The organism is Peribacillus simplex NBRC 15720 = DSM 1321 (genome assembly GCF_002243645.1).
Taxonomy (GTDB): Bacteria; Bacillota; Bacilli; order Bacillales; family DSM-1321; genus Peribacillus; species Peribacillus simplex.
Genome location: NZ_CP017704.1, coordinates 288,358 through 346,028, shown reverse-complemented (window position 1 = coordinate 346,028; position 57,671 = coordinate 288,358). Strand labels below are relative to the sequence as shown.

Annotated in this window: 50 protein-coding genes, 2 pseudogenes and 1 riboswitch (2 of these 53 only partly in view); of the genes and pseudogenes, 42 read left to right on the top strand and 10 right to left on the bottom strand. The window is 38.5% G+C overall.

Annotation, left to right across the window (positions count from 1 at the left end):
• The 4 genes and pseudogenes from BS1321_RS01600 to BS1321_RS28665 form a co-directional block, all read left to right on the top strand.
• Positions 1-319 carry the end of a TauD/TfdA family dioxygenase gene (locus BS1321_RS01600; RefSeq protein ID WP_063233396.1) on the top strand. Its footprint begins 737 nt before the window's first position, so only the last 319 of its 1,056 coding nucleotides appear in the window; the start codon falls outside the window, past its left edge; its stop codon occupies positions 317-319.
• A gap of 114 nt (positions 320-433) precedes the next feature.
• Entirely contained in the window at positions 434-1,723 is a 1,290-nt protein-coding gene (locus BS1321_RS01595) for an MFS transporter (protein WP_063233397.1), read from the top strand.
• A 341-nt stretch (positions 1,724-2,064) separates the two neighbouring features.
• The gene (locus BS1321_RS27255; protein WP_155726469.1) at positions 2,065-2,214 is read left to right on the top strand and encodes a hypothetical protein; all 150 of its coding nucleotides are present in this window, start codon (positions 2,065-2,067) and stop codon (positions 2,212-2,214) included.
• A 275-nt stretch (positions 2,215-2,489) separates the two neighbouring features.
• Positions 2,490-2,992: pseudogene (locus tag BS1321_RS28665) on the top strand (CoA transferase subunit A).
• Between the two features lie 225 nt (positions 2,993-3,217).
• Here BS1321_RS28665 and BS1321_RS01585 read toward each other — a convergent pair.
• The gene (locus BS1321_RS01585; RefSeq protein WP_063233398.1) at positions 3,218-4,123 is read right to left on the bottom strand and encodes a LysR family transcriptional regulator; all 906 of its coding nucleotides are present in this window, start codon (positions 4,121-4,123) and stop codon (positions 3,218-3,220) included.
• Positions 4,124-4,269: 146 nt separating this feature from the next.
• Between BS1321_RS01585 and BS1321_RS01580 the strand changes: the two genes are divergently transcribed.
• The 6 genes from BS1321_RS01580 (at position 4,270) to BS1321_RS01555 (ending at position 9,900) form a co-directional block, all read left to right on the top strand.
• A complete protein-coding gene (locus BS1321_RS01580) occupies positions 4,270-5,058 on the top strand; it encodes an SDR family NAD(P)-dependent oxidoreductase (RefSeq protein WP_063233399.1) in 789 nt (262 codons plus the stop codon).
• A gap of 188 nt (positions 5,059-5,246) precedes the next feature.
• The gene (locus BS1321_RS01575; protein ID WP_063233400.1) at positions 5,247-5,723 is read left to right on the top strand and encodes a 2,4'-dihydroxyacetophenone dioxygenase family protein; all 477 of its coding nucleotides are present in this window, start codon (positions 5,247-5,249) and stop codon (positions 5,721-5,723) included.
• A gap of 220 nt (positions 5,724-5,943) precedes the next feature.
• The gene (locus BS1321_RS01570; RefSeq protein WP_063233401.1) at positions 5,944-6,726 is read left to right on the top strand and encodes an SDR family NAD(P)-dependent oxidoreductase; all 783 of its coding nucleotides are present in this window, start codon (positions 5,944-5,946) and stop codon (positions 6,724-6,726) included.
• Between the two features lie 138 nt (positions 6,727-6,864).
• On the top strand, positions 6,865-8,007 hold the full coding sequence (locus BS1321_RS01565) for an acyl-CoA dehydrogenase (RefSeq protein WP_063233402.1): 1,143 nt from the start codon (positions 6,865-6,867) through the stop codon (positions 8,005-8,007).
• A 68-nt stretch (positions 8,008-8,075) separates the two neighbouring features.
• Positions 8,076-8,324, top strand: coding sequence for a hotdog family protein (locus BS1321_RS01560; RefSeq protein ID WP_232522793.1), 249 nt, complete (start codon positions 8,076-8,078; stop codon positions 8,322-8,324).
• A 391-nt stretch (positions 8,325-8,715) separates the two neighbouring features.
• Positions 8,716-9,900, top strand: a complete 1,185-nt coding sequence (locus tag BS1321_RS01555) for an acetyl-CoA C-acetyltransferase (RefSeq protein WP_063233404.1) — start codon at positions 8,716-8,718, stop codon at positions 9,898-9,900.
• A 601-nt stretch (positions 9,901-10,501) separates the two neighbouring features.
• On the opposite strand, the gene BS1321_RS27250 is transcribed toward BS1321_RS01555, so the two are convergent.
• A complete protein-coding gene (locus BS1321_RS27250; RefSeq protein ID WP_155726470.1) occupies positions 10,502-10,678 on the bottom strand; it encodes a hypothetical protein in 177 nt (58 codons plus the stop codon).
• A gap of 519 nt (positions 10,679-11,197) precedes the next feature.
• Complete coding sequence (locus tag BS1321_RS01550; protein WP_063233405.1) at positions 11,198-12,238, bottom strand: YeiH family protein; 1,041 nt, start codon at positions 12,236-12,238, stop codon at positions 11,198-11,200.
• A gap of 119 nt (positions 12,239-12,357) precedes the next feature.
• Here BS1321_RS01550 and BS1321_RS01545 point away from each other — a divergent pair, with 119 nt between their 5' ends.
• The 4 genes from BS1321_RS01545 (at position 12,358) to BS1321_RS01530 (ending at position 16,749) form a co-directional block, all read left to right on the top strand.
• Positions 12,358-13,242, top strand: a complete 885-nt coding sequence (locus tag BS1321_RS01545) for a LysR family transcriptional regulator (protein ID WP_063233406.1) — start codon at positions 12,358-12,360, stop codon at positions 13,240-13,242.
• 454 nt (positions 13,243-13,696) lie between these two features.
• Positions 13,697-14,035, top strand: a complete 339-nt coding sequence (locus BS1321_RS01540) for a metal-sensitive transcriptional regulator (protein WP_370017022.1) — start codon at positions 13,697-13,699, stop codon at positions 14,033-14,035.
• Positions 14,036-14,051: 16 nt separating this feature from the next.
• Positions 14,052-14,258 (top strand): copper chaperone CopZ, encoded by a 207-nt coding sequence (gene copZ / locus BS1321_RS01535; RefSeq protein WP_063233408.1) that lies wholly within the window; start codon positions 14,052-14,054, stop codon positions 14,256-14,258.
• Between the two features lie 76 nt (positions 14,259-14,334).
• A complete protein-coding gene (locus tag BS1321_RS01530; RefSeq protein WP_063233409.1) occupies positions 14,335-16,749 on the top strand; it encodes a heavy metal translocating P-type ATPase in 2,415 nt (804 codons plus the stop codon).
• Positions 16,750-16,943: 194 nt separating this feature from the next.
• Here the strand turns inward: BS1321_RS01530 and BS1321_RS01525 are convergent, their stop codons facing one another.
• A complete protein-coding gene (locus BS1321_RS01525; protein WP_063233410.1) occupies positions 16,944-17,447 on the bottom strand; it encodes a DinB family protein in 504 nt (167 codons plus the stop codon).
• A gap of 652 nt (positions 17,448-18,099) precedes the next feature.
• Between BS1321_RS01525 and BS1321_RS01520 the strand changes: the two genes are divergently transcribed.
• The 3 genes from BS1321_RS01520 to BS1321_RS01510 all read left to right on the top strand — a co-directional run bounded on the left by BS1321_RS01520 (position 18,100) and on the right by BS1321_RS01510 (position 22,423).
• On the top strand, positions 18,100-19,020 hold the full coding sequence (locus BS1321_RS01520) for a patatin-like phospholipase family protein (protein ID WP_063233411.1): 921 nt from the start codon (positions 18,100-18,102) through the stop codon (positions 19,018-19,020).
• Between the two features lie 1,096 nt (positions 19,021-20,116).
• Positions 20,117-21,415: an MFS transporter gene (locus tag BS1321_RS01515; RefSeq protein ID WP_063233412.1), complete on the top strand. Its 1,299-nt coding sequence runs from the start codon at positions 20,117-20,119 to the stop codon at positions 21,413-21,415.
• Positions 21,416-21,436: 21 nt separating this feature from the next.
• Complete coding sequence (locus BS1321_RS01510; RefSeq protein ID WP_063233413.1) at positions 21,437-22,423, top strand: 2-hydroxyacid dehydrogenase; 987 nt, start codon at positions 21,437-21,439, stop codon at positions 22,421-22,423.
• A gap of 483 nt (positions 22,424-22,906) precedes the next feature.
• Here the strand turns inward: BS1321_RS01510 and BS1321_RS01505 are convergent, their stop codons facing one another.
• Entirely contained in the window at positions 22,907-23,074 is a 168-nt protein-coding gene (locus tag BS1321_RS01505; RefSeq protein ID WP_081112922.1) for an aspartyl-phosphate phosphatase Spo0E family protein, read from the bottom strand.
• A gap of 572 nt (positions 23,075-23,646) precedes the next feature.
• Positions 23,647-23,835: riboswitch (cobalamin riboswitch) on the top strand.
• A 155-nt stretch (positions 23,836-23,990) separates the two neighbouring features.
• Here BS1321_RS01505 and nikA point away from each other — a divergent pair.
• The 5 genes from nikA to nikE are packed head-to-tail and all read left to right on the top strand — an operon-like array spanning position 23,991 to position 29,236.
• On the top strand, positions 23,991-25,622 hold the full coding sequence (gene nikA / locus BS1321_RS01500; RefSeq protein ID WP_063233414.1) for a nickel ABC transporter substrate-binding protein: 1,632 nt from the start codon (positions 23,991-23,993) through the stop codon (positions 25,620-25,622).
• A gap of 37 nt (positions 25,623-25,659) precedes the next feature.
• Entirely contained in the window at positions 25,660-26,598 is a 939-nt protein-coding gene (gene nikB, locus BS1321_RS01495; RefSeq protein WP_063233415.1) for a nickel ABC transporter permease, read from the top strand.
• A gap of 2 nt (positions 26,599-26,600) precedes the next feature.
• Positions 26,601-27,431, top strand: a complete 831-nt coding sequence (gene nikC / locus BS1321_RS01490) for a nickel transporter permease (protein ID WP_063233416.1) — start codon at positions 26,601-26,603, stop codon at positions 27,429-27,431.
• Positions 27,432-27,450: 19 nt separating this feature from the next.
• Positions 27,451-28,422: an ABC transporter ATP-binding protein gene (locus BS1321_RS01485; protein WP_063233417.1), complete on the top strand. Its 972-nt coding sequence runs from the start codon at positions 27,451-27,453 to the stop codon at positions 28,420-28,422.
• A gap of 19 nt (positions 28,423-28,441) precedes the next feature.
• Positions 28,442-29,236 (top strand): nickel import ATP-binding protein NikE, encoded by a 795-nt coding sequence (gene nikE, locus BS1321_RS01480; RefSeq protein ID WP_063233418.1) that lies wholly within the window; start codon positions 28,442-28,444, stop codon positions 29,234-29,236.
• A 458-nt stretch (positions 29,237-29,694) separates the two neighbouring features.
• On the opposite strand, the gene BS1321_RS01475 is transcribed toward nikE, so the two are convergent.
• Positions 29,695-30,957 (bottom strand): beta-propeller fold lactonase family protein, encoded by a 1,263-nt coding sequence (locus tag BS1321_RS01475; RefSeq protein WP_232522754.1) that lies wholly within the window; start codon positions 30,955-30,957, stop codon positions 29,695-29,697.
• 886 nt (positions 30,958-31,843) lie between these two features.
• Here BS1321_RS01475 and BS1321_RS01470 point away from each other — a divergent pair.
• The 17 genes from BS1321_RS01470 (at position 31,844) to BS1321_RS01390 (ending at position 51,376) form a co-directional block, all read left to right on the top strand.
• Complete coding sequence (locus tag BS1321_RS01470; RefSeq protein WP_063233419.1) at positions 31,844-33,586, top strand: alkaline phosphatase D family protein; 1,743 nt, start codon at positions 31,844-31,846, stop codon at positions 33,584-33,586.
• 74 nt (positions 33,587-33,660) lie between these two features.
• Entirely contained in the window at positions 33,661-33,873 is a 213-nt protein-coding gene (locus BS1321_RS01465; RefSeq protein ID WP_063233420.1) for a twin-arginine translocase TatA/TatE family subunit, read from the top strand.
• Positions 33,874-34,020: 147 nt separating this feature from the next.
• Positions 34,021-34,722 carry a twin-arginine translocase subunit TatC gene (tatC, locus tag BS1321_RS01460; protein ID WP_375781449.1) on the top strand — a complete coding sequence of 234 codons (702 nt, stop codon included), beginning with the start codon at positions 34,021-34,023 and terminating at the stop codon, positions 34,720-34,722.
• Between the two features lie 632 nt (positions 34,723-35,354).
• Entirely contained in the window at positions 35,355-35,987 is a 633-nt protein-coding gene (locus tag BS1321_RS01455) for a YitT family protein (protein WP_069981709.1), read from the top strand.
• Positions 35,988-36,359: 372 nt separating this feature from the next.
• Positions 36,360-37,772 (top strand): amino acid permease, encoded by a 1,413-nt coding sequence (locus tag BS1321_RS01450; protein WP_063233422.1) that lies wholly within the window; start codon positions 36,360-36,362, stop codon positions 37,770-37,772.
• 175 nt (positions 37,773-37,947) lie between these two features.
• Entirely contained in the window at positions 37,948-38,406 is a 459-nt protein-coding gene (locus BS1321_RS01445; RefSeq protein WP_063233423.1) for a hypothetical protein, read from the top strand.
• Positions 38,407-38,511: 105 nt separating this feature from the next.
• Positions 38,512-39,342: a phosphonoacetaldehyde hydrolase gene (gene phnX, locus BS1321_RS01440; RefSeq protein WP_063233424.1), complete on the top strand. Its 831-nt coding sequence runs from the start codon at positions 38,512-38,514 to the stop codon at positions 39,340-39,342.
• Between the two features lie 173 nt (positions 39,343-39,515).
• On the top strand, positions 39,516-41,279 hold the full coding sequence (gene xsc, locus BS1321_RS01435) for a sulfoacetaldehyde acetyltransferase (RefSeq protein WP_063233425.1): 1,764 nt from the start codon (positions 39,516-39,518) through the stop codon (positions 41,277-41,279).
• A gap of 151 nt (positions 41,280-41,430) precedes the next feature.
• Positions 41,431-42,783 (top strand): aminotransferase, encoded by a 1,353-nt coding sequence (locus tag BS1321_RS01430; protein WP_063233631.1) that lies wholly within the window; start codon positions 41,431-41,433, stop codon positions 42,781-42,783.
• A gap of 150 nt (positions 42,784-42,933) precedes the next feature.
• On the top strand, positions 42,934-43,683 hold the full coding sequence (locus BS1321_RS01425; protein ID WP_063233426.1) for a PIG-L deacetylase family protein: 750 nt from the start codon (positions 42,934-42,936) through the stop codon (positions 43,681-43,683).
• A 45-nt stretch (positions 43,684-43,728) separates the two neighbouring features.
• Positions 43,729-44,781, top strand: coding sequence for a YeiH family protein (locus BS1321_RS01420; protein WP_063233427.1), 1,053 nt, complete (start codon positions 43,729-43,731; stop codon positions 44,779-44,781).
• A gap of 270 nt (positions 44,782-45,051) precedes the next feature.
• On the top strand, positions 45,052-45,759 hold the full coding sequence (locus BS1321_RS01415; protein WP_063233428.1) for a GntR family transcriptional regulator: 708 nt from the start codon (positions 45,052-45,054) through the stop codon (positions 45,757-45,759).
• A gap of 431 nt (positions 45,760-46,190) precedes the next feature.
• Positions 46,191-47,606 (top strand): sigma-54 interaction domain-containing protein, encoded by a 1,416-nt coding sequence (locus BS1321_RS01410; RefSeq protein ID WP_069981710.1) that lies wholly within the window; start codon positions 46,191-46,193, stop codon positions 47,604-47,606.
• Positions 47,607-48,045: 439 nt separating this feature from the next.
• Positions 48,046-49,350 (top strand): CitMHS family transporter, encoded by a 1,305-nt coding sequence (locus BS1321_RS01405; RefSeq protein ID WP_063233429.1) that lies wholly within the window; start codon positions 48,046-48,048, stop codon positions 49,348-49,350.
• A gap of 7 nt (positions 49,351-49,357) precedes the next feature.
• On the top strand, positions 49,358-50,698 hold the full coding sequence (locus BS1321_RS01400; protein WP_326151675.1) for an acyclic terpene utilization AtuA family protein: 1,341 nt from the start codon (positions 49,358-49,360) through the stop codon (positions 50,696-50,698).
• Entirely contained in the window at positions 50,679-51,002 is a 324-nt protein-coding gene (locus BS1321_RS01395; RefSeq protein ID WP_063233430.1) for an AtuA-related protein, read from the top strand. Before BS1321_RS01400 ends, BS1321_RS01395 begins: the two co-directional genes overlap by 20 nt.
• A 74-nt stretch (positions 51,003-51,076) precedes the next feature.
• Positions 51,077-51,376, top strand: a complete 300-nt coding sequence (locus BS1321_RS01390; protein ID WP_063233431.1) for a carboxylesterase family protein — start codon at positions 51,077-51,079, stop codon at positions 51,374-51,376.
• Positions 51,377-52,019: 643 nt separating this feature from the next.
• On the opposite strand, the gene BS1321_RS01385 is transcribed toward BS1321_RS01390, so the two are convergent.
• Positions 52,020-52,535: a divergent PAP2 family protein gene (locus BS1321_RS01385; RefSeq protein WP_063233432.1), complete on the bottom strand. Its 516-nt coding sequence runs from the start codon at positions 52,533-52,535 to the stop codon at positions 52,020-52,022.
• A gap of 265 nt (positions 52,536-52,800) precedes the next feature.
• Between BS1321_RS01385 and BS1321_RS01380 the strand changes: the two genes are divergently transcribed.
• Positions 52,801-53,172 (top strand): hypothetical protein, encoded by a 372-nt coding sequence (locus BS1321_RS01380; RefSeq protein WP_063233433.1) that lies wholly within the window; start codon positions 52,801-52,803, stop codon positions 53,170-53,172.
• A 29-nt stretch (positions 53,173-53,201) separates the two neighbouring features.
• Positions 53,202-54,470, top strand: coding sequence for an erythromycin esterase family protein (locus tag BS1321_RS01375; RefSeq protein ID WP_232522753.1), 1,269 nt, complete (start codon positions 53,202-53,204; stop codon positions 54,468-54,470).
• A 155-nt stretch (positions 54,471-54,625) separates the two neighbouring features.
• On the opposite strand, the pseudogene BS1321_RS27995 reads toward BS1321_RS01375, so the two are convergent.
• Both BS1321_RS27995 and BS1321_RS01365 read right to left on the bottom strand, forming a co-directional pair.
• A pseudogene (locus BS1321_RS27995) lies at positions 54,626-55,282 on the bottom strand (YczE/YyaS/YitT family protein).
• A gap of 41 nt (positions 55,283-55,323) precedes the next feature.
• Positions 55,324-55,764, bottom strand: coding sequence for a GNAT family N-acetyltransferase (locus BS1321_RS01365; RefSeq protein WP_063233435.1), 441 nt, complete (start codon positions 55,762-55,764; stop codon positions 55,324-55,326).
• A gap of 122 nt (positions 55,765-55,886) precedes the next feature.
• Between BS1321_RS01365 and BS1321_RS01360 the strand changes: the two genes are divergently transcribed.
• On the top strand, positions 55,887-56,339 hold the full coding sequence (locus BS1321_RS01360) for a MarR family winged helix-turn-helix transcriptional regulator (RefSeq protein WP_063233436.1): 453 nt from the start codon (positions 55,887-55,889) through the stop codon (positions 56,337-56,339).
• A gap of 52 nt (positions 56,340-56,391) precedes the next feature.
• On the opposite strand, the gene BS1321_RS01355 is transcribed toward BS1321_RS01360, so the two are convergent.
• A protein-coding gene (locus BS1321_RS01355; protein WP_063233437.1) for an ABC transporter ATP-binding protein crosses the window boundary here: on the bottom strand, positions 56,392-57,671 show its 3' portion. It continues 580 nt past the right edge of the window; the window shows 1,280 of its 1,860 coding nt (coding positions 581-1,860); its start codon lies beyond the right edge, outside the window; it ends in the stop codon at positions 56,392-56,394.

Below are 57,671 nucleotides of genomic sequence, written 5' to 3'. Positions count from 1 at the left end.
AAAAGTTGAAACTGAAGCATATGACTTAATAGATTCCCTCCTATATGATGAAAACATGCATATTGATATGATGATGGAACCGGGTGATATGCAATTTGTTAATAATTATACTGTTCTTCATTCACGTACTGTATACGAAGACTATGAAGAACCTGAACGAAAACGTCATTTATTAAGATTGTGGCTCACGATGCCAAATGGGCGAGAAATTGCGCCAGACTTCGCGATGTTCATTGATGAGAAAACAGGTAAAGCGGGTCGCGGCGGTATTCCGGTACGTGAAAAAACAGCTGGAGGTATTACAGATAAAATGAGGTAATGGGATTAATAAATATAAGAGTTTAGACGAGGTTAAACACGGAAGGTTTACCTTTAAAAACTTTTAAAACACTAATTGATTCATGTTAACGGAATAGAAGGGGAGATTATTAATTTGAAAACACCTAAATATTCTTGGATCATATTATTAATTCTTGTAGCTTCAGGTATGATCAACCAGGTTGATAAAATTATCATTGGTTTGGTTTCTGTTCCTTTAATGAAAGAGTTACATTTAAGTCCTTCACAATGGGGAATTGTCGGCAGTTCGTTTTTTTGGTTCTTTACCTTTTCCTCTTTCATTCTAGGGGGAATGGCCGATACAAGAAATACGAAAAAAATGTTTACTTGGATATCGTTTGTCTGGTTGGTTGTTCAATTCACCACACCTTTTGTTTCCAGTCTGTCTCTGCTAGTAATTACAAGAATGGTCTTGGGAGCAGGAGAAGGTCCTGCAGTTGCTATATCAACTTCAATAATAGGAAAATGGTTCCCTAAACATAGACATGGTATAGGCTTTGGCGCTGTTCTCTTTGGAGCAACAATCGGGCCAGCGGTTGCTTCGCCATTATTAATCTCCTTGATCAATGGATATGGATGGAGATCTGCTTTTATAGCAATGGGGATTGTTGGACTAATGGTGCTAGTTTTATGGTTGATTCTTGGAAAAGAAAGCCCAAAAGAAATCGGTTCGTATACTTTTGATCAAGAAGATAAGCACTCAATAATTTCTTCTAATGTTTCTTGGCGTCAGTTTCTTCCGTATCTTTTATCTAAAAATTTTATTTTTATCGTTTTGTGTGCAGGATGTGCCTATTGGTTATTGTCCGTTCAAGCGGTATGGTTTCCTGCATATTTCACCGAAATTCAACATTTTGATGGGAAAATGTTGAAACTTGCAGTGTCTTTACCTTTTCTTTTTGCTGCCATTTGCCAAATTATATTTGCCTTGTTATCGGATCGGCTTTATCGCAAAACAGGAGATATTCGTAAAGCACGAATAAATGTTGCAGGGATTACGATGGTGCTATCCGCTATTTGTTTATTTCTTGCAAATGCCTTTAATTCTAGTGCTATTTCCATTCTATTCTTTATCCTTGCTCCGGGTTTTGCGATTGTTATTCTTTCACTCGCACCCGCCATATTAATGGAATTCTTTTCTCCCAAAAACATTGGAAAGGCTCAAGGGACCTATGTGGCTCTATCAAGTTCAGCAAGCATTATTGCTCCACTCATATTCGGGTATCTTATCCAGTATGCAGGAACAGAGGCAATTGGATATGGTTATGGCTTCCAAGTAACTTCTTTGGTTATGTTCGTAATCGGATTATTGTTTTGGACCATTGTCCGTCCCGCGAACCAAAGTCAAACAACGAAAAAAACTGAGGAACAAGTTATTGTATAAAAATCATTAATAGGTGAATCAAGGAGGGAAATAAACTATGTGTAAAAATGAAAAGGCTGTTTCCGAGATGGGCTGTTGTGTATTGTGTCATGAAGATTTAGCTATTATGGAGCGAAATCGCAGTAAGTGCTGGAGTTGTCAGGATAAGATATCCGAGACTTACGCTGATGATAATATTGAAGTGGAGGATTAAGTAATTTAGTAGTTTCGTAACATGATTTGAACTGTAGAGGGCCTTCTTTATTTGAACTATCCCCCGGATAACGGACACACATAAAAAGTGTCCCTTATCCGGTTTTTTTTGTTTCAATAGGTGTAATGAGTATGGACGGAGGGTTTCTATGAGTAAGAATATATATGCTGAATTTCAGATTAAAGAACTTGAAAAGAATCCAACTATCATAAGTCCTTCAGAGCGTTCTATCTCCTATAATCCTGAATTTAAAACAAAAGCTGATAAGAAATATAAAAAGGGGAAATCCCCCTCTTGAATTTTCATAGAACATGGATTTAATCTCGAAATAATTGGTAAGGAACAGCCTAAGCGTTGTCTACAGCGCTGGCGTGATACCTTTGAAAGGTTTGGTGAGGAAGGCCTCCTTAATACGGAATGCCGTGGAAAAGGAAGTACAGGATGCCCTTCTTCCAAGCCACAGTAAGAGGATCAACTTAGGAAGGCCGAAGCGAGAATCAAATTCCTTGAAGCAGAAAATGAGTTTCTAAAAAAGCTGGAAGAGCTCGAAAGGCGGGCAGTAACAATTGTGGGGTGGAAGATTGGGAATGGGTTTACTGCTTACAAATAAAAAGATTAAGAAAATGGTTGCAAGCTATGGTAGGTGAGAACAAGATCTTTGAAAAGCAATTTTTAAGTGGAGAATTGGAAGTAGAGCTTGTTCCCCAGGGTACGCTGGCGGAAAGAATTCGGACAGGAGCTGGCATCCAGGGATTCCATACGCCGACTGGCGTGGGTACATGGATTGAAGAGGGCAAAGAGCACCGATTATTTAATGGCAGAACGCATATTCTTGAAGAAGGAATTGTTGGGGACTTTGCCTTCGTAAGGCATGGCAAGGTGAACCGTTAGGAAATCTTGTTTACCGGAAGACAGCGCGGAATTTTAATCCACTCGCAGCAACGGCAGGCAGGATTACGATTGCCGAAGTGGAGCAAATGGTTGAAGTGGTTGCTCTTGATCCGGATGAGATTCATACACCAGGGATCTATATCCAAAGGATATTGGAAGGAAAAAATTATGTGAAAAAAAATTGAACACCGTACCGACATACCTACTTAACTCACCTTTAAAGGGTAACTTACCGCAAAATTTACAATGCAAATTTTAGGAGGGTTAACAGTATGGGTACCAGGACAAAAATCATTAAGCGTGCGGTTCAAGAGATTCAAAATGTTATGATCGTGAAGGTAGAGAAGATTTGTAATAAGAGAAGCTTTTTCGCCCACATTGAGACGAAGAGCCTTCTCTTTTTTTCTGTTTTAATTCTTAATAATTTCTGATTTTAAATAATGAATATATTTGTTGGCAAAAGTGGACAAATGTTTATTCTCTGATCGAACTAATCCTAAAGAAATATTTACAGTCGGATGATACCCCAAATCAATTGGAACAATATCGCCATTAATGATAAGGGGATAGTTTTTCATTACGAAATCAGGAGCAAATGTAATTGCCAAATTTTCATTGACGGCTTGGAGAACTCCATCCATATTATTTGAAGTAAATAAGATTTTCAAGGGCTTATATTTATGAAAGAATTCTTGTACAAAATACTGCATAAATTCACCCTTGTATGTCACGAGAGTTTGATCAAGTATATCATGCGGAGTTATAGTACCAAGGATGGCTAAGGGAGAATGCTTAGAAACATATACTTTCTGCTTCCCTTCGATTAATGCTTCAAAAGCTATTCCTTCCATGTTTATGTTCAAATCACTTGAATACGTAATCAGTCCAATGTCAGTCTTATGCTGTCGAACATCTTCAATTACAGCAGATCCACTTTTATCGGCAACCTCCAAATTTACGTGCGGATAATCATGTCTAAACGATGCTATCGCTTTTACCAGGAACGTCATCAATCCGGGTAATGACGATATTTTCAGTTCCCCCACTTCCGTGGAATTCAATAAGTTAGCAGTCTCTTTTATTTCCTCAAGTTTTTTTTGTACTTCATAGGCGAGTTTCAGAATGATTCTTCCTTCATCGGTTGGGACAGCGCCGTGTCCCCGTGACCGCTTAAGAACTTTAATCCCCAACTCCTTTTCCAAGTTGGTTATGGACTGGCTGATGTTGGATTGAGTCACATGTAGATTCTGTGCTGCGATAGACAAAGAACTGTATTTTGCGACTTCCACGATATATAGTAATTGTTCAATATTCATGACTGTTCTCCTTTTTTAAATATTAGTAATACTTACTTACCACATTAAAATCTTTAATTTTATTTAATTATAATTTATTAGTATAATCAATATCAATAATATTTAAAAATCTTTGAATATTCCGAAAAAACAGGAGGAGAACTAGAATGTCATTAAACCAATTGTTTGATTTAAATGGTAAGACAGCAATCGTTACCGGAGGCGGCAGCGGGTTAGGGCGTGTAATGGCACTGGCGTTGGCAGAAGCCGGAGCAAACGTTGTAGTATGTTCACGGCGTTTAGAGGTTTGCGAAGCAGTTGTAAAAGAAATCGAGGCGTTAGGAAGACAGGCACTTGCTCTATCATTGGATGTCACAGATCGGGAATCTGTCGTTCAAGGTGTGGAGAAAGCGGTTTCTCATTTTGGGGAAATCGAAATTTTAGTCAACAGCAGCGGAACAGTTTTTGAGTCTCCTGCTACGGATATGCCTTTAGAACAATGGCAAGCTATGTTGGATACAAATGTGACAGGAACATTCTTGATGTGTCAGGCAGTTGGAAAACATATGATTAATAACGAATACGGTAAAATCATTAATATTTCTTCTAGTATCGGCTTTAAAGGTGTTGACCCGGAAGCAGTAGATTCTGTCGGATATACAACTAGTAAGGGTGCAGTGATGACTTTAACGAAGGATTTAGCAGTTAAGTGGGGCCGACATGGAGTGTATGTAAATTCAATTGCTCCTGGAGTTTTCACTACAGGAATGAATAACCCAGAAATACCGGGAACACTTGTACACAAAGCAGGCCCTTTCATTGCCTCACAAGTTCCAGTTAGAAGATTAGGCAGTGACAATGATTTGGTAGGTGCACTCCTTTACTTAGCTTCAGCAGCATCTGATTATTGTACTGGACATATTTTGACTATTGATGGTGGACTTGGGGCTAAGTAAATTTCATCCAAATAACGTGGTTGCATAAATTAATCATACTTAATTGCAATTAAAAAATATCAATTTTACTTAATTAATAATTACGAATATACTGAAATTAATAAATTCGAACTATTTAATTTGCTTGTTGATGAAAGCGAAAACAATAAGCGGATTTAATAAATATTTATTGAAAGAGGGGATTTTAAGTGAGTAATTTAAAAGACGTAAAAGAAGTAGAAGTATTTCATGCAGGTAATGTTAGTGTAGATGAATTGCCTTGGATTCCATATTTTGGAGATGCGAAATTTAAATTGCTTAAAGCCAACCCTGTGACAGGACAGACGGTTACGTTATTATGTGTTCCTGCGAAAATGCAGCTTCCGGCCCATTTCCATCCTGGAACAGTCATTGTGTATACCGTCCAAGGGACTTGGAGATACCTCGAGGAGCCTTGGATCTCCAAACCTGGTGACATGGTTTATGAGCCTGCAGGCTCCAAACATACGCCGATAGCTGTAGGGGATGAAGATGTTATCACCTTCAATATTGTAGAAGGAACATTAGACTATTTGGGTGAAGAAGGAGAAATTGTTGCCAGAGACAATTGGGAAACATTCCTGAAAAGATACTATGAACATTGCGCGGCTGAAGGAATTGAACCTATTGATGTGACTAAATTTTAGTTAGATTTATAAAAAAAGGAGAAGCACGGCGTCCAAATGACGAAGAGGCTTCTCTTTTTTCTGGGCTTTTTCTTTCATTGTTAGTAATAATGATTTATATATTAATATTTTTAATTTTATTTAATTAAAACTTATAAGTATAATCATTAACATGATAATATTTTTAATATTTTTAATATTCTAATTTAATAGATAATGGTGTTAGGAGGAATAATGATAAATGACAGCAGAGACGGTTTTGATTACTGGGGCTACAAAAGGGATTGGATATGAATTCACAAAAGTTTTTGCAGAGCATTGTTATAACTTGGTAATAGTCGCCAGAGATTCGGTGTTGTTGGAACAACAAGCCGAGAGTTTAAAAAAGGAATATGGCGTGCAAGTGAATACTTTTGCCGGCGATTTGAGCAGTCATACAACGGTAGAGAGCTTGCATCGATACTTGAAAAGCGAAGGAATTGACATCGATATTTTGATTAATAATGCTGGAGCTGGCGGATTAGGGTTGATGACGGAATTGGATATTCAAAAAGAAATGGAATACCTGCAGCTTAACATGATCTCGCTCACGTATTTAACTAGACTTATTGCGGATGACATGGTGAAACGTAAGCAAGGTAAAATTTTAAATGTGGCTTCAACAGCAGCCTTTCAGCCAACTCCACGGATGTCGATGTATGGGGCCAGCAAATCTTACGTCTTATTCTTTACGGAAGCAATTGCGGAAGAACTTAAAGGAACCGGAGTTCAAGCTTCTGTATTATGTCCCCCTTCTACCAAAACGCCGCTCACGCAAGGGTTGGCTTCAACAAGAACAAAAATTTTCATTAAGAACTTAATAGAACCGCAAGCTGTTGCCAAGTGCGGATTTGAAGGGTTAATGAAGAATAAAACTGTGATCATTCCAGGCTTTAAAAATAAACTCATGGCTAAATCTGTGGGATTGCTGCCAAGGAAATGGGTAACCATCTATACCCGAAAGCTTATCGAACAAAAAGTGTAAGTAGCATTAAAGTCCTATCCTTGAAAGGGGTGGAGTTTTTAAAAGTATTATCTTTATAGAATTACTATGGCAAATAGCTTAATAGTTTTTCAGAAGATATCATGTTTGGAATAACAAAATCAAAAAAGGAGACTAATGATGAATTTTTTATTATCTAAGGAACATCAAATGATGCAAAAAATGGTGCGAGAGTTTGCTCTAAACGAATGTGAACCTACTGCTGCTCAACGTGATGAAGAGGAATACTTTGATATCAAGATTTGGCACAAGATGGCGGAACTTGGTTTATGCGGCATTCCTTGGCCAGAAGAGTACGGAGGTGCAGGTGCCGATTACTTGAGTTATGTGATCGCGGTGGAGGAATTGTCTCGGGTGGACGCTTCAATTGGGACCGCACTTTCCGCACATACATCGTTAGCCGGATGGCCGGTTTACAAGTTTGGAACGGAACATCAAAAGCAAAAATATTTGCGGGCCATGGCGGAAGGAAAAAACATGGGTGCGTATTGCTTGACGGAATCTGGATCCGGATCTGATGCCAGTGGAATGAGAACAACAGCCGTTCTAGACGGAGATGAATGGGTCTTGAACGGATCGAAGATTTTTATCACCAACGGAGGCTATGCCGACACTTATATCGTTTTCGCACAGACCAACTCGGCACTAAAGCATAAAGGCATTTCTGCGTTTATTGTGGAAAAGGGCTTCCCAGGTTTTTCGGTAGGAAAGAAGGAAAAAAAGCTAGGCATTCGCTCTTCCGCCACGACAGAGGTCATTTTTGAGGACTGCCGCGTTCCAAAGGACAATCTTTTGGGCCAAGTGGGTGAAGGGTTCCAGATTGCCATGATGACTCTCGACGGCGGTCGGAACGGAATCGCTTCCCAAGCTGTTGGAATCGCTCAAGGAGCATTTGATAATGCTGTCGCATTTGCAAAGGATCGCGTCCAATTTGGAAAACCGATTAGCTCACTTCAAGCTATTCAATTCAAATTAGCCGATATGGCCACAAAAATCGAAGCTGCCCGTTTATTGACGTATCAGGCAGCATGGCGTGAGGATCAAGGAATTCCTTACGGACTTCAATCTGCAATGTCCAAACTTTTTGCTGGAGACACCGCCATGGAAGTAGCGGTGGAGGCTGTTCAAGTATTCGGCGGATATGGATACACAAGGGAATACCCGGTAGAACGATATATGAGAGATGCTAAAATCACCCAAATCTATGAAGGGACGCAAGAGATTCAGCGTCTTGTTATTGCCGGAAATCTGCTTAAAGCATAGAAAAAACTCAAAATTAACGAAAACAGGAATGGTAATCAATTAAAAAGAGGCGAATGGGCTTGTCAAACGTGAAAGATTTACTTGGGCACGAGTTAGAGCCTTACAGCATGGCAGTGGAAAAAGAGAAAATAAAAGAATTGGCGATTGCAATAGGGGATGATAACCCAATCACCGAGGGTTGGGAAACAAAAGCATTTACTGTGTCTGCCTTAACCGGTGAAGGCGTATCTCACATTTGGAAGGTCATTCAGAAATATAAACAAGTTACCAGTAGGAATGGATTCTTTGGAAAAAGGAGAAAAAGAACAAATGATTGACTGGGTTCACTCTATGATAGAGGACCAATTAAAGGCGAGATTTTATGGTAACCATCGATGAAAAAAAACATTACGAAAATGGAAGGATTACTTCTTAACGGCCATACTTCTCCCACACTCGCAGTCCAACAATTATTCAACATTTATGATGAAAATGGATAGGGAAAAGAAGGAATGGGTACGCAATCAATTGTACTCCTGCCTCATTTATTTTGACGTTTATTTACAAAGGTTAATTAACGGAACCTTTAAAATATACATTAACAATATACCGTTAATTAATCATGTCCCTAATAACGGTATAAAATCAGAAGGTAAAATAAAGAAATGGAAAAGATGTTTTCCGTCCATCAAATCGAATCAAACAACCTTCAATAAAGGAGAATGAATTATGAGTCATGTTTATATTTTAGGTGGAGCTAGGACACCATTCGGGAGTTTTGGAGGGGTATTAAAGGATGTGTCTGCCATTGATCTTGGAGTCATCGCAAGTAAAGGAGCCATTGAAAAAAGTAATATTTCAGTTGAAGAGGTTGAGCATATTTTTGCAGGGAATGTGATACATACTTCGAAAAATGCCTCCTACCTTTCCAGGCATATTGCTTTGAAAGCTGGGATTCCAATCGAGAGCCCCGCTTTAACTCTCAATCGTTTATGCGGTTCTGGATTGCAAGCGGTGGTATCGGCAGCTCAATCGATTATTTTAAAGGATGCTGAAGTCGCCCTAGCCTTGGGAACCGAAAATATGAGCCAATCTCCTCACGTATTACGAGATGTCCGCTTTGGTACGGGTTTACAGTCTCCACAATTGGACGACATGCTTTGGGCGACTTTAAGCGATGAATATATAGGGTGTGGGATGGGAGTTACAGCGGAAACTCTTGCTGAAAAATATGAACTAACCCGAGACGATCAAGATAGTTTGGCTGTCCAATCACACCAAAAATCAGCAATGGCCCAACTGACGGGACGATTTCAACAAGAGATTTCCCCTGTCACGATATTCACCAAAAAAGGAAAGGAAATAACCATTTTAGAAGATGAACATATTCGCCATAATGCTTCAATTGAAGGATTAGCGAAACTGAAACCCGCCTTTAAAAAGGATGGGACCGTAACGGCAGGTAATGCCAGTGGTATTAATGATGGGGCAGCTGCCTTAATACTTGGAAGTGAATCCTTCCTTCAAAACAATCACAATGTGAAGCCATTGGCAAGAATCATATCCTGGGGGATTGCAGGGGTAGACCCAAATATTATGGGCATTGGACCAGTTCCTGCTAGTCAATTAGCTTTACAGAAAGTAGGACTCAATATTGAAGATATCGATTTGTTCGAAATCAATGAAGCATTCTCTGCCCAGTATCTTGCAGTAGAGAGAGAGCTTGGATTGAAACGGGAAAAAGTTAACGTCAATGGTGGAGCAATCGCATTAGGTCATCCAGTTGGGGCTAGTGGAGCTAGAATTATATATTCATTGGCCCTAGAGTTAAGGAATCGAGGAAAGAAGTATGGACTAGCCTCCCTCTGTATCGGAGGAGGACAAGGAATCTCAGTAATCATTGAGGCTCTATGAACATGTGAATAAAATAAAACGAGGTGTTGGTTATGAAGAGTTTACAGCTACAATTCATACATGAATTATTTGGAGTAGCCTCATAATACATAGATGAAAGGATATTGAGATTCTATGCTTCTAACAGGTCTTATTTGCACCAGGATTCCTTTGGATAATGGTAGGCCTACATGCTTAAAGGACCATCTCAGATGGTCCTTTAAACTTTAATAATCAAAGTTCATGATTTAGACTCACATTAGTTTTACAAATAGATTTAAGCTATTTCATTCCGCATTTATTACATTTGTTTGAACTGCAAAGAGGTTGTAAAATAATGGTAAAAAATATACCACCAGCAAATTTGTAAGTTTTTATAGCGCTTTTGTCGTGCAACTGAAAGGGTATCATACAAGTATGGATAAGATTCTTTAAGATCATATAAAAAACACATCAGATATATAAATAACATATTTAACTGATTTTTTGGAAACGTTCGAAAAAAAACGACTCGTCCTGAGTAGCCTTACTTATATCTGTATACTTAGAAACCCATTATTAGTAAGACTGAATCTCGTCTTACTAATAATGGGTTTTAATTTAGTCATGTTTTTTTACTGCATTAAAACGGATACCCATTTAATCCTGTGCCGAAAAGATCGAATTCAGGATCTTTTGACTGAGTTATTGGAGGGGCATCGGATTGCCCATTAGGAGAGTTGATAGCAGCTTCACCTTCAACTGACTCTACAGAGGTTTCGTTATTCTCTTTATTCAATGAGTTATCAATCATATTCATAATCATCTCCTTTTTATCAGATTAACGTAATTATTAATACCCTAAATATTTTAATTTTATGCTAAAAAATATGATGACTGGAATGCGTTGAAATGACCTGTTTAGACCTTGTAAGCAATGGTGAGGTAATCCGTTCAAAACAAGGAGTTACTCCCACTTTCGAAGGTAGTTATATCGAAAGCAATTACTTTACTAAACGCTAATAAAGAACTAAACAAAGAAATTTATGATTATAAAAATATCAATAAACTTATTTAATTACTGCGCCTGCTTTTTCTTTTATACTTCAAGAAATCATGGTAAAGTTTAATTCAAAAAATAGTGAAATAACATTTGAATTTGAGTTAATTGAGCAAAACCTTACAGTTATTATTCAGAATTTCAACAAGGGAAATTACGATTTTGCTATGATCCATGCATCTATAATGAGTCGAAAAAAGAAAAAAATATTCGGTTTGAACATATTCATGACGGTCATATATAATTGCAGTGGGTAAAAATTCACCTTTTTATTCTTAGTTAAAGACTAATATACGTTAGCGATGATAAAAGAACTGATGTAATAATAATGGCAATAAGTGGACGTATTGCTTTGGTACGTAATTCTTTCAAGCTAATATTTAATCCTAATCCGGTCATTGACATTGTTAACATAAATGATGTGAAGTCTGCAATATAAGACATCACTTTTTGTGATACCAATACTTTATTACCAATGATATAGCTTCCCACAAAACTCATAACGATAAAGCCAATTAAAAACCATGGAAACTCGAATCTTGCCTCCCCTTCTACTTTTCCTTTCTTTTTCACCCAAAGCATGAGGATAAAGCAAACCGGAATTAATAGGAATACTCGTGTAAGCTTGGCAAGTAATGCGTGAGCAAGAGCGTCCTGGCCTGCCGGGGCAGCAGCTAATGCAACATGTCCTATCTCATGTAGGCTGATTCCAACCCAATTTCCGTAGTTCATAGGACCAATTGATAAAAAAGGATATATTAACGTATAGATTATTGAAAACACTGTGCCGACTAATGCGATGATGCCTACTCCCATAGCCGTATCTTCATCTTTTGCTTTTATAATTGGCGATACGGCCGCGATGGCAGCCGCACCACAAATGCCTGTGCCGACACTTAATAATAAAGAAAGATTAAAATCTGCCTTCAGCCATTTTGCAATGATCATAAGAACAACAATTGAAAAAATGATCGTTATTGTCCCTCTTAGCAATAGAGGGAAACCCTGATGAAATATCACAATCATGTTAAGCTTTAATCCATAAAGTATGATGGCAAACCTCAATAGTTTTTTTGATGAAAATTGAATACCAGTACGTAATTTTTTTGGATATCCAAAAACCTGTCTATAAACCACAGCTAGTAAAATGGCACACGCAAGAGGTCCAATATGATTTAGACCAGGCAACGCTGCCAAAATAAAACCTAACACGGCTATGATCAATGTAAAACCAATTCCAGAAATCAAAGAAACATTTAGTTTTTTTTCCGCTTTTTTTTGCTTATTTGGACTGGGAGTTATTAACGCTTTTTGTTCCAATGTTTTTCAACCCCTTATTTGGATTATTTATAATTTATCGTAACTAATGTTTTACAATAAGGAAAATAAATGATTATTATAGTTATAATAAGTAAATACGATAGTGAGAAGGGGAACATATGGATCAACTATTATCTGTATTTATATCTGTAGCTGATAAAAGAAACTTTTCCAGAGCAGCGGAAGAGCTTCATATGACTCAGCCTGCAGTCAGCCAGCAAATTCAACAATTGGAAAAACATGTAGGTGCAAAATTACTTCTGCGAACAAACAAATCTGTCCAGCTAACTAAAGCAGGAGAAATAGTCTATTTACATGCTAAAGAAATAACAGGTTTATATAAACGAATGTCAATGTTAGTGAATGAATTAAATAACGAGCCAACAGGACCATTAAAAATTGGTGCCAGCTATACCTTTGGAGAGTATGTATTACCACATATACTTGCAAGAATGAAAAACCTATTTCCTAATATCTTCCCTTCGGTACAGATTGGCAACACAAGGGATATTGCCAAAGCAATCACAAGTCATGAGATCGATGTAGGAATTGTAGAGGGGGAAATTTCTCTTCGAAATATATATATAAAATCCGTTTCCACCGACCAAATGTATATCGTGGCAGGGGGGAAATATCCAATTTATTTCAATAAGGAAGTTACACGGAGACAGGTGGAACAAGAGAATTGGATTGTCCGTGAAGAAGGTTCTGGTACAAGAGAGGCAACAGAAGCATTATTTCAATCTTTACAAATACGTCCTTCCAAGTTAATGGAGTTCGGCAGCACACAACTTATAAAAGAAGCAGTTGAAGCAGGGCTGGGCATTAGTTACTTATCTGAACTTACTGTAAAAAAAGAAAGAATGCTTGGTACCATTCAAGTATTAAATGTTAAAGGGACACCGATAAAAAGAAATTTTTCAGTTATAACGGAATCTGTGGAATTGCATACGAAATCTATGAACTTATTTATTGAGTTAATAGAAAAATATCTAAAGAACTAATTATTGCAATAACTCTATTTTATAAATTAACAAAATTTTTTATATGTATGAAACCTCACGAGATTAAAGAAATTTTCGATACTCCTGCCGAATGAACTGGCAGAAAGGGAGCGGATTTCTGAAAATCAAGTTGGAACTTTTATAAAATAAAAAACTGAAGACAAACTGACTTTTCTTCAAGTTTGTCTACAGTCTGGCTGAGGATACATTAGTATCCTCAGTGTTTTTTTGTTATTTGGGTTTAATAAAACATACTCACTACTCGTATTCTAATCAAGTGGTTCTTGGCGGTATAGGTTCAGGGTAGTCCAACTACAAAATGTGCGTTTCTTAGCTAAAAATAGAAAAAGTTAAAAAACAAATAGTAATAAATAATGAACATAAATCTTTTTCTTTGCATAGGGTAGGAGGGTATGGTATATTAATTTTCGAGGAGGGATGGGTAATGGATGAAATGATGAATAGTCAAGATTCTATGAATGAAGAAGAATGCTGTACGACATCTTCCCACGGCCGAAAGAGTCATCACTCAGAAGCAGTAAAAAAGAATTTAACGACCCGGTTAAATCGAATCGAAGGTCAAATTCGCGGTATAAAGGGTCTTATTGAAAAAGATACGTACTGTGATGATGTGATTACCCAAATAGCAGCTACACAAAGCGCAATGAATAGTGTGGCCAAGATTTTATTGGAAGGTCACCTAAGGAATTGTGTGGTCGAACGCCTGAATGATGGGGATACAGAGGTTATAGATGAAGTGCTTGTAACGATACAAAAATTAATGAAAAAATAAAGGAGTAGATGTTGAAGTGGAAACCGTATCATTGAATGTAAGTGGAATGTCTTGTGGTCATTGTGTGAATGCAGTTGAAGGGAATGTAGGAAAACTTGCAGGTGTTGAAAGCGTAAAAGTGCATTTGGATGCAGGAAAAGTAGATGTAGCGTTTGATAAGGAAAAAGTATCACTTGAGAAAATAAAAGAAACAATCGATGATCAAGGCTATGATGTCGAGTAAGTCATAAGAGTGCTGTTAAGCACTTCTTTTTTACAAAGAATTATACCCCATAGCGGTATAGGAAGGCGGGGATGAAGTGAGCAGCCAAATAAAAGAAACAAGTATGCAGATTACAGGAATGACTTGCGCTGCCTGTGCTAACCGAATTGAAAAAGGGTTAAACAGAATGGAAGGCGTTGAGGAAGCCACCGTTAATTTGGCACTTGAGAAATCGGTCATTAAATATGATTCGGAAAAATTAAGCAACAAGGACTTTGAATCGAAAATTCAAGAACTTGGCTATGATGTAGTAAAAGAGAAAAAGGAATTTACGATTACGGGCATGACCTGTGCCGCATGTGCTAACCGGATTGAAAAAGGGTTAAATAAGCTGGATGGAGTGAGCATGGCCAATGTGAATCTTGCGCTTGAAAATGCGACCGTTGAATATGATCCTTCCGAAGCTTCACCAGTTGACATCATTCAACGGGTGGAGAAGCTGGGGTATGGGGCGATCATCAAGGAAGATAATATGGAATCCGTGGATTTCCGTCAAAAAGAAATTCAAAAACAAAAGAATAAATTCATCTTTTCGGTCATATTATCTTTTCCATTGTTATGGGCGATGGTAAGCCATTTTAGTTTTACTTCGTTTATCTATATGCCTGATTTCCTCATGAATCCTTGGGTGCAAATGGCATTCGCCACCCCTGTGCAATTTCTGATTGGAAAGCAGTTTTATGTTGGGGCTTATAAAGCCTTGAAAAATAAAAGTGCCAATATGGATGTATTAGTCGCAATGGGAACATCCGCTGCCTATTTTTACAGTGTTTATCAGGCGATCATCTCGATGGGATCCCATCACAATACGGCACAACTTTATTTCGAAACTAGTTCGATTCTTATCACCCTCATTCTTTTAGGGAAACTTTTTGAAGCAAAAGCAAAAGGACGTTCTTCCGAGGCCATCAAAAAATTGATGGGGCTTCAGGCCAAAACGGCATTGGTTTTAAGAAATGGTGAAGAACGTGAAATACCACTTGAAGAAGTCATCGTGGGAGATACGATTGTGGTGAAGCCGGGTGAAAAGATCCCTGTCGATGGAGAAGTGGTAGAAGGGAACTCTGCAGTCGATGAATCCATGTTAACGGGTGAGAGCATTCCGGTGGATAAAACAATCGGGGATACTGTAATCGGTTCAACATTGAATAAGAATGGTTTTCTAAAAATGAAAGCGACAAAGATCGGGAGGGATACAGCTCTTTCTCAAATCATCAAAGTAGTCGAAGATGCTCAAGGTTCCAAAGCTCCGATTCAACGTCTTGCTGACCAAATTTCCGGCGTCTTCGTTCCCATTGTTGTCGGAATCGCCCTTTTAACTTTCCTGATTTGGATGATCTGGGTTAACCCAGGAGAATTCACACCAGCTTTTGAAGCGATGATAGCGGTGCTAGTCATAGCCTGTCCTTGTGCTTTAGGTCTGGCCACTCCCACATCCATCATGGCAGGATCAGGGCGAGCCGCCGAATTCGGTATTTTATTTAAAGGCGGGGAACACTTGGAAACCACTCACCATATTGACACGGTGATTTTGGATAAAACTGGAACGGTAACGAATGGTACACCAGTGTTAACCGATGTCCTCATCGAGAATGGTATGGAGGAAGAAAAGTTTTTATCTCTTATCGGTGCCGCTGAAAAACAATCTGAACACCCTCTTGCCCAATCAATCGTTCAAGGAATTCAGGAAAGGCGGATAGCACTTGCTGCGGTTGAGGAATTTGAAGCGATTCCTGGATACGGGGTGAGAGCTGTAGTGGATCAAAAAGTGTTATTCGTCGGAACGCGTAAATTGATGAAGCAAAACAACGTGGATATTACTAAGGCGCTAACAGCTATGGTAGAACTTGAAGAGCAAGGGAAGACCGCAATGCTCGCCAGCATTGAAGGGGAATATGCAGGACTTATTGCGGTTGCGGATACAATAAAAGATACCTCGCTAACGGCGATTAAAAGGTTAAAAGCGATGGATATCCAGGTCATCATGATAACAGGGGATAATCAAAGGACAGCAAATGCCATCGGCCATCAAGTTGGCATTGACCAAGTGATTGCAGAAGTCCTTCCTGAAGGGAAAGCGGAAGAAGTGAAAAAACTGCAGGCCGCTGGTAAAAGAGTGGCAATGGTCGGAGATGGAATAAATGATGCACCCGCGCTGGCACTAGCCGATATAGGAATGGCGATAGGAACCGGGACGGACGTAGCCATGGAAGCTGCTGATATTACTTTGATCCGGGGGGATTTGAACAGTATTGCAGATGCAATCCTTATGAGCAGAAAAACGATGAGGAATATCAAACAAAACCTTTTCTGGGCTTTTGCTTATAATGTAATCGGGATACCAATTGCGGCAATCGGACTGCTTGCCCCGTGGTTAGCGGGTGCTGCCATGGCCTTCAGTTCTGTATCAGTCGTAATAAATGCACTTCGCCTTCAACGTGTAAAGCTTTAAAGATCATGTAACATATATTGGTACTGATTGAATAAAGCCATGCCACGAGAGTTTGGATATTCATTCTCAACAAATATAAGCCGATGATTCCTTGGCAAGAGGATCATCGGCTTTCATATGGAATGAGCGGTGCTTTAGTATGTATACAGCGACTCCTAAATGATGTTCCTTGATAAAATTGGTTGCCAAACCGCTTATTTTAAACAGTAAAATACATAATCTGTTGGTGCGCCACGCTCGCCTTGTTGATGGAGCATCGCTGATACATTACCGCGATGATAAGTTCCATGATTCACTACATGATGGATGAGGTCGGCAAGTACAAACTCACAAATCCCCATTTTGGGATGTTCGGTTACAATGGTCCGTTCAAGATCAGGCTGTGAAGTAAGAAAATTGTCATACTCCTTTGCAAGTTTCTCATAGCAGAATTCAAGTTTGTCTATTGTGACTCCGTCCACTTCTTTCCGCCGCTGTTCAACTTTCTTAAAAGTATCTTGAATTGTACTTCCTTTCATTATTTCCAACCACGTAATATCTGTTGCGTAAAGGTGAACAAGGACTTCCTTGATGGATGGAAAGACACTTTTTATCGTGTCGCCATAGATTCCGTCCGGTAATTGTTTTAGGTTTTGGAACACTTGCTGATTAGCCCAAACGTGGTAATCATACATTTTCTTGGCACGGTTATTTTCCATTTTTTCACTCCTTCTATTTGTTACATATCCTTTCGACATAATTTAAAGAATACCTTTATCAAAGCTGATTCCTAATCTGATAATTTGTCCATGCAAATGCCTCGTTTTATACATACCATGATAATAGATGCTATCCTACTACTGTTATTACGTTTGATTACCATCAAAGGTGCGTTAAGGTAGTCTATCCCCTTTTAATAATATTGCAGTGAGCCAGAGTAAATGATTAAGGGTTTCTCAAGTAGGGAATCCACAGACATGAAGTAATAATAAAGGTGATAAAAAATAAAAAAGGAAAAATGGATAGATATGCAACCAATTGTCAATCGGGGATGGAAAGCATAAACAGAGATTAGAAGTACGGTTAATTCTGCGAACAACCTGAAAAGCTGGCAAGGTCAAAGAACATGACATTACAGAATTTGTGTTACAGATTAAAAAACACAACCTTTTAAACTCATGTGATTCTTGCTACTGTTAGTGAATTAATTTGTTAGAAAAATAGAACCGTCATTAATTCCAATCATGGATGGCAAGCGGTTTTATTCTTCAACTGACGGGGCTGATTTTTGGTATCTAATAGTGTGAAAATTCGCTTTATTTTAAAATGTTGTTAATATTAATAATAACTCTTATCGAGAGGTGGAAAAAAATGAAAGCAGATGCCGTTTTTGAAGGTGGGGGGGCCAGGGGAATTGCTTTTATTGGAGCGATTCAAGCAATGGAAGAGGAAAAAGTCGAATGGGAAAGACTTGCTGGGACATCAGCAGGAGCAGTAATAGCTGCTCTTTTGGCTAGTGGCTATAAAAGCCATGAAATTAAAGAACGGTTTAGTGAAATCAATTACTCAAAGATTCGAGGCAGGACAATTCTGAATCGAATTCCCATTTTGGGCTTCTTTTTGGAACTTATGGTTCATCTTGGGATTTACAAAAACGATTATTTGGAATCATGGGTGGATTCTCTTCTTTCAGAAAAAGGGATTAAGACATTCGCGGATCTTCCAGATGGAAAATTGAAGATAATTGCGTCTGATGTTTCGAATGGTCAGATGCTTATTTTGCCAGATGATTTGGAACGCTATGGGATGTCTCCTGCTGATTTAAAAGTTTCAACTGCCGTAATGATGAGTGCCTCTCTACCATTTTTCTTCCGTCCGGTTATTTGGAAATCAAAAGACCGGAAAAAATCCTACATTTTAGATGGTGGTTTACTTAGTAACTTCCCAATATGGATATTTGATACAGACAACCCTCGTTTTCCAACATTCGGATTCCATTTTGTGAAAGATGAAGTTAACATAGATCCGGTTATACCAACGCCAATCCACCTTTTCAAAAATATATTTAAAACGATGCTTCAAGCCCATGATTTACGACATATGAACGAAGAAACGATTGAACGCACGATTCAAATTCCTACTGGCGGCATCAACGCCACGGATTTTGAACTGAATGAGGAGGAAATCTACTTTCTCTATAAATCAGGCTATACTTCTGCAAAAGAATTTTTGTCGAATTGGGATTTTGAACAATATAAGGTCAAACGCATGCAAAGAGTAAAAAATAAGTAGGAGAAACATTACGCTATCGTTTCAAAAGGGTGAAAGAGGGGGACAAGGAGCTGTTACAACGGCTCTTTTTCTTATTTAATTAACGAATCAATAGTTTAATATAAGGCATAGTTGTTGTCTTGAGTTTCTTAAAAGCAATAAGTGGAATTACGGAATCATAAAAAATTAATATAAGATATTATTTTAGAATTTTTAAATGTATAAACGGAAATCAAAGAATAAAAGAAGAAAACAACGTTGGAAGAAAAAAATATACCATACATGAACTCCCTTACCTGATTCAGGAGGGGATTCAATCGAACAAATGTAAATTATGAAATTCAATGAACAGATCCTCAAGGAGAAGAGGTAGGAGTAACTCAATGTCACTGTGAGGATCAGACGATGAGCCAGCCCTTCATTCCTCTTTAAAAAATATAGTTGTAGTAAATGTGCGAAGGGATGGAATCTCCACAACAAATGAAAACAATATTCCGGGTGCTTATTAGGAAGTAGTGGAAGCTCCGTTAACCATCACGGCTTCCATTAAGATTTTGTAATACCAATAGAAAAGTAGATTCAGTAGGGCCAAGCGAACAATTAATGTCCCACTTATCTAGTAAACTACATGCTGCTTTATCAGGTACGCCTATAGCCGTCCCACATGTATCAGGAGCGCTTGCTTTTCTTATAGAAAAATAATAAAAAAACTTAACCGCCGGTTAATGTTGCCTGAGATTTTTGAGAGACGAATGGTCTCTAAGCCCTTCCGGTAGCAAAGCTGGAGATGGAAATGGATTGTGGGCTAAATTTTGTTATGATTTTACTATTCAAAAACCGTTTATCAATTTTCGCCATTTGGCATAAAACGTTAACTAGGAATATAATCCTAAAAATAAGAATAAAGATTGACAATCACAAATCCTCATAATACGATACTTTACAGAATAAACAGAATTATCTTTTTATTTTTTTTATCACAAAACAAAAACTGAGTTTTATATTATAAAACAAAAACCTCCTTGTATATACATATTATCCAAGCGTGAACTCTGGCTTTTTTTATTTTGGAAGCGCTGCCAATTATGGCGTTTTATATAACAAGGGGGGATAAGGTATGGAAGCAAAAGTGGAAACAAAGCAAGAAAAGCCATTAAATATTGGCCGGAAATTTCGCTGGACCGTCGTCATCTGGTTATTGATTGGGGGAATAATCAACTATCTTGATCGGGCCAACCTCTCCATTGCAGCTCCCGAAATGATGAAGGAACTCGGACTAAGCGTGACCGAAATCGGGTTGTTGGGAACCTTTTTTTCTTGGAGTTATGCATTAATGCAGCTTCCTTCCGGATGGCTGATCGATCGGTTCGGGACCAAAAAGGTGTATACAATCGCGCTTATTTGGTGGAGTGGTGCGACCATTTTAACGGGAGCCGTTCATAAAATGAGTTCATTTATTGCTGCACGGATCTTACTTGGAGTGGGAGAGGCACCGTGTTTTCCTACAATGGCTAAGATCACATCGTATTGGTTCCCTAAAAAGGAACGAGGCTTGGCAACTGGAATTTGGGATTCTTCGTCCAAATGGGGACCAGCCATTGCACCGCCACTTCTCGTTTTCATTATGGTGACTTTTGGGTGGAGAGCGTTGTTTTATATAACGGGTGTGATCGGCATCATCTTCGCAATCGGTTTTGTTATTTTTTATAAAAATCCTGAAAAAAGCCAAAAACTTTCCAAGGAGGAATTTGAATACATTAAGTCGGAAGGTGGTGGAGTAGAGCAAGGCATTCAATCATCAAAAATAAAATGGGGTTCGTTATTTAAATATCGAAGCGTGTGGGGGATGATTCTGGGCTTCTTCTGTACCATTTGGATCTGGAATATTTTCCTTGTCTTCCTTCCCCTTTATTTGTTTGATGTCCATCATGTTTCACTTAAAGAAATGGGTATATATGCAGGTATTCCTTGGCTTGGCGGAATCTTTGGCAATATTTTCGGAGGATATCTTACTAAAAAATTGGTTGACAAGGAAATAACTACACCTATTAAAGCAAAGCGTGCCTTAATTAGTATATGTGCCATCTCGGCCGCTATTGTTGTATGTGCAGTTCCATTTGTCAAAGGGCTCGCTATTACCTTAACATTACTGACCCTTGCTCTTTGTTTTATTTCTGCCATTACAGGCAGCGCGTGGGCACTTGCCGGTGACATTGCCCCTCCTTCTATGGTTGCTTCCGTAGGTTCAATTCAGAATTTTGGCGGTTATTTTGGTGGAGCCTTTTCCCCTGTTGTGGCAGGCATGATAGTGGATGCTACTGGCTCTTACTCTCTTGCCTTTATATCTGGCGGTTTAATCGCCGGATGCGCGGCAATCTGTTATTGGTTTATTGTAAAACATCCTATTCAAGAATAGTGTAACCGAGGAGGACATAAATTGATGCCAAAAGTGTATATTGCAAGACCAGTACCGGCCGAGGTAGAGGCATTTATTTCGAAGTATTGCCAGTATGAAAAATGGAACGGCCCTGAACCCATTACCAGAAGCCAGCTGTTTAAGCAAATTTCCGATGCGGAGGGACTGCTCATCACCGGAGAAAAAATAAATGATGAACTTCTGGACCATGCACCATGTCTAAAGGCTGTCAGCAATATCTCGGTAGGCTACAACAACTTTGATCTAGAGGCAATGAAAAAGAGAAGCATAATCGGTACAAATACACCTGATGTTCTCGATGAAACCGTGGCCGATTTAGCTTTAGCCTTAATGCTCTCAGCAGCCCGCCGTATACCAGAACTGGACAAGCTTGTAAAGGATGGCAAGTGGGGAAATAAAGGCGATGAACCCCTCTTTGGCGTTGATGTTCATGGAAAAACATTGGGCATCATCGGTATGGGGAGGATTGGGGAATCTATTGCAAGACGAGGCAAATTCGGTTTTAACATGGAAGTTTTGTATCATAATCGCCGAAGAAAATTCGAAGTGGAGGAAACGCTAAGTACAACCTATTCCTCTTTAGAGCACCTTTTACGGGAATCCGATTTCGTTCTTTTAATGGTCCCTTATACTCCGGAGACGAGGCATCTTATGGGAAGGGAGCAATTCGCGCTGATGAAAAAATCTGCGATCTTTATCAATACATCCCGCGGTCAGACGGTGGACGAAAAGGCCCTCATTGAAGCACTGCGAAATAAGGAAATCCTTGCAGCTGGTTTGGATGTATTTGAACAGGAACCCGTATCGCCTGACAATCCGCTTTTAGCCATGCCGAACGTGGTTACCCTGCCGCATATAGGTTCAGCTACTCATCAAACACGATTTGATATGGCCATGCTTGCGGCGAAGAACCTCGTTGCAGCGGTTACTGGAAGGGAGATAAGGAATGTTGTCCCGGAATTGAAAGGACTTCAGTCACTAAAATAGTAAAAAATCATTAACAAAGCAGAAATATTTGGTTGTCCATGACAATTAAATGAATCGTTGATATTTGAAATCTCACACCATTCATAAACTTAGATAAGATAGATTGTTTGTTATTAAATGCAGGACATAAAAGAAAAATTCGATAAAAAAGGCATCCATTCATTTTGGATGCTTTTTAATGGGGAGAAAGAATGTGATCAAAATGACCCTAAACAATTTGTTCTACGGCACAATTCCAACAAACAAAATAAAACGTAGAAAACTAGACTATGAAGCATTAGGTAGAAGGGATGATTATTTCAATAAATTTTACAGAAAAATTAGTCCCAGAATACGAGGTGATTAAGTAAAGGAAATATGCTGCATGAACTACACAGTGATTATTAAAAATAATTCCAAAATTACTCCTGGTGATAGTTCCTGCAGTTGTAATGATCCCATGAAGTATTAGTAGAAAAATCAAATCAGGTTTCATTCCTGATTTTAGACATAATCTAAACCATTTGGTTCTTTTTCATGCCCAAGTAAATTCAACAGTTTATCTAGTTCCTGGCTTTTATGTAATGTTTTTGGGGAAGTAAATCCATATATCAATCCCGTAGTTATTAATTCTTTCCTCAATATCTCAATTTTTTCATGTAATTCTTCCATACTCTCCAATGCAGAATCCCTCAAGTACTTTCTTTTTTTGTTATGAATCTATTATTACATAAATTAGGTTGCTTTCAAATGAAAAGTGAGTGTTCACTTATAAAAAATAGCATATTCGGGAGGGAGCAATACAAATCTGAAAATGAAAAATCTACACACTATCATTCATATATGTCGTTACAAATAACTGTTTGTATAAGTTTATTGCCTCCGTACAAAACGAACCGTTAAAAAACATCAGGATCTTAATTTGATATGGCATAAATTTGCGATAACGAATATAATTTGTATTAGGTAAACTTTTTGATTTTATTTTCAGAGAGTTGTAATCGTAAAACTGTATAATATAGGAGAGTTTTTAATATTTGTTAAATTCTTAAGAGTAGATATTTATTCTCCTTTTTACTAACTGTTTTTCGTTTATTGCTAGGATGGATATGATTAGTTGCTGAGTTTATCAAAAATTAATTAGAGATGAAACTATTAAATTGGTAAGAAGCATCAGAAGGTTTCGACTTAATAATTTTAAGACGGACAAGCTCTATATTTTACTATGAAGATGAGGAAAAATTTCATATTTTATTGGAATGGGTATATTCGTTTAATAGCGAATATTTAAAAGGGAAGCCGGTGCAAAATCCGGCACGGTCCCGCCGCTGTAAGGGTGAGTCCTATGCAAGAAAGTCACTGGATAATATCCGGGAAGACGCATGGTGATGATGAACCTAAGTCAGAAGACCTGCCTGTTCTAGAAATGCTGTTAAACCTACGGGAGATAGGGAGGTGTTAGAGTGCTAGAAGACGAATTTGTTCTTAATATATAAGCATTTCTGACCGTTAAATCTGGTTGGAAATGCTTTTTTGTATTTCGTAATTTTTCAAATAGTTAAAATTCCATAATTGAAGGTGAGAAAGCATGTTTATAAAACGGTCTAATTTATTCCATTCTTTTGTTGGACTACTAGTAATTTTCACAATCTTAGTTACAGGTTGCAGCAAAACAACAATAGATCAAGAAAATACATCAGATAATGAAAAGCAAAAAGTTGTTACTTTTTCATGGCCTGGGGATATAGGTGACTTAAATCCACACACATATTTTCCGAATGAGTTTTTTTCCCAGGCTATGGTATATGAATCCCTTGTTTATTACGGTAAAGGTGGAGAAATTCAGCCTTGGCTTGCGGAGAGCTGGGATATATCGAAAGATGGAAAAGAATATGTATTCCATCTAAGAAAAGATGTTAAATTTTCCGATGGTTCGCTTTTTAATGCTGCAATCGTCAAGAAAAACTTTGGTACCATTTTAGATAATCGCAAACAACATGAATGGGTGGGATTAATTAACCAAATCAAAGATACAAAAATAATAGATGAATATACTATTAAACTTATTTTGAACAACGTGTATTATCCAACTCTTCAAGAACTAACTTACATCAGACCTTTGAGATTTGTAGGAGAAGCTGCTTTTCCTGACAGCCAAAACACATTTAAAGACGGACTCAAGTCTCAGATTGGCACAGGACCGTGGGTATTGAGCGAGTATAAGAAAAATGAGTTTGCTGTTTTCAAAAGGAACGAACAATATTGGGGCCTTAAGCCTAAAGTAGATAAGGTGGTTGTTAAAGTCATTACTGATGGAGAGTCAAGAGTGTTAGCTTTTGAGAAAAAGGAACTCGACTTTATATTTGGAAACGGGGTCATCAGCCAAGATTCATTCCAATTTTTGAAGAATTCAGGACAATATGAAACCAAATTGTCAGAACCTACAGCTACAAGAACGCTGCTTCTTAACTCAAACAGAGAAGCAACTAAAGATCTTAAAGTTCGGTTAGCTCTCCAACATGCTTTTAATAAACAAGCTGTTATTGATAAGATCTTTTATGGTATGGAAAAAAAGGCTGATACTTTGTTTCCACCTATTTTGCCTTACACGAAAATTAATATAGAGCCGTATGAGTATGATGCAGAAAAAGCAAAAATGTTATTGGATGAAGCTGGATGGAAACAAGTGAAGGGGAAACTATTTAGAGAAAAAGACGGAAAAGAATTGCAATTGGAATTACTGTTTAATAGTACAGATAATATCCAAAAGTCAATCGCAGAATTTACACAAGGTGACTTTAGAAAACTGGGAATAGATGTTAAGTTGACTAGTCAGGAAACTAATACTTTTTGGACAACGGCATTTCAAGGTAAGTTTGATTTATTATTTACAGCAACATGGGCTGTACCGTTTGATCCACATTCCTATTTAGCTTCTATGACGACTAATTCGGAAAATGGTAGTCCAGATTATAACGCTCAATTAGGGTTGCCAGTAAAAAAAGAAATAGACCAGAAAATTAAGAAAGTATTATTAACTACTGACGAGGAAGATAGAAAAATACTGTATTCAGATATATTAACGACATTGCACGAACAAGCCATTTATTTACCGATATCTTATCAGTCTAATATAGCGGTGTATCAAAAAAACATTAGTGGAGTAGATTTTTTACCTCAAGAAGCTGAGGTCCCTTTAACTTCAATTGATGTTAATTGAAATAGGGGATACTTAAAAACAACTTAAGGAGTGCTACATGAGTTGGTTTATTTTTAAACGTCTCACAAGTTTAATTCCAATATTACTCGGAATTTCGCTCATTACTTTTATCTTGCTTTACTTAATTCCTGGAGATCCGGCAGTAGCTTACTTAAGGGCGTCACATATTCCTCCTACGAATGAGACAGTGGCAGCCCTTCGAGTTGAGCTTGGTTTAAACAAGCCTTTATATGTCCAGTATTTTGTATGGCTGGGAAAAGTGTTGCAATTGGATTTAGGGATGTCTTACGTGTCCAATAACTCCGTATGGGAAGAAATTATGGTACATTTCTTCCCAACAGTTCAATTAACATTTGCTTCGCTTATCTTAATTGTTGTTATTAGTTTACCTATAGGCATGATTTCGGCTATTTACAAGGGGAAATTTGTTGATCAGTTTAGCAGAATAGTAGCCTTTGTAAGTGTCTCTATGCCAACCTTTTGGCTTGGGTTTCTCTTGATCTATTTTTTATCTGTAAAGTTAGATTTATTTCCTGTATTGGGAAGGGGGACCTTGGCGCATCTAGCGCTTCCTTCCTTGACATTGGCTTTTGCTTATATAGGGACGTATATGCGATTGCTTCGAGCTAGTATGCTAGGAAATTTGAATGAGCCATTTGTTGTGTATGCTAGAGCGAGAGGGTTACGCCAAAGACTAATCGTTTTCAGACATGTCTTAAAAAGGTCCTTATTACCTGTGATAACTGGACTTGGGATGAGCTTCGGGAACATGCTAAGCGGAGCGGTTATTGTTGAAACAATTTTTTCTTGGCCCGGCATGGGACAGTTATTTGTCACATCTATTTTAAATCAAGATTATCCAATGATTCAGGGGTGTGTTTTGTTTATGGGTGTGATCTTTGTGGTCTGCAATCTTCTTGTGGATCTTACATATTCTTTCCTGGATCCCCGTATACGCTGGGAAGGAGAGAAATAAGAATGGTGCAAAACGTGAAAAGAATGCTGATGACACATAAGCTCATGATGATCAGTATCATGATTATTTCCTTCCTGACAGTATTGGCTCTTTTTGCTCCTTTTTTGGCTCCTAATGATCCGAACTTGATTGATATCGTTCAGAAGCTGCAAGGGCCCTCCTCTCAGTTTCCAATGGGGACTGATCATTTAGGGAGATGTATATTGTCCCGATTAATCTATGGAACACGAACCTCGTTGGGAACAGCTTTCCTTGTCATGGGATTAATGATGATTATTAGTATCCCACTTGGTATTTATGCAGGCTTTATTGGGGGGAAAGTTGATTATCTCTTCATGAGAATGTGTGACATTCTCATGGCATTTCCAAGCTTTCTGCTGTCCTTAGCTTTAATCGGAACTTTAGGACCGAGTCTTGGCAATCTGATCTTGGCGATGGTGCTTGTCCAATGGGTTTTTTATGCACGCGTCATTCGAGGAATGGTTCTTAGTGTAAAGGAGCAAAACTTTGTCTTAGCAGCCAAAATATGCGGGACACCAATGAGAGTCATTGTCATCAAACATATTTTACCTGCCATCATTTCTCAAGTTGTTGTATTAATCTTTATGGACATCGGAGGAGTTATTTTAGCAATTTCTGGACTCTCTTTTCTTGGACTTGGCATACAGCCGCCAGAGGCAGAGTGGGGAATGATGATCAATGATAGTAAGCCATTTTTTAGAGAAACCCCTTCATTGATGCTTTACCCTGGGTTGATGATCTTCATCGTTGTATTTGGTTTTAACTTGTTTGGCGAAGCTTTGAGGGATGCTCTAGACCTAAAAAAGGAATAGAAGGGAGGATGGTTGGAAGATGGGAAAACACCCCAATCTAACTGTAGAAAATTTGAAGGTTATTGTATCGACACCGTATGGAGTGACTCAGGCTGTCAATGATGTCAGTTTTAAACTCGAGGCTGGGAAAGTGTTGGGCATTGTCGGAGAAAGTGGATCAGGGAAAACGATGACATGCATGTCTTTGCTAAATCTTTTACCTGACAAGGCAAAGGTGGTGCAAGGGAGCATCAAGTTTAATAATATAGACCTTTTAAATGTTTCCACAGAAGACATAAGGAAAGTACGGGGCAGTGAAATCGCAATGATTATGCAGAACCCAATGATCGCCTTTAATCCTGTGAGGACGATAGGGCGGCATTTTTTTGAGACACTTAGAACTCATTTGCCTATCACTAAGCAGCAAGCGCGGAAAATGGCTGTGGAGTATTTGGAAAAAACAGACCTGCTTAATCCAGAGAATGTCTTGAAGCAATATCCGTTTCAGCTAAGCGGCGGGATGCTGCAACGAGTTATGATTGCGATTACGATGTCTTTAAGTCCATCTATTATCATTGCTGATGAGCCGACGACTGCACTTGATGCGACAAACCAACTCCAGGTTTTGAAACAGTTGGATAAGTTAAGGAAAGAATACAATACATGCATTTTATTAGTATCACATGATCTAGGGGTGATTGCTCAGTTAGCTGACGAAGTAGCTGTGATGTATGGCGGCTATATCGTTGAGAAAGCACCAGTGTTGAAGTTGTTCAATCGCCCAATGCACCCGTATACCCGAGTCTTGTTAGAATCCAGGCTTGGATTAACAAGAAGAAAGATAAAGACTGAAAAACATGTTAGCGTTTCGCGTCCCAATCTAATGAATAGAGAAAAAAGATGCCCTTTTTTAGAACGATGTGATGACGCAGATCATACATGTTCAAGTTATAATCTTGAATTTAAAGAGTATGAAAAAGACCATCTAGTACGATGTGTAAAATCAAGTTAAAGAGTTGGGTGGATGAATAATGAGCTTGCTTGAGTTGAGAGGTATAAAGAAAACATACTTGCTAGGGAACTCTGTTTTTGGGAAGCGTAAAGCTGTGGAAGCCAATAAGGGCATCTCTCTAACTTTGGAAGAAGGAGTATGTTTAGGTCTCGTTGGAGAAAGTGGATCTGGAAAGAGTACCCTGGGCAAAATTATTCTGGGACTGGAAAAGCCGGATCAGGGAGAGGTTTGGTTTCTGGGGAAGAGTCTTTATTGTTTAAAAGCAAAAGAATTAAAGGAGTTACGGCGAAATCTGCAAGTTGTTTTTCAAGATTGTTATAGCGCTGTTAACCCTAGACTAACTATAGGGGAAATCATTGCTGAGCCGATAAGGAATTACGAGAGGCTCACGTCTGTTCAAGAGAAAAAGAAAGTACAAGAGCTTTTGGAGATTGTTGGGTTATGCCAGGAAGATATTCATAAATACCCATATCAGTTCAGTGGAGGGCAGTTACAAAGAATCAATATCGCAAGAGCGATTGCCTTAAAGCCAAAGTTAATTATACTTGATGAGGCTGTAAGTTCTCTAGATGTTCTAGTTCAAGTACAGATATTAAACCTTTTGGCACAATTAAAAAAAGAGTTTCAACTTTCATATCTCTTTATTTCTCATGATTTACAGGCTGTCAATTACATCGCAGACCGTCTAGCGGTAATGTACAAGGGTGAGGTTATAGAATGGTTGGAAGATATGGAACAACTTGAAAGATTAAAACATCCTGTTTCTAAAAAGTTATTGTCTTCTGTGTTGCCTACATATCCGGGAATATTGTGATACGTTATAGGTTGTGATGTGGAAATTAGGTTGGTAATGAAATATCTGAAAAATCAGGGGTTTAACACCGGTTTAAAGCCATTCCATCTATTATACTGGGATATCTATATGGGATTCCCTTCTCCGTGGCTATTATCAATAAACTAAGAACCGTTTTATTCTTTAATGGGGTCTATAGTGAGAAACGCGATAGCGAATAATATCTGTGTTTTGTCGGCAGAACCTATCACCATCAAGTAGGGATATTATGAAGATTATAAACCTGTACCTTATTCAAATAAATCAATGCCACCTAGAAGGTGGCATTGATTTATTTGATTTTTATTCCAGAATAAAAAAGTGACATTTATTATACCCTAGGACCATTATTAGTGAAACACAAACCTATTTTTCTTCTGTTCTTTATATGAATGGTTTTTTTTAGAGTTTTCTTTCTTTTTGTGCAAAACTAAACTTAATTATTCCTCAAAAACCTTTTTGTCTAAAACAAACCAGACATTATTGACGCCTTGTCCATTTATATCACCTGCCTGCTTATCTTTCACAAAGTAATAAAGTGGATGCCCTTTATACGTTGTTTGCTTTTGTCCGTCATCTCTTATGATTGTTTTAAACTCTTTTTTATCGAAACCTCTAGTGGTGATGATGTTATCTGCATGGAAAGTCGGCCAAATTTCACTACATTGACGTTTGCAATTACTGACGCTAGTTTCATCTTTTGTGAAATAATAAAGTGTCATTCCATCTTGGTCTGCTAAATATTTCCCTACTTTGTTTGATCTTAGCGTTTTAAGTTTGTACTTTTTTGACTCATCCTGAATTATATCCGTGATGGAGAAGGTTTTAACATTCACACGCGCAATAGAGAGATCCCGATTTAATACATAAGCCCGTTCCCCGTCGTGGCTAAAGACAATTGCTTGTCTTGGTTCGTTGAAACCGTCAATTGTTTTAACTACACGGTGATCAGCTATATTGATTACGTCGATCGTATTGTCAGTTTTATTGCTTGCAAAAAGGAGCTTGTTATCAGGCGAAAGAGCAGCACCATATGGTTCACGCCCCACTTTGATTTCACTCTTTATATTGCCGTCTAGGGTATCAACTGCAGAAATGCTGTTACGTCCGCTGTTCGCGGCATACAATGTACTTCCATCAGCGGTGATCGAGATTCCGCGAATCATAGAGAATCCTGATATTTCACGAATAATTTTCTGTGTTGCGGCTTCAACGACAGTTACTTTATCTCCTTGAAAGTTCGTGACAAAGATGTATTTTCCATCTGGAGAGACTTTAATGCCTTGTCTTGGTTGGGCGAAACCGGTAATGACTGCCATCGGTTTTCGTTTTTCCAAATCCACGACAGTGACGGAACTGTGTGCTTGATTGTTCACATATAATGTCTTTCCATCAGGGCTGACAGCAGTCCCGAATGCACCTGGACCAACGACGACTTCATCTTTCAAGGTGAAGTTTTTTGTTCTGTAAAAACGAAGCATACCGAGCGTGCTGTCTGAGACGACAAACTCTGAGCCTCCATCAATAAACACAATATTTCTCGGTGAACCAAAGCCGTCGATCTTTTTGCGCAACTTGCCTTTGGTAAGATCGTAGACTAGGACGGATTGTTCACGGCTATCTGAGACAACCGCTATTTGCTCATCCGGACTTACGGCAAGGGAATTGTTGGTGATGTGGCTGTCAAAGCCTACCTCTGACACTGGGATTTTACCTATAGTAGAAGAAGCACCAATTACATTTGGTAGAATAGCCATAAATAGTAAGGCGATAATCCATACAATATTAAACTTCATTTTTTTCAACATTTCTTCACCTCGTTAAATATTCTTCTTGATAATTGTTAAAATACGATCCATTAAGATAGATGAACAGGAGAATCGAATACCTGTCAATATGCTGGTTCTTAACCACCTTCCTTTGAACTTTTTTAATCAAGTCGGAATTTTACTCCCTTCAATATAAATAAACGTATAGAGGAGGATATTGGTTTGATTATTAATAAAAATTTTGCGGTTCATGTGTAGAGTGAATTGTATGTCCCCATTTTAATTCGAATTTGATATGGTGATAGACTCTTTACAAAATTTGACCAAAAATGATAATTGAGTATTGCAGCTCTGAAGAAAGTTAATGTCAAGCGAAACAAACAAATACTCGGTATCAGCAAAGAGTGCTAATAATTAAAAATCAGAAAACTATCCAACTTGTTTAGGGTACGAAAATGATTCGCAGATCAAAGCGAGTAAAACTTAAACGATAATCGTATCCTTCGGTTTTTAAATACGATTATCACATAATATGAAGCATTAATTGCTGCATCCTATTTGAGTTTAAACCCAGTTATTTGTAACGATTAAATAAATGATTCATTAAGAGAAATAGGATGAAAGACTGTCGGTAAATGTAAAAGTTTGTAGGTCTATGTAAATGAATGAGTGAATCAAATCTCTTTTTGTGTTCAATGGGGACCATTAGTCCTGCCTGAAAAATCCTAATTGGAAATTTATTGATTTACACTTCTTCATACACCTTTAAAAATGCCCTTCTATACTTGAACCAGATTCAAATAATAGGAGGGAAAGATCAATGAATAATGAAAGAGCAATGGATGATTTAATTAAGAATTGGAGCGAATTAGGTAATAATATGGACCGCCGAAACTTTATCCAGGGAGCAAGCAAGCTTGCCGGACTTTCATTAGGTCTTGCCCTTGCCCAATCAATGGGCGGGATTGAAGTGAATGCTGCTCCGAAGTTCAGTGATTATCCATTTACTCTCGGTGTAGCTTCAGGTGATCCGCTCTCGGATAGTGTAGTTTTATGGACAAGGTTGGCACCTGATCCTTTGAATGGCGGAGGAATGCCAAAAGAAGCCATTTCCGTTAAATGGGAAGTGGCAAAGGATGAGAATTTCAGAAAGATTGTCCAGCAAGGCAAGGAAATAGCCAGGCCGGAACTTGGCCACTCCGTTCATGTGGAAGTAAGCGGGTTAAAACCTGATAAGGTCTATTTTTACCGATTTAAAAGTGGTGGGGAAGTAAGTCAGACTGGGAAAACGAAAACACTTCCGCCAGTAGGTTCAAGTGTTTCGAGCTTGTCATTCGCGTTTGTTTCATGTCAGCAATTTGAGCATGGTTATTATACGGCCTATAAACATTTGGCAAAAGAAGATCTGGATATTGTCTTTCACCTTGGCGATTATATATATGAATATGGACCAAATGAATATGTTTCATCTACAGGTAATGTCCGTGTACATAGTGGTCCAGAGATCATCACGCTTGAGGATTATCGAAATAGATACGCACAATACCGCTCGGATACCCATTTAAAAGCGGCACATGCAGCTTTCCCATGGGTCGTGACTTGGGATGACCATGAAGTTGAAAACAATTATGCAAATGTCATCCCGGAAAAAGGACAATCGGTAGAAGCATTCATCAAGAGAAGAGCCGCTGCCTATCAGGCTTACTATGAGCATATGCCCCTTCGTAAATCGTCTTTGCCAAAGGGAGCGGATATGCGGTTATACCGAAATTTCACGTATGGCGACCTGGCCTCTTTCTTTGTATTGGATTCACGTCAATACCGCGATGATCAGGCAAACGGAGATGGAAGTACACCGCAAACGCCTGAGTCACTTGATCCGAAGCGGACATTACTAGGTCCAGAGCAGGAACAGTGGCTAACTGACAATCTATCAAAATCAGAAACGAAGTGGAATGTACTTCCTCAGCAAATTTTCTTTGCACAAAGGAATTATGGAACACCAACCGCACCCAAATTCAGCATGGATTCCTGGGATGGTTACCCGGCTGCACGTGATCGTTTGATTGATGTAATCAAAAGAAACAACCTAGAAAATCTGGTCGTGTTGACCGGTGATGTACATGCAAGCTGGGCAGCCAATTTAAAGGCGGATTTCGATGATCCAAATTCCAAGATTTTCGGTGTGGAGTTTGTCGGCACTTCCATCACCTCTGGTGGAAATGGTGCGGATAAGCGTGCGGATACGGATAAAATACTAAGTCAGAATCCACATATAAAGTTCTTTAATGATTACCGGGGATATGTCCGATGCAAAGTAACACCAGAACAATGGAAGGCGGACTACCGTGTAGTCCCATTCGTGACAGAACCAGGTGCGGATATATCGACAAGAGCATCCTTTGTTTTTGATAAGGATCAAACAGGGCTGAGAAAGGTTGCATCAGCAGCGGTTACGGAAGGTGTACAAAAAACGAACGAAGTCGAGGAAGATCGGACACGTGCCCATAATCGCGCACATGAAAAACAAAGATTGAACAAGCAGGGGAAAGTTACTCACTAATTGATAGGGAACGATTATGATGCTTGACAAGGACATTGTGAAGAAAAATGAGAATATCAAAGGAGTGAATAAGAATGCTTTCAAATATAGGAATACCTGGTCTGGTAATCGTCCTAGTGATTGCACTGATTATTTTTGGACCGTCCAAGCTGCCGGAAATAGGCCGTGCATTTGGCCGGACATTATCCGAATTCAAAAGTGCAACCAAAGGATTGGTGAATGATTCAGAAAAAGAGGATGAAAACGAGAATAAAGCCGCTTTAAGAGCTGTTAAAAAAGAGGGATGAATTAAATGAGATATAGCGGGCGGAAAGACTCGCCTGCTTCTTTTCATGAGAAGAGTTCGAGGGGAAGTGCTATTTGCAATATAGCAAGAAAATAACTAAAAAGGAGGAGTGAAAGTGGAGAGTAAGGATTTACATGTTATTGAGCATATGGAGGAACTCCGAAGCAGAATCATTAAAACACTGATAGGTTTTCTTGCTTTTTTCATAGTGAGTTTCATATTCGTACAGGATATTTATGAACTGCTCATTAAGGATTTGGAAGGAAAGCTTGCCGTGCTCGGCCCGAGTGAGATCCTGTGGGTATATATGATTATCGCTGCGGTTTGCGCAATAGCTGCAACGATTCCGCTGGCAGCCTATCAGTTATGGCGCTTTGTGGCTCCAGCGCTGAAACCGGAAGAGAGAAAAGTTACATTTCGGTTCATACCAGGGCTGTTCATTCTATTCATCACAGGTATCTCATTTGGATATTTTGTGTTGTTTCCAATAGTGCTGGGTTTCCTCACTTCCCTATCGGCTGGGCAGTTCGAGATGATGTTCACAGCGGAAAAGTATTTTCGGTTCATGATTAATTTGATCTTACCTTTCGGGATTTTATTCGAAATGCCGCTTGTGGTCATGTTCCTGACCAGATTAGGCATCATCAATCCAACAGTGTTGAAAAAGTCTCGTAAGATTTCTTATTTCGTCCTGGTCATCATCTCGATCCTGATTACGCCTCCAGATATCATTTCGGACATTTTGGTTATCGTCCCTCTGCTTGTGCTATATGAAGTGAGTGTACAGCTTTCCAATATGGTTTATCGAAAAAGGCTGATGAAAGATGAGTCAACATTACCAGTAACATGAAATGGTTAACTGAAAACTTATCGAAAAAACATTTCTTGGGAAATAGTTAATGGAACACTAAAAAGTTGAGGGGCATACCCCTCAACTTTTTTATTGCGGAATAATACTTGGTGGAAATAATTAGGGGTTCGCTTGCGTTTCCCTGCTTACCTAAACAGTTTTCTTATCTATTTTATCAGGTTTTTTGATGTCGGACTAAGTCTATTGAAGCGAGCATTATAAATAGCCTTCTCTTTGTATAAACCTTTGGAAATTTAAATCATTCATTGGGATGTACTATTCATTCAAGTAAATAAAAGGCTTCTGAACAGCGTTTCTAGGAAATCATAAGTTACATAAGTTGTACAAAAAATCTGCAATGCCTAAATGATTATATAGTAAACATGAACATCCTCAAGTTTTAAGGGGGATGCTTTATTTTATTTATTTAGAAGGAGAGAGGATTCAGGTTAGCGAATATTTTGTAATCACTTGAACAAAAAAATGCATTCTACGTAAAATCATTCAAAAATATCGAAAGGTGAAGGTTCGAATCTGAGTAAAAGATGAATGTGTATCTTATGGTTCAAGTATAAATATATATTTAGGGGGGAAAGCATTATCAGAATATCGAGAGGGATGGTGAGAAGTTTATGAAGGATTTATTGAAAATTATCGCAGGAAACATTTCCATGACCTTTGCCTATGCTTATTTAATCGTTCCCAATGAAATTATTAATGGCGGGGTAACTAGCTCGGCGTTATTATTGAATGCATTATCGGGTTATAACATTGCCATGCTAGCCAATTTCGTTACAGGATTACTGTTAATCATTTGTTTAGTATTTCTAGGGAAAGAGTACTTTTTTAAGTCGATTGTAAGTTCTCTTAGCTATATGGTTTTTTTTAATTTTTTTTATTCATTGAATATTAATTTTGATATAAATATCGTTTTAGTGATTATCATTTCGTCGATTTTGATAGCGATAGGATATTATTTATGTATAACAGCAAATGCCTCCACTGTTGGCTTTGACGTGATCGCCTTAATTTTACATCATAAAAATGAAAAAATAGATATTGCAGCGACAATAAGGGTTATTAATCTTATCGTACTGATATTGGGCCTTCTTGTTTATGGTTATACATCGATTGTTAAGGGAATTGCGTTTACATTGCTTTTTTCATACTTTTTAAAGAAAATGCTGGATAGGAAGCAGAAGGCCGTAAAGTCAGCTGTGGAAGGTGTCTTGGATGAAACCTCCAAGTTTAAAGAAGTAAAATGAATAAAATTGCAGACTTAATGGACACCGTTTGTTTTATTTGAAAATTTCATTTTGTTATCTAAATATTCTGATTTTTAAATTGACTTTAAAAAAATCAGAGTGTATTATACACATAGAAAGTGGTACTAACATCATGACGTAGTGATGTTAAATCTGCTTCGAATTTCAAAATAGCCTTAAGGAAGGAGGACTAGTGATATAGAATCTTAAGTTCATAGCGTAATCTCCTGTGTTGTTTTTAAAATGCCATGTTTCCAAGTTCCCACTATCTTTGTGAAAGTGTAAAGGACAGGCAGCCGAAAAGCTTGTTTTTACATTCAAGTAGCGATTATCTTAGTTGATTCCCCAAAATATTGAAAGTTGGTGGAGGGTATGAAACATCAACAGGAAGAACTGAAACCAGGTCTGAAACAAAGACATTTAACGATGATATCTTTGAGTGGTGTCATAGGCGCTGGTTTATTCGTAGGAAGCGGTATCATTATTGGTCAAACGGGCCCCGGGGCGGTATTATCATATGTTTTGGCAGGCTTGATTGTTGTTTTAGTCATGAGGATGCTTGGGGAAATGGCCACAGTGAATCCCAATACTGGATCTTTTGCCGTTTATGCAAGAGAGGGGATTGGTGAATGGGCCGGTTTTACAACAGGTTGGTTATATTGGTTCTTTTGGGTTATCGTAATTGCTTTGGAAGCAACAGCGGGAGCTGCGATCATACACAGCTGGCTTCCTTCCGTTCCCGTCTGGGTCATAAGTCTATCATTGATTATCCTATTGAAAATGACGAATATTTTTTCCGTAAAATCGTTTGGTGAGTTCGAATATTGGTTTTCAATCATTAAAATAATCAGTATCATACTATTTTTGTGCTTGGGTGTGGCAGTGATATTAGGGTTTATTCCAACGATAAAACCACCTGGCGCTTCCAATCTTTTGGATTTCGGCGGTTTTATTCCAAATGGACTAAGTTCTGTGCTTGTTGGAGTCGCAATTGTATTTCATGCATTTGTTGGCGTGGAAATTCCAGCTATTGCCGCGGGTGAGACCAGTGATCCGGTTAAGTCAGTTAGAAGTGCATTGAATAGTGTGGTTTGGCGAATCCTGATTTTCTATATTGGGTCCATCGCAATACTAGTGACGCTATTACCCTGGAATTCGGCTTCTTTGCTGAAAAGTCCATTTGTTGCCGTACTTGAAATGATGGGAATCCCTTCTGCTGCCCTGATCATGAATATAGTGATTCTCATTGCATTGCTTTCCTGTTTGAATTCGGGATTATATACGAGTTCACGCATGTTATTTTCACTTGCACAAAAGGGTGACGCTCCAAAGTTATTTTCAAAAGTGAGCAAGAACGGTGTCCCTATATTTGCTGTAGTCGGCTCTACTTTATTTGCCTTTATCAGCACCATTTTCAGTTATGTTTCACCTGATAAAATCTTTTTCTTTTTAGTGAATTCCTCGGGTGGAGTCGGAATTCTTGTTTATCTGGCCATTGCGGTTTCCCATCTGCGATTAAGGAAGAGAATGGAGAAAGAGAATCCCGGAATTTTTAAAATTAAAATGTGGTTATTCCCGTATTTGACTTATGCAACGATAATTTCCATGGTTTCCGTGTTAATATTAATGGCATTTATCGATTCGCAGCGTCCACAGTTTATCTTTACCATGCTATTTAGCTTGATCGTTATCTGTTCATTCTTTTTCATTCGGCGAAAAAAAGCGAAGTATATGGAGAATGAATTAAATATTGTTTCTGGTTCCCCTAATTCTGAAAAGTTATAGCTTTGCCTCTATACCATTGATTTAATTTAAGGTAATGCTTCGTTTACTTCTATGGAATTCCTCAGACAAAATTCTTCAATCACTAATCAGCTAGAATATGATTTCCCATAGAAAAAGAGAGTTGTGCCAACAAGTGCTTGGTGACATCTGTCCTTTAAATCATGAAGGAGGGATTATGCTGAATGGTTTCCGTGTAATAACTAGTGGGGTTGTCCTTGGAGCCATATTGCTGTCAGGCTGCAATAATTCAGCTGAACCGGACGAGGCTCAACAAGAAAAAAGTCCAGTCATGAATGAAAATCCGGATTCAAATACGGGTGAAACCCAAAATGCAGAGGTTATTAAAAAAGGTGTCGGCGATGTGATTCAATCCATAAAAGGATTGGAATCAGAAATAAGTACGGAGGCGGATTCAGAGAAAATTCAAGAAATGGGAAAAGAGATCAGTTCAACTTGGGATTCGATAGAAAAGCAAGTGGAAGGTGAATACCCCAATTGGTATGAAAGGATTGAGAAAAACCTTTACCCATTAATTGGGGAGTCAGGGAATCCGGATAAGGACCTTGAAAAGATTAAACGTCTCTCTGAAGCTACTAAAGAAGATTTACAGTTATTTTTGGAAGAAGTAAGATGAATTATCTTTATACCCGGTTATCACCAGGAGGGGATTTATGGGTTTTAACAGGTTTAGCAAGTTTGGTGATTTTGGAGGAGGTAAGGAAGAGGAGGGGAACTTAGATTGGAAAGTGCAAAAGAATGCAAAGAGGTTCAGGCAGTGATATTTGATTGGGCAGGAACGACGGTGGATTATGGTTGTTTTGCACCGGTCCAAGCTTTTGTCGAGATATTCAGGATAAGGGGGATAGATATTACAATTAAGGAAGCAAGGGAACCTATGGGTTTATTGAAAATGGATCATATAAAGGAACTCCTGAAAATGAAACGAATCTCCAATTTATGGATTGCTAAATTCGGGAAAGAAGCAGACGAAAGAGATCTAAAATCATTATATATGGACTTTGAGGCTTTGCTTTTTAAGGTTCTTAAGGAGAACGCCAAGCCAATACCAGGCGTAATTGAATTAGTTGGCCGTTTAAGGCAGCAAGGAATAAAAATCGGTTCGACAACAGGGTATACTCGTGAAATGATTGATGTTGTTAAAGAAGAGGCGAAAAAATGGGGCTATCATCCAGATTCCATTGTTGCGTCTACCGATGTGCCTACAGGAAGGCCTGCCCCTTGGATGTGCTTTAAGACGGCGATGAATCTCCAAGTGTATCCACTCAGCAAAATCGTTAAAGTCGGCGATACGATCAGTGACATCAAAGAAGGCATATCTGCGGGAATGTGGACTGTTGCCGTATTGAAAGGCGGCAGTGAAATCGGCCTTTCAGAAGCAGAAATCAACGAAATGGACCCATATGATCTGCAAAAACGGATGAAACATGCTGAAAACCGTTTTTTGAATGCAGGTGCCGATTTCGTAATTGATGAAATAGGTGATTTATTGGAGATCATCGATAGAATCAACTACAGATTGACAGAAAAAAAGGATATATTTATTGGTTAAAAAAGATTCAAATACATGAGTAGTGACTATGTTGGTCAGAGATTTTAAATAAATTCAAAATATTCAATTTATTCATTGACTGTTACACCTAATACTAGTATTATACATCTTATAACTGGTACGGACGTCGCAACGTCATTATCAGAAATAAATATAATTAAGGAGAATGTGCTATGGTCGAAACAAAAATGATAAGAGGAACGAAAGTTAAAATGACACCAAGTGAAGCCATCGTTGAGACATTAGTGGCCGAGGGAGTTAAACATATCTCGGGAATTCTGGGATCTGCTTTCATGGATATGCTTGATTTATTGCCAACTGCAGGCATTCGTTTCATTGGTGTCCGCCATGAACAAAGTGCAGCACATATGGAAGATGCCTATTGTCGTGTCTCTGGTGTTGCAGGAGTTGTCATCGGGCAAAACGGACCTGGAATGACGAATATGGTCACCTCTGTTGCAGCGGCCAATCAAGCTCATACTCCTATGGTGGTCATATCACCTTCAGCTGGTACACCAACAGTTGGATGGGATGGTTTTCAAGAATGTGATCAGGTTTCCATCTTCAAGGCAATCACGAAAGAAACGGTTAGAGTGACACACCCAGGCCGGGTCGCTGATTGCCTTAGGACAGCATTTCGGATTGCCTATGCCGAGAGGGGACCGGTTTTATTCGATATCCCCCGTGATTACTTCTATGGTGAAGTGGAAGATCAAATACTTCAACCACATCAATATCGCGTAGATGAAAGGGGCTGCGGATCTTCTGCATCCTTGGATAGAGCGGCTGAAATTTTAGCTGAGGCTGAGTATCCTGTCATCATTTCCGGTAGGGGAACGGTTGATTCAGATGGCATTGAGGAAATTAAGAATATTGCAGAATATTTAACAGCTCCGGTAGCTGTCTCCTATATGCATAATGATGCCTTTCCTGCTGATCATCCATTGTCAGTCGGCCCAATCGGGTACATGGGTTCAAAGGCTGCCATGAATACACTTAAGAAAGCGGATGTCATATTGGCGGTCGGTACAAGATTATCGGTATTTGGAACGTTACCATGCTATGACATTGATTATTTCCCTAAAGATGCGCAAATCATCCAAATAGATATTAACCCAAGGCAAATAGCGAGGACGCACCCTGTTGAAGTCGGGATCATCGGAGATGCCCGTGAAGCGAGTCGTGAAATCTTAAAACGCTTGAAGGCTAGTAAACCTAAACTAAAACAAGAAAAAGAGCGGATAGTCGAAGTAACGAATGAAAAACAAAAATGGGAAGAAGAATTGGTGAAACTTGCGATGATTGATGGAACCCCTATCAATCCGCGACGAGCCCTACTGGAATTGACTAAAGTGTTGCCTGAAAATGCCATCGTTACTACAGATATTGGTAATGTATCGTCAACTGCAAACGCTTACTTGAAATTCAATCAGAGCCGCAGGCATATCGCTGCGCTTACATTCGGGAATACGGGATTTGCTTACCCATCCGCACTAGGTGCCAAATTAGCTGAGCCGAATACGCCTGTTATAGCCATTGTTGGAGATGGCGCATGGGGCATGAGCTTACATGAAGTGAGTACGGCCGTAGAAGAAAACATACCTGTTATAGCATGTGTCTTCAATAATAATGCATGGTGCGCAGAGAAAAAGAATCAGGTAGATTTTTATAATAACCGTTTTGTAGGGGCTGATATCCAAAATCCTGATTTTGCAGAAGTTGCCCGATCTATGGGTGCTGTTGGTATAAGAGTGGAAAAACCTGAGGAGTTAGGTCCTGTCATTGAAAAAGCAATACAATCAAACAAACCGACTGTGATTGATATACAAGTGGATGGAACACAATTAGCCCCTCCATTTAGAAAAGATGCATTAAAAATGCCTACTAGATTATTAGAAAAATATTCTCATTTAGATCATAAAAACTGGGATAAATAATGGTGTGAAAAGAGTGATATGACTTGTGCGATGACTTGGTGAACTATTTGAGTCATCGCACTATCACCAATTTGCTCTAAAAGATCTGTAACAGCATGGGAACTTAACTTAATTGCATTCAATGAAAAATAAGGGGGTTTCAATAGTGAAGATGGAAACTGAAACGAAAGACCTTGTTCAAATGGATAAAGACCATTTATGGCATGCGATGCATCGCTATTATGAGAAGGATGCTCCCATGATGGCTACAGAAGGATCCGGCTCATGGTTCACAGATACTAAAGGTGATAAATATTTAGATGGGGTTTCCGGTTTATGGTGCTTGAACCTCGGGCACGGGCGAAAAGAGATTGCCCAGGCAGCCTATGAACAAATGATTAACTTATCTTACTTCCCTTTAACGTTAAGCCATAAGCCGGCAATCGAATTATCTGCAAAAATAAGTGAACATTTAAAGGGCTCTTATACAACTTTTTTTACGAACAGCGGCTCTGAGGCGAATGAGACAGCTTTTAAAATAGCCAGGCAATATCATTCTCAAAATGGGAATCAGGGTAAATACAAATTCATCTCAAGGTATAGAGCTTATCATGGCAATACTTTTGGCGCGCTTAGCGCAACCGCACAGGCTAATCGGAGAGTGAAATATGATCCGGCGGTTCCAGGTTTCCTGCATGTGCCACCGCCGTACAGTTATCGAAGCCCTTTTGGGGAAAACGTTGAAAATTCCGATTTGCTTGCAGCTGAATATATCGATCAGGTCATTAACTTTGAAGGTGCTGAAACGGTAGCAGGTGTTATTCTTGAACCATTCATCTCTGGTGGCGGGGTCCTTATTCCTTCGAAAGAATACTTAACGAGGGTTTCGGAAATCTGTAAGAAGCATGATGTTCTTTTAATTGTGGATGAAGTGGTTTCAGGTTTTGGAAGAACCGGAAAAATGTTTGGGTTCATGCACTCCGATGGGGTTCAACCGGATATTGTTACAATGGCAAAGGGTTTGACTAGTGGTTATCTTCCACTTGGAGCAACGGCAGTGAATTCCAGGATTTATGAGAAATTCAAAGAGAACGGAAATTTAAATCATTTCAGACATGTGTCAACATATGGAGGCCACCCAGCATCCTGCGCAGTTGCGCTAAAGAACATTGAAATCTTAGAAAATGAAAAAATCGTTCAACGGGTATCTGAACTTAGTGACTCGACACTAAGTGAGCTCTTTGAATTGACAGCCCTGGATAAAGTAGGGGAAGTTCGGGGAGTTGGGTTTTTATATGGCATTGAATTAGTAGAGGATAAAAAGACAAAAACGCCTGTTTCCGATGAATTCATGGGTAAAATAATAGGGGCTTGCAAGGAAAAGGGTCTTATCATCGGCCGTAATGGTGATACAGTTCCTGGATATGGAAATGTATTGATCATTGCACCGCCTTTATCTTCGACCGTTGAAGATTTACGCTTTGTCATAGAAACGGTTAAATCCGTTTTATATGAATTATGCTAACAATAAAAGATGATTAGCTTTAGGGTGCTATATTTATAGACGAATTTGAAAATGGGCATGATATGTCTAACCGTTTTGACATCCATGTCCATTTTTTCATATAGGGTCTAACAGTGTGGGAAAACTGGAGAATCCGAAGTAGGAGGAAATATGCAATCACAACAAAGGTTATTGGTGGTTCTTGCTCATCCCGATGATGAATCATTCCTGTGTGGCGGAACCATTGCCAAAATGTCTGAGCAAGGTGTTCATATAACTTTACTATGTGCGACAAAAGGCGAAATGGGCAGGCGCATGGGAAATCCCATTCTTACAACAAGGGAGGCATTGTCTGAACTAAGGATAGAGGAGTTAAAAAGAGCTTGTGAAGAATTGGGGATCAGCGACCTGCGATTTTTAAACGTAAGGGATAAAACGATTGAATTTGAAAGCTTCGATTTATTGGCGGAGAGAATCGTAAAGGTGATTCGTGAGGTTCAACCGAATGCACTAGTAACATTCCATGAGAAATATGGGGGGCATCCAGACCATTGTGCGATTGGCCATGCTGCCGAATTTGCTTTTCTAAAATCCGGTGATCCCGATTTTTATCCAGATCCAGTATTTCCAGCTTTTAAGGTTCATAGTCTGTACTTTGTCCTTTGGCATTCTTTTTATGATGAATGGTTAAAGGAAAACGGGCTGAGCAGTATCACAAGAGTGAATATAGCAGGGACTTTAAAGAAAAAGATCCGTGCCTTAAGGTCCCATCGTTCCCAGACTCTAGCCGTTCCTGAATTATGGGGTAATCAAAATCCAAGCTTGCCTTTTTTAAAGAAATCCGAGTATTTTATCAAAGGGAATTCACCTATTAATAAAGAAGAAACCGATTTTTTTCAAACGATTGAAAGGAGGGGATGATACGTAATTTGGGCTTTAGTTTATCTGGAAAGGGGGAAGGAATGTATGGAATTGGAAAAATATGTGCCGCTGGAAGAAACACCTCAGGCGCAGCAAAAACCGCTTCAAAATAAGGTGCTTTTGTGGCTGAGCGGTATCGCTTTCACCTTTTTTATTGCCCTCTTAGGCTTGGGGCTGTCCAAGATTTCAGGATTCAATCGAATCGGCCCTCTTGCATGCTCGATCATCATTGCCGTGATTTATCGTCAAATAGCGGGATATCCAGAAAAGTTCCGGACGGGAATTGAATTTTCCGCAAAAAAACTTTTGCGTTTTGCCATTATTTTATACGGGTTGAAATTAAATATCGATGTGATTTTCAATCAGGGACTGCCGCTGTTGGTACGTGACATAGGGACAGTAACATTTGCCATAGTCGTGATGGTCCTGATTGCAAAGTGGCTTAAGGCAGATGCTTCCATTTCCCTTCTTCTTGCTGTAGGAACCGGGATATGTGGTGCAGCAGCCATTGCGGCAATATCTCCAATCGTGAAAGCGAAGGAAGAGGATACAGCAATAGGCGTCGGAATAATTGCTTTAATGGGAACACTTTTCTCCATAGTTTATACACTTTTACGTCCGATCCTTCCGCTATCTGCTTTGGATTATGGAATCTGGTCTGGGATCAGTCTTCATGAAATCGCCCATGTTGCATTGGCAGGAGCACCGGCTGGTGAAGATGCGCTAGCGATTGCACTCCTCGCAAAATTGGGCCGTGTCTTTTTACTTATCCCTTTATGTTTCATTTTTATGTATTGGATGAAAAAACGCACATCCGGGAAAATGGGCAATGATGCCAAAATTGATTTTCCATGGTTCCTCGTTGGTTTTATAATCATGAGTCTAATAGGAAGTTATGTGTTTGGAACTTATATTACGGTCTCGCCTCTCGTAATGGAAGGCATATCCAAAACGACTACATTTATATTGACAATGGCCATGATCGGTCTTGGACTGAATGTTAGTCTGCAGGCATTGCGGACAAAAGCCATGCGTCCTCTTTTAGCCATGACCATTACCTCTTTGCTGCTTTCCATAATATCGTACTTTATCGTTTAATATATAAGCTTTCCATTGTTGTCCCAGTTAGATATGCCTGAAATGTGATGAAGAATGCATATGGATAAGCCCTGAATATATAGATCTATTCAGGTTTTTTTTATACATCCGAAGAAAACGTTTTTGGGAAAGAAAGAGTGAAAAATTAAAAAAATCCTAATTTAAGGAAAAAAATGAACGCTGGTATGTTTGAATATTATAACTATTTGGTTTACAATATAAGAACTGATACGAACATTACGATGTCTTTTTCTGTTTGGAGGAAATTTTATGGAGTTAGACTTTAAAAATCCAATCCCTTTACATGCTCAATTGAAAACCATATTGGAAGATCAGATTTTGGAAGGTTATTATAAAGACAAAATCCCGAGTGAAAGGGAACTCATGGATATGTATTCTGTCAGCAGGAGTACTGTTAGGGAAGCCGTATCCATCCTGGTTCGTGAGGGGATATTGGAAAAGAGGCATGGAAAGGGAACGTTCGTCTCCCTTAAACCTGTACAGGAATGGCTAAAGATGATAAGTTTCACTGAAACCACTAAAAGTATGGGGATTGAATTACTAGACCATGGCCGTGTAATGACACCTGAAAATATAGCTGATGCAAATGGCTTTGAAGATGAATCATACCATATTAAGAGGCTGCGGTTACAGGGGGATGTCCCCATAGCCATTGAATTGCATTATTATTCTTTGGACCTAGGAAAAAAATTGACGAAATTCGATTTAAGTACCACCGTATTGTATGACGCACTCGAAGGTGATTTAAACATTAACTTTTGTGAAGCGGAACAAATTATAACCTGTGGCTTTCCAACTAAAGAAGATGCTGAACATTTAGGTATAACAGAAACGATGTGTTTGCTGATTACAGAACGGATGATTTTTGATTCTGATGGTAACTTAGTAGAATATTATAAAGGATTATTCCGCTCGGATATGTACTCATTCGCTATGAAAATGTCCCGGAAAAACTGATTTTGGGGACATGAAATGACCTAAGCCTTTCTAAGAAGCAGAGAGGCTTAGGTCATTTTTGGCTCTAAAATCATTGAGATCAATTTAGTCGGTTTTGAATCGTTTAAAAACCCCCATCAAGACATTCTATTAAAACCCTATTAGTTACAATATGATTTCCCACCGGGTTCAACGTAGTTTTAAGGTAGAAAAATGATTTTTAACTTAGTAGAGACAATATCTAAGTAATATAGTATTCAACTTACAAATTAATAGGACTTTATTTGAAGAAGTGGGTAAACACATAACAACCACAAAGGAAATGTTCACGAATTAGAAGTTTAGAGATAAAATTAAAAATGATCCAGGCGAAAAATACAGAAATATGAACTAAATGAAGAGGTAGAATTTTAGATTTACAATAGTATATAAGGGTGAAAGGAGTTAATTCCTTGAAAGAGCAATCAAATAATATAAACACTGCTTCAATTAGTGAAAATAGCATAGGCTGGTGGAAAGCAATTATAGAGTCAATCAATGACGGTGTTCTAGTGATTGATCATAATGGGTATGTAAAAATGATTAATCCTGAATATACACGTATTACTGGTGTTACACCTGATATCATAGGGAAGCCACTGGTAAAGTATCGGCCCGGAGCGCAACTTACAAAAACACTAAAAGATTGTCAGTGTCGTGTTGGGGTCTACCGAAAGACAAAAGATCGGGAATATGTGGTCGATATGGCTCCAATTATTCTCAATGAACAGGTTGTTGGCGCTGTGTCCGTCTGTAAAAGCTTAACTGAAGTTCATAAATTGTCACTTGAACTTCAAAAACAAAACGAGAAAGTCCGGCAGCTTAAAAAGCAGATGAATGCGCTATATAAAGTAAAATACACTTTTGATGACATTATTGGAAAAGATGGCGGGTTGAAGGACGTTGTGTATGTGGCAAAACGGGTATCCGATTCCAACTTTCCAGTTTTAATTATCGGCGAGAGTGGGACAGGGAAAGAATTATTCGCACAGGCTATTCATCATAAAAGCCATCGTGGTAATAAGCCTTTTATTCCAGTTAATTGTGCGTCTATTCCATCTTCTTTATTAGAAAGTGAGTTATTCGGTTATGGAGATGGGGCCTTTACCAATGCAAAAAAAGGCGGTAAAATCGGTTTATTTGAAATGGCAGACCAGGGTACGCTCTTTTTGGATGAAATTGGTGATATGTCATATGATCTCCAAGCTAAGTTACTCAGGGTGTTACAAGAAAGTAAGATTAGAAGAGTAGGAGAAACAGAAGAGCGAAATATTGATGTCAGGATTATTGCTGCTACACACCGTGATTTACAACAGCTTGTAAATAAAAATCATTTTCGCGGAGATTTGTTTTATAGACTTAATGTTATAAGCTTAAAGATAGCACCTCTACGAGAACGAAGAGAGGATATCTCTGAACTGGTTCATTCATTGCTTCGTTCGTCATTAACTCCATCAGCTAGGGATGGTTCTATGTACACGATTGACGAACAAACTTTAGAATTTATGCGGTCATATGATTGGCCTGGCAATGTTCGAGAATTGAGAAATGTTATCGACTATGCAACTTGTATGGCGGAAGGAATGGAAATAAAGTTCCACCACTTACCAGATGTAATGATGAAGCTTGAATTGAATCGCTTAGATTCTACATTAAAACCAAACGGTCATACACTAAAAGACATAATGGAAGAAGCAGAATCAAAATTCATTCAAGAAATTTTGGGGAAGTTCGGAAATGATATGGAAGGAAGAAAAAAAACAGCAAATTCTCTAGGGGTATCTTTGGCCACCTTATATAATAAAATGAAAAAATACCGTATTATTTAAAGTGATTTCTAAAAAATTAGAATAATATCAATGGATTTCTAAAAAATTAGAAATCCACCAAGGCCATAGAATTAGGGGATAAAATAATTTAATTGAGAATCTTAGTTATATTTTCTAAAAAATTAGAAATTGAATCCACTATAAAAGAAAGCGCTATCAATAAAGTGCTTTCTTTTTTTGTTTTTTAATTTTCTTAGTAAGTACTTAAATAACTGATAAATCAGCATTAGAGTGAACAAACACCTAAGAAAATCAAACTTCAATAATAATTTAACATAACTTTCTTTGTTTAGGCATGGTTCTTGCAATAAGAATAGTATACAGCAAAATTCTTTTATAAAGGGCAATGTAAGCTTTGGTAAATATGCCCCGTGGAAAAAAATTTTTCAGCTGTGCTATGTCAGTAAACATTCAATTCACGACTCATTGGGGGGATTATATGTTAGCTATTTTGGGTTTCTTGACAATAGGAGTTTTCCTTTACCTTATTATGACAAAACGATTATCGGTATTAATTGCTCTGGTGTTGGTGCCGATCGTTTTTGCTTTGATTGGCGGATTTGGCTTGGGGATAGGAGAAATGATGTTAGCGGGTATCGAAAAGGTTGCTCCAACCGGAATTATGGTGGCTTTTGCTGTTTTATATTTTGGACTGATGATGGACACGGGTTTGTTTGATCCAATCGTAACTAAGATGCTTCTTATCGTGAAAGGAGATCCCTTAAAAGTGGTGGTGGGCACGGCTGTTATCACGATGCTTGTATCGTTAGATGGGGATGGTGCTTCTACATTTATGATTACTGTTTCGGCCTTACTACCTCTTTATAAGAAATTGAAGATGAACCCTCTGATTTTAGCAGGTGTAGTGGCTCTGGGCGCCGGTGTCATGAATCTTGCACCATGGGGCGGTCCAACAGCAAGGGCGATGGCAACTTTGAATGTCACTTCTGCTCAACTATTTAATCCTATTCTACCTGCTATGGTTGCAGGTATCCTATGGGTGTTGTTTTCATCCTACCTGCTTGGAAAAAGAGAAAGGAAAAGATTAGGGATTATAGATATGGAGGAAAAGGACAACATAGCTTTTCAAGAATTAGCGGTAACGACGTTAGAATTTAAACGTCCCCAACTTTTTTGGTTCAATCTTATTTTGACACTGATTCTTCTCTTCGCTTTAATCAAAGTATGGCTTCCACTTCCTACTTTGTTTATTATTGCTTTTACAATTGCTTTATTGGTGAATTACCCAAACCAAAAACAACAGCTGGAGCGTATCACAAGTCACGCAAACAACGTTGTTATGGTTTCGACCATGATTTTTGCGGCGGGGATTTTTACCGGTATTTTGACCGGAACAAAAATGATTGATGCTATGGCGCTTTCAATGGTTTCGGTTATTCCTGAAGCGATGGCGGGCTACTTACCTATTTTGACAGCTATAACAAGCATGCCTCTTAGTTTAGTTTTTACACCAGATGCTTACTATTTTGGAGTTTTACCTATCATAAGTCAAACCGCTTCTACTTTTGGAATTGATCCCATTGAAGTTGGCCGGGCAGCTATACTGGGGCAAATGACAACCGGCTTCCCATTAAGTCCATTAACAGCGTCTACGTTTATTCTTATAGGAATGACAGGCGTTGATTTAGGGGATCATCAGCGTTTTATTTTTAAATGGGCATTTGGAACAACAATTATCATGACTATCGTAGCCCTGCTAACAGGAGCTATTACTATTATTTGAGGTGATTATGTTGATTAGAATCGGTTCAGGTGCAGGATTTTCAGGTGATCGGTTGGAACCCGCACTACTTCTTGCAGAAAAAGGGAATTTGGATTATCTAGTGTTGGAATGTTTGGCTGAACGGACAATCGCGCTGGCGCAAAAGCGAAAAAAAGAGAATTCTTCATTAGGCTATGATCCGCTGCTTGAAAAGCGGATGGAGCTTTTACTTCCAACACTCATTCAAAATGGTGTGCGGTTAATTACAAATATGGGAGCAGCCAACCCGGTCAGTGGCGCTGAAAAAGTAATTGAAATTGCCCAACGACTAGGTCTTTCTATCAAAGTAGCGGCTGTTACAGGGGATGATGTATCGTCATTCCTAGATACAAATGCACAGTCTATGGAAACAAATAAGCCTCTACATTCATGCGGCCCAATTTTATCGGCAAATGCCTATCTCGGTGTGGAAGCTATTTTACCTGCGTTAGAAAAAGAAGCAGACATTATTCTGACCGGGAGAGTGGCGGATCCATCCTTATTTTTAGCGCCAATGGTTCATCACTTCGGGTGGTCGGTTGACGATACAGATTTGATTGCACAGGGAACCATTATTGGCCACCTTTTGGAATGCGGTGGTCAAATTGCTGGAGGTTATTACGCAGATCCGGGAAAAAAGGATGTTCCACACCTGGAGAACTTAGGATTTCCGTATGCGGAGGTACGAGCAGACGGTTCTGCCTTGATTACAAAAATTTCAAATACAGGTGGAGTTATCAATCTAATGACGGCGAAAGAACAGCTTTTATATGAAGTCACAAATCCGAACGAATACATTACACCTGATGTAATTGCCGACTTTATGTCAGTAAAGCTTCGCGAGGCAGGGAAGGATCGAATTGAAGTAACAGGAGGGAAAGGAAAAAAACGGCCGGAAACGTTAAAAGTAAGCGTCGGTTACCATGCAGGGTTTATTGGAGAAGGAGAAATTTCATATGCAGGTTCAAATGCATGGGGACGAGCCCAACTAGCTGGAGACGTTATGAGAAAGAGACTTGAGAAGAGTTTTGATGAGTTGCGGATTGATTATATCGGTGTTTCATCCACACACCGGAATACCTTTGGACAATGGAATGAACCATACGAAGTCCGACTAAGGGTAGCAGCTAAAGCACAAAGTCTAAGCGAAGCCGCTAAAATTGGTGAAGAGGTTGAATCTCTTTACACAAACGGGCCAGCCGGTGGAGGAGGAGCAAGAAAGTATACACACGAAGTTTTAGGAATTGTTTCTTCACTGCTTCCTCGTGAAGAAATTGAAGTGAGTGTTGTAATAAAGGAGAGTGTACTGCATGAAGAAAAAACTATATGAGCTTGCCCACAGTCGCGCTGGTGATAAAGGGGATATTTTGATGCTTTCGCTTATTCCATATCAGGAAAAAGACTATTCCCTTTTATGCAAAGAAGTAACAATAGAGAGAGTAAAACACCATTTTAAGGACATTGTTGATGGTGAAATTTTTCGATACGAGGTTCCAAATATCGCTGCTCTTCAGTTCGTTTGTCATCAAGCTTTGCTTGGCGGAGTTACAATATCACTCGGTATGGATACGCATGGGAAAAGTTTGAGTTACGCCTTATTGGAGATGGAAATAGAGGTACAGGAAGCATTATAGAAGGAGGATAAAAAAATGATCCAAACCGACTTTATTCCACAAGATTGTCTCAGGGTGGTTTTGGTACATTCAATATGAATATGGAACATCCTGATACATTTGCAGCGATGGTCCCAATAGCGGGAGGGGCTAATCCGGCTAAGGCACATCTAATCAATCACGTACCAATCTGGGCATTTCATGCAGAAGACGATTCAGTCATCCCTGTTTCATATTCAAGAAATATTATAGACGCTATTGAAAGTGATGGAGGAGAACCAATATACACGGAATATAAATCAGAAATGAATTATGACCATGCATCATGGATACCCGCCTATGAAAATGAAAAAATGATAGAGTGGGTATTCCAGCAGGTAAAGTCTTCGAATTAAATTTTGTGTAAAAATGATTTATTACTATTTACAAGTGATTAAAGTTAACGAAAAAACCTCTAACACATAGAGGTTTTTCTGTTTTCACGGCCGCAAGAAGGACAAGGTATGTCGCGTTTTTTTATTGATTTATCGAATTCTTAAAAAATGAATATATGAGGAAAAAATTGATGTCTAGGTTTCTGCAAAAAATAGTAGAATGCATTTCACTTTTCTCCAGAATCGCGAAAAAACTTTCAAGCTAACTTAAGAAATCGATTTTATAGTTAATGAAAAAAGGATCTTCAATGTGGTGATCCTTTAATACTGTTTCTTCAAAAGAATTTAATCTTAGTTGAAGAAACAGCGTCACTTTAATAAATATCAATAGTACATCTATGAGAGCTTAGTTGACACTCCTATTTGTTAAGCAGAATAAATTATTAGTCTTGTCTATGTTAATAACATAGACATATTTTTTATTCTTATGATTTAAAAAATATTAGTGATTATAATTTTTTCCGGATGTATAAGAAAAAACACCTTACTGAGATGTTTTTTTAGATATTTTCATGTTAAAAATATTTATATACATGTTGGGTTAAATAAATCTTGTACGATCTTTTTTAGAATCTTCCTTACCTTGTTCTTTGCTTACCTTACTTCAAGATCTAGAATAGCCCACTGTTTTCAGCCGTTTGGTTTTGGAGGGCTTGCCATCCTCCAATTTAGCCGAAATAAGCCCAAGTACAACTCCAAGCAGCGCACCTGCTCCCACTTCCACAGGCTGATGTCCTAGCAGTTCATTCAGTTCTTTCTCACGCTCCACATACTCGAAGCTCGGAAACTCTCCAGAAAATTTTGCCATATTATCTTCAAGATCATTTACAAGCTTAGCAATTTCGCCTGTATGGCGCCGAATCCCCTGAGCATCATACATCACAATTACGCCAAACACTGTCGCCAGCGATGTTTCCGTATGCAGCCAGCCTTTATTTGCAGCCACATAGGATGCCAGTGCGGCCACACCAGCAGAGTGCGAACTAGGCATGCCACCTGTTGTGAAAGCCTGCTTCAAGTCCCACTTTCCCGTCAGCTTATTATGGGTTAAAATTTTCAGTCCTTGCGCAATGCCGATCGCCGACAGCGCCGTTAAAATTCCCCGATTCATCTTTTCCATGAGCAACCCCTCCACTCCAGACCAGTCCAACCCAATCCGGGAATTTATCTTCCCTCTTTTGATACCCCAAAAATAATCTTTATATGCAGTAGTTCCATGATTAACGGCATTTATTAAAAGTCTACTTGTGTTATGTTTCATGTATATAATGACCCTTTTTTCAGTGTCCGTGTTCGACTATTTCATAATAATATTTATAGGATGAGTCCCATAAGGAAAATATATAACGGAAGATTATTAACATTGTGTTAAGGGTGGCAATGGAATGAACAAGATCAAGGATATAAATCCGGAAGAGTTAAAAAAGATCATGAAGGTAACCGAGCGAATGTCATTCACAAAAAACTTCAGGTCTGCTACGGCTGAAGAATGGTTTGTTTTCATTCCGGGCTTTAATGATCCAGTTACTGGAGGAGCTGCTGGAAAGGCAATAGTGCACTACAATCTATATGGAAACAAAGATGTGTTCATTAACACAACAGTAATTCTGGATGATCCTGTTCTATTTGAGGTAGAAAATTTTCAGCTGGTTTACTCTATTTGTGATGAACTAATAAATCGTCTAGTAGGATACGCTGATACTTTACTGTCAGCACACGCAGGTTCAAATTCTTATAATGCTGAATACAAACGATAATGTTCGTAAAAGAACAAGGAGGAAAAACAGTGCATCATAATCTGGTTCAGTCAATAATCGAACAATCAGTCAAGCTTACAAGTGAAGCAGATTGGGATAAGCTTGTTCAACAAGTTAATAATTCAAAATTTGTTTTGCTGGGTGAGGCATCACATGGAACATCCGAGTTTTACACGGCCCGAGTTGAAATAACAAAAAAACTGATTCAAGAAAAAGGGTTCACTTTTGTAGCCGTTGAAGGCGATTGGCCCGCATGCCAGGCAATTAATAGGTATGTTAAAGGCTATGACCTAGTGACTAGATCCGCAAAGGATGTACTTAAAAGTTTTGACCGCTGGCCGACCTGGATGTGGGCAAACGAGGAAATGATCGAACTGATTGAATGGTTGAAAGAATACAATGAGTCTGGACAAAATCAAATGAAAGTTGGATTTTATGGGATAGATATCTATAGTCTTTGGGAATCCATGGATGAAGTCATCCATTACTTAAAACAAATTGATTCGCCTGACCTCGACGCTGCCAGACAGGCGTTCACATGTTTTGAGCCATTCAATCGTAATAATGAGGAGTACGCAGTTTCCGCAGGCATTTTTTCAGAAGATTGTATAGAGGAAGTAGCCAAATTACTAACAACTATTCAGCGAAAAAAAGAAAAATACCCTCATCACGAAGAATTGAATTTGAACCTTCAAGTGAATGCATTGGTAGCGTATAATGCAGAAAATTATTACAGAACAATGGTGGTTCATGATGATAGATCGTGGAATATTCGGGATATGCATATGGTGGATGCTCTTAATGAAATTATGGATTTTTACGGTTCTAAAGGCAAGGCGATTGTATGGGAACATAATACCCATGTTGGTGATGCCAGCGCTACTGATATGAGAGATTCCGGCATGATTAACGTAGGTCAGGTCATTTGTGAGCAAAACCCAACTGAAGATGTATTTATCACAGGGTTCGGAACCTACAGAGGAACTGTTATTGCAGCAGATGAGTGGGGCATGGATCTTGAAATAAAAACAGTACCCCCGGCAATGAATGGAAGTTGGGAGGAGGCTATGCACCTTTCGGGGGCGTATGATAAGTTGCTCATTTTCACTGATGAAAATCGGCACCTATTCCAAGGTAGAATTGGACATCGGGCGATTGGGGTTGTATACAGACCGGAACATGAACAATATGGAAACTATGTACCTTCTGTAATGTCAGATAGATATGATGCTTTTGTTTATCTTGATGAGACTCAAGCCCTTCACCCGCTTCTTCATGAAAAAGCACCCGTTGTGTAATAAAAAAAAGCCCTTTATAACATTTCGTATTATAAAGGGCTTTGCCTTTTTGTTCGTGTTAATTCTTAATGCTACCCATGTTGGAGTTATCATCGCGACGGAAACCAAAGTTATTTGTTTGATCATATCTATTTTTATTTGAGACTTATGAAAATCTAATGAACGTTCGTGCAAAGCGATTTAATATTTAAATTAAAAACCATTCTATAAAGAATGGTTTTTATCTTGATATCTATTTGTGGATGGACTGTTTTTTTATATGAACTGCCAATTAATAACGTGAAGTAATTAAGAATAGGGCCTCCTAAACAGACGGTTAATAAAGTTCCGATACCAATTGGTCCACTGAAAGTGATTGCCAAAACCAAGAAGAAAAGATAAATGAATGTTTTTGAATATAGTGTATTCATTCTAGTTAAATCTTGAATGATCAACATCAAACGGTCTACAGGAATTGGGGCGAAATTTGCATGTAAGTAGATAGCCGTTCCAAGTCCTATAATCATTAACCCAAACGTTAAACAAAGAAGTTTAACGAGCATTTGTTCCGGTTGTAACAAGTCATGCAGTAAAAAAAGCCATACATTAATACCAAGAACTGTTATTAAAGCAGTTAGTAGACCCAGAAATTCTGGTCTTGCCTTTTTAAAAGCGAATTTAAAAATATCATGATAAAGGCTATTATGAATTCCTAGCTTCCGACAGTAAGGCCGACTTGTATGGAAAGCCCGACCAAATGGGCATCAAATGGATGTTCCAAGGTCTGATTGTATGGTTAAAGAACAACCAAGGGTTAATAGTATGATCCCCATCAGATAGAGGTTAATTCTTGTTTTACTCACATTTAACACACTTATTCATTAACTAATTCTTTTATCATTAAAAGATGTGGACCGCCATCTTCCATAAAGACATCGGATGAAGTCTGATAGCCGAGTTTTTTATAAAAGCCCTCTGCCTGTGTTTGCCCATGTAATTTAACCTTGGATAATTCCTTTTCCATTGCAATTTCTTCTAACGTTTTTATTATAATTTTTCCAAGACCAAATTTACGGTAAGGCTCTAAGATGCAAATTCTCTCCAATTTACCTAATCCATCAACAACTCTTAACCTTCCAGTTCCGACTGGTTTTTCATTATAATAGACTAATATGTGTTCAGATAAAGCACTAAGTGTATCAAATTCATCAAATTCACTTTCTAATTGGAAACCTTGTTCCTCTACAAATACTTCTTTTCTGATATGAAAGGCTATTTTTAAATCATTTTCTGTAGTTATTCTTTTTGAATCCAATGTTCTTCATCCCTTTTCTAGATTTATTTTAAAAGACAAGTCATAATAAATGTATATCCTTTTTTAGTATAAATGAAATTATTTTTGTTGTAAATACAACAAAAAAGTCAGGGGCTTTTGGAATGAAGGAAATACTCCGTGAAATTGGAATGATAGCAAGGGCATTGGACTCTATAAGTAATATCGAATTTAAAGAATTTGACCTTACAAAAGGGCAGTATCTGTATCTTGTTCGAATATGTGAAAATCCAGGAATCATTCAAGAAAAGTTGGCAGAAATGATAAAGGTTGACCGAACGACAGCGGCTCGTGCCATTAAAAAACTTGAAATACAAGGTTTTATCGAAAAGAAAAATGATGAGGAAAACAAAAAAATTAAAAAGTTATATGCTACTGATAAAGGTGAAAAGGTCTATCCATTTTTGAAAAAAGAAGGAGAGTATACCGACAAGGTTGCATTATCTGGATTTTCTTTGGAAGAAACGGAAACGATGTTTCATCTTCTTCAAAGGGTAAGAAAAAATATTGAGGTAGATTGGGAATTTGTGAAAAAGGGAAATAAAAGGGGGTATTGATACAATATAAAAGAGAGGCTCGATTCCGATTGGAAATTGAGCCTCTTTCTTATTATCCAGCTACATTTTCAGTGAACTGACTATTGTATAGCTCTGCATAGAAACCATTCTCCCTTAAAAGGTCTGAATGCGTTCCCTTCTCTATCACTTTTCCTTGATCCATAACAAGAATCAAATCTGCATCCTTAATCGTTGAGAGACGATGGGCAATGACAAAGCTAGTTCGTCCTTCCATCAGTCGGTTCATGGCCTTTTGGATAAAGACTTCTGTCCGAGTGTCCACACTAGACGTCGCTTCATCCAATATCATGATTGGTGGATCTGCTAGAACAGCTCGGGCGATTGTCAAAAGCTGCTTTTGGCCTTGTGAGATGTTCGAAGCTTCTTCGTTTAAGATTGTCTCATAACCATCTGGCAGTGTCCGAATGAAATGGTCGGCATGTGCCGTGCGAGAAGCTGCAAAAATTTCTTCATCAGTTGCTCCATTTTTTCCATAAGCGATATTTTCTTTAATCGTACCATTAAAGAGCCAGGTATCTTGAAGTACCATACCAAAATTCTTTCGAAGATCATTCCGTGACATATTCCGTGTATCAAGACCATCAATATTAATCTTTCCGCCATTGAGTTCATAAAATCTCATCAATAGATTTATCATAGTTGTTTTTCCTGCACCAGTCGGTCCAACAATTGCGACCGTCTGTCCAGGCAAGACATCGATGTTCATATCCTCAATTAACATTTCTTCCCCATATCCAAAGTCCACATGTTCAAAAGAGACAGCACCATTTGCCCTTTTTATATTAGCTGTGGTTTGTTCTTTCATTTCCTCTTCTTCATCAAGTAGTTCAAAAACACGCTCAGCGGCTGCAACCGTCGACTGAATAATGTTAGCGATGTTAGCCGTTTGTGTGATTGGCTGGGTGAACTGCTTTGAATATGTGATGAATGCTTGAATGTCACCAATTGAAATCGAACGTTGCGTTACCAATATTCCGCCGACAACGCTGATGAGGACATAGCTCAAATTTCCGATAAAGAACATCATGGGCATGATGATACCCGATATAAACTGGGCTTTGCTTCCCGCTTTATACAATTCTTCATTAACTTCTGTAAACTGGGCACTCGCCTTTTTTTCATATCCGAATGCTTTAACGACTTGATGGCCGGTATATATCTCTTCAATGTGACCATTTAATTGTCCGAGTTTACGCTGTTGATCGGCAAAATATTTTTGGGATCTTTTTAAAATAGGCCGTATTGCAAATATTGACAAAGGTAAGCTGACTATTGAGATTAATGTCAATAACGGGCTTATCGAAAGCATCA

What these genes read in the sequence shown, in the direction of transcription:
- BS1321_RS27255 (WP_155726469.1), top strand. Translation starts at nt 2,065, where the DNA reads ATGAGTAAGAATATATATGCTGAATTTCAGATTAAAGAACTTGAAAAG.
- BS1321_RS01585 (WP_063233398.1), bottom strand. Translation starts at nt 4,123, where the DNA reads ATGAATATTGAACAATTACTATATATCGTGGAAGTCGCAAAATACAGT.
- BS1321_RS01580 (WP_063233399.1), top strand. Translation starts at nt 4,270, where the DNA reads ATGTCATTAAACCAATTGTTTGATTTAAATGGTAAGACAGCAATCGTT.
- BS1321_RS01570 (WP_063233401.1), top strand. Translation starts at nt 5,944, where the DNA reads ATGACAGCAGAGACGGTTTTGATTACTGGGGCTACAAAAGGGATTGGA.
- BS1321_RS01565 (WP_063233402.1), top strand. Translation starts at nt 6,865, where the DNA reads ATGAATTTTTTATTATCTAAGGAACATCAAATGATGCAAAAAATGGTG.
- BS1321_RS01555 (WP_063233404.1), top strand. Translation starts at nt 8,716, where the DNA reads ATGAGTCATGTTTATATTTTAGGTGGAGCTAGGACACCATTCGGGAGT.
- BS1321_RS27250 (WP_155726470.1), bottom strand. Translation starts at nt 10,678, where the DNA reads ATGAATATGATTGATAACTCATTGAATAAAGAGAATAACGAAACCTCT.
- BS1321_RS01545 (WP_063233406.1), top strand. Translation starts at nt 12,358, where the DNA reads ATGGATCAACTATTATCTGTATTTATATCTGTAGCTGATAAAAGAAAC.
- BS1321_RS01540 (WP_370017022.1), top strand. Translation starts at nt 13,697, where the DNA reads ATGATGAATAGTCAAGATTCTATGAATGAAGAAGAATGCTGTACGACA.
- BS1321_RS01525 (WP_063233410.1), bottom strand. Translation starts at nt 17,447, where the DNA reads ATGGAAAATAACCGTGCCAAGAAAATGTATGATTACCACGTTTGGGCT.
- BS1321_RS01520 (WP_063233411.1), top strand. Translation starts at nt 18,100, where the DNA reads ATGAAAGCAGATGCCGTTTTTGAAGGTGGGGGGGCCAGGGGAATTGCT.
- BS1321_RS01515 (WP_063233412.1), top strand. Translation starts at nt 20,117, where the DNA reads ATGGAAGCAAAAGTGGAAACAAAGCAAGAAAAGCCATTAAATATTGGC.
- BS1321_RS01505 (WP_081112922.1), bottom strand. Translation starts at nt 23,074, where the DNA reads ATGGAAGAATTACATGAAAAAATTGAGATATTGAGGAAAGAATTAATA.
- nikA (WP_063233414.1), top strand. Translation starts at nt 23,991, where the DNA reads ATGTTTATAAAACGGTCTAATTTATTCCATTCTTTTGTTGGACTACTA.
- nikB (WP_063233415.1), top strand. Translation starts at nt 25,660, where the DNA reads ATGAGTTGGTTTATTTTTAAACGTCTCACAAGTTTAATTCCAATATTA.
- nikC (WP_063233416.1), top strand. Translation starts at nt 26,601, where the DNA reads ATGGTGCAAAACGTGAAAAGAATGCTGATGACACATAAGCTCATGATG.
- BS1321_RS01485 (WP_063233417.1), top strand. Translation starts at nt 27,451, where the DNA reads ATGGGAAAACACCCCAATCTAACTGTAGAAAATTTGAAGGTTATTGTA.
- nikE (WP_063233418.1), top strand. Translation starts at nt 28,442, where the DNA reads ATGAGCTTGCTTGAGTTGAGAGGTATAAAGAAAACATACTTGCTAGGG.
- BS1321_RS01470 (WP_063233419.1), top strand. Translation starts at nt 31,844, where the DNA reads ATGAATAATGAAAGAGCAATGGATGATTTAATTAAGAATTGGAGCGAA.
- BS1321_RS01465 (WP_063233420.1), top strand. Translation starts at nt 33,661, where the DNA reads ATGCTTTCAAATATAGGAATACCTGGTCTGGTAATCGTCCTAGTGATT.
- tatC (WP_375781449.1), top strand. Translation starts at nt 34,021, where the DNA reads ATGGAGGAACTCCGAAGCAGAATCATTAAAACACTGATAGGTTTTCTT.
- BS1321_RS01455 (WP_069981709.1), top strand. Translation starts at nt 35,355, where the DNA reads ATGAAGGATTTATTGAAAATTATCGCAGGAAACATTTCCATGACCTTT.
- BS1321_RS01450 (WP_063233422.1), top strand. Translation starts at nt 36,360, where the DNA reads ATGAAACATCAACAGGAAGAACTGAAACCAGGTCTGAAACAAAGACAT.
- BS1321_RS01445 (WP_063233423.1), top strand. Translation starts at nt 37,948, where the DNA reads ATGCTGAATGGTTTCCGTGTAATAACTAGTGGGGTTGTCCTTGGAGCC.
- xsc (WP_063233425.1), top strand. Translation starts at nt 39,516, where the DNA reads ATGGTCGAAACAAAAATGATAAGAGGAACGAAAGTTAAAATGACACCA.
- BS1321_RS01430 (WP_063233631.1), top strand. Translation starts at nt 41,431, where the DNA reads ATGGAAACTGAAACGAAAGACCTTGTTCAAATGGATAAAGACCATTTA.
- BS1321_RS01425 (WP_063233426.1), top strand. Translation starts at nt 42,934, where the DNA reads ATGCAATCACAACAAAGGTTATTGGTGGTTCTTGCTCATCCCGATGAT.
- BS1321_RS01420 (WP_063233427.1), top strand. Translation starts at nt 43,729, where the DNA reads ATGGAATTGGAAAAATATGTGCCGCTGGAAGAAACACCTCAGGCGCAG.
- BS1321_RS01415 (WP_063233428.1), top strand. Translation starts at nt 45,052, where the DNA reads ATGGAGTTAGACTTTAAAAATCCAATCCCTTTACATGCTCAATTGAAA.
- BS1321_RS01405 (WP_063233429.1), top strand. Translation starts at nt 48,046, where the DNA reads ATGTTAGCTATTTTGGGTTTCTTGACAATAGGAGTTTTCCTTTACCTT.
- BS1321_RS01400 (WP_326151675.1), top strand. Translation starts at nt 49,358, where the DNA reads ATGTTGATTAGAATCGGTTCAGGTGCAGGATTTTCAGGTGATCGGTTG.
- BS1321_RS01395 (WP_063233430.1), top strand. Translation starts at nt 50,679, where the DNA reads ATGAAGAAAAAACTATATGAGCTTGCCCACAGTCGCGCTGGTGATAAA.
- BS1321_RS01390 (WP_063233431.1), top strand. Translation starts at nt 51,077, where the DNA reads ATGAATATGGAACATCCTGATACATTTGCAGCGATGGTCCCAATAGCG.
- BS1321_RS01385 (WP_063233432.1), bottom strand. Translation starts at nt 52,535, where the DNA reads ATGGAAAAGATGAATCGGGGAATTTTAACGGCGCTGTCGGCGATCGGC.
- BS1321_RS01380 (WP_063233433.1), top strand. Translation starts at nt 52,801, where the DNA reads ATGAACAAGATCAAGGATATAAATCCGGAAGAGTTAAAAAAGATCATG.
- BS1321_RS01360 (WP_063233436.1), top strand. Translation starts at nt 55,887, where the DNA reads ATGAAGGAAATACTCCGTGAAATTGGAATGATAGCAAGGGCATTGGAC.